The sequence below is a fragment of the Phreatobacter cathodiphilus genome (assembly GCF_003008515.1).
GTDB lineage: Bacteria > Pseudomonadota > Alphaproteobacteria > Rhizobiales > Phreatobacteraceae > Phreatobacter > Phreatobacter cathodiphilus.
This window is the reverse complement of record NZ_CP027668.1, coordinates 860,001-917,493: the sequence shown is the minus strand read 5'-3', so window position 1 is coordinate 917,493 and position 57,493 is coordinate 860,001. Positions and strand designations below refer to the sequence as shown.

Genomic DNA, 57,493 nt, shown 5'->3' with positions numbered 1-57,493 from the left:
GCGCGGGATCTCGGCGATCGCGATGGCGATGATGACGTTGCGCACGCCCGAGCCGAACAGCGACATCAGCGCGATGGCGAGCAGGATGCCCGGGATGGCCATCATGCCGTCCATCACCCGCATGGCGATCCCGTCGAGCCAGCGCACGAAGCCGGAGACGAGGCCGATGAGGAGGCCGAAGACGACGACGACGGCGGTGACCAGCGCACCGACCGTCAGCGAGATGGCGGTGCCGTTGAACGTCCGCGACAGGGTCGAGCGGCCGATCTGATCGGTACCGAAGGGATGGGCGAGGCTCGGCGGGCGCAGCCGCTGCAGCGGGTTGACCCGTGCCGGATCGACGAAGATCAGCGGCGCGAGCAGCGCCACCAGTGCGAAGACGAGGAGCACGATGAGGCCGGTGGCGACTACGGGATTGGCGCGCAGGAAGGCGCCGAGCCGACCCACCGTCTCGGCGAGGGACTGGAGGGGCGTGGCGCTCCGCGGAGAGGCGTCGGTCATCGCCATCTCGCCCTCAATAGCGCACGCGCGGGTCGAACAGCACATAGCTGAGGTCGACCAGCAGGTTGATGAGCACGTAGACGCCCGAAAAGATCAGGATGAGCCCCTGCACCACGGGATAGTCGCGGCGCAGGATGGCGTCCGTCGTCAGGCGGCCGAGGCCGGGGATGTTGAACACCGTCTCGGTCACCACCACCCCGCCGAGCAGCGCCGCGATACCGACGCCGACGACGGTGACGATGGGAATGGCGGCGTTCTGCAGGGCGTGGCGGACCAGCACGCGCAGCGGCATCAACCCCTTGGCGCGGGCGGTGCGGACATAGTCCTCCGACAGCACCTCGAGGAGGCTCGTCCGGGTGATGCGCGCCAGAAGCGCCGCATAGAGCATGGCCAGCGCCATGCCCGGCAGAATGAGGCTGTTGAGACAGGCCCAGACACCGTCGGCGAGCGGGACATAACCTTGCGTCGGGAACCAGCCGAGCGTCAGCGCGAAGACATAGACGAGCAGGAAGGCGACGACGAAGACGGGCGACGAAAACCCGAGCATGGCGAAGGCCATGACCGCGCGGTCGATGCGGCTGCCCGCCGTCACGGCGGCGAGCGTCCCCAGCGGCAGCGCGATGACCAGCGCCATGACGATGGCGACCAGGGCCAGAAGGGCGGTGGGCTCGATCCGCATGGCGACCAACCGCGTCACCTCCATGTCGGAGAAGACGGACCGGCCGAGGTCGCCGGAGAGGATGCGTCCCGTCCAGGCGACGAGTTGTTCGAGGATCGGCCTGTCGAGCCCGAGCTGCCGGCGGATCGTCTCGATCTGCGCCTCCGTCGCCTGGTCGCCGGCGATCAGCACAGCGGGATCCCCCGGCGTCAGCCGCAGCAGGAAGAAGACAAAGAGGGCCACGAAGACGAGCACGGGGATCGTCGCGGCCACCCGCCGGAGAATGTAGGGCATCATGGGTGCGGCCTCGCGGAGGAGGCACGGAAGCGCAGCACGGCGGGGTTTCCTCGACGGGTTTTTGTAAAACGTTTCAAAATAGGCTTACACAGGCTCACGGCTGCTTCAAGCGCAAAATTTTCGCCCATCTGTTGCAATGCCGTCGCGACATTGAAAGAATGGGCCGCAAGAGTAAAACGTTTCACAGGGAGAATGGATGGCCACGATCCGGGACGTCGCGCGGCTGGCGAACGTGTCCGTCGCGACCGTGTCGAACGCGCTGAACAGCGCCGACCGCGTCAGCGGGGAGCTGCGCGCCCGCGTCCTCGCGGCCGTGGACAAACTCGGCTATGCGCCCCATCCCGCGGCCCGCTCTCTGCGCAAGCGATCCAGCGGGCTGCTCGGCCTGGTGGTCGGCGACATCACCAACCCGTTCTTCTCCGACCTCTTCGCGGCGGTCGAGGACGCCGCCGCCGCCAGCGGCTATCTCGTGCTCCTCTGCAACTCCTCGGAACGGGTCGAGCGCGAAGAGGCCCACCTGAAGATGCTGCGCAGCCAGCGCATCGACGGGCTCATCCTGGCCCCCACCGGCGCGGTGTCGATGAACCGCGCCGCCCTTCTCGCGCAGCTCGAGGTGCCGGTCGTGCTCGTCGACCGCGCCATGGACGGGCTGGGCTATGACGCCGTGGTCCTGGACAACCACCGGGCCGCCTTCGAGGCGACACGCCACCTGATCGCCGCCGGCCATCGCCGCATCGCGCTCGTCAACGGTCCGGAGGTCGTGCGCACCGCCGCGGACCGTCTGCGCGGCTATCGCGAGGCGCTGCTGACCGCCGGGATTCCCCTTGACCCCGCCCTCGTGCGCGACGCCGGCTTTCAGGAGGCGCCCGCCTGCCGGGCCGTGGCCGATCTGCTGGCGACCGACGATCCCCCCACCGCGATCTTCGCCACCAACAACCTGATGACCGTCGGCGCCATCCGGGCCCTCGCCGATCTCGGCCTGCGCTGCCCCGAGGACGTCTCGATCATCGGCATCGACGACCTGCCCTGGGCCGATTCGGTGTCGCCGCGCCTCACCGCCGTCGCCCAGCCGGTGCGCGAGATCGGCGAGCGGGCGCTGGCGCTCGTCGCCGAGCGGATCGCGGGAAGCCGCCTCGGCCCGGGCGAGGTCGTCGTGATGGCGCCGAAGCTCATCGTCCGCCGATCCTGCGGCGCGCCCGCCGTCACCCCCTCCGGGACCCCCCATGTCGCATGACCTGATCGCCCTGTCCGCCACCGCCGTCCGCACGCTCCTGCGGGCGGGAGAGATCACCTCCGTCGAACTCGTGGAGGCCGCCGCCGACCGGATCGCCGTGGTGGAGCCGAAGGTCAACGCCGTCCCGACGCTCTGCCTCGACCGCGCCATGGACCAGGCGCGCGCGGCGGACGTCGCGCGGCGCGCCGGGCACGACACGATCCTTTCCGGCATTCCCATCGTGGTGAAGGACAACAACGACGTCGCCGGCACCCGGAACACCGGCGGCACGCCGATCTTCCGCGACCGCGTCTCCGCGACCTCCGACCGCACCGTGGCGCAGATGGAGACGAACGGCGCCGTCGTCCTCGGCAAGGCCAACCTTTCCGAGCTCGGCGGCGCGCAGACGACCAACGCGGTGCACGGCACCACGCTGAACCCCTACGACACCCGCCTCACCTGCGGCGGCTCGTCCGGCGGCTCGGCGGTGGCGCTGGCGACCGGCGAGGCCTGGCTGGCGCACGGCAACGACTATGGCGGCAGCCTGCGCATCCCCGCCGCCTTCTGCAATGTGCTGGGCCTGCGTCCGACGCCCGGCCGCGTGCCCCGCAAGCGCCTGACGGACCCCTTCGACACCATCTTCGTCGAGGGGCCGATGGCGCGCTCGGTGGACGATCTCGCTCTGCTCTTCGACGCTATGGTCGGCTACGACCCCGGCGACTTTCTCTCCCGGCCCGCCTCCGGCCCGCCGGCTTTCGCCGCCGCACGAGACCCACGCAGGCCGGCGCGCATCGCGATCTCGCCCGACCTCGGCCTCCCCGTGGAGACGCCGGTCAGGGCGGCCGTCGAGATCTTCGCCGACACTCTCGAACGGGCCGGCGTCGCGGTGCATCGCGGTTATCCCGCCACGACCGGTGCCATGGACGCGTTCCGCGTGCTGCGCGGCGAGAGTTTCTTCGCCACCTGGGAGCCGCTCCTCGACCGGCACCGGGACCTGTTTCCCCCTGCCGTCATGGGCGACATCCTGCGGGGCCGCGACCAGCCCGGCCGCGCCATCGCCGCGGCGAACCGCGTCCGCACCGACTTCTACCGCCGCGCCGTCGACTTCCTCGACACCCACGAATTCCTCGTCTGCCCGGCGACCCAGACCATGCCCTTCGCGGCCGATATCCTCGCGCCGGAAACGGTCGCGGGCGAGACGATGCCGGATTACCTCGGCTGGATCGCCATCACGGCGATCTGGTCCCTCAGCGGCCTGCCGGCCATCTCCGTTCCCATCGGCTTCTCGCCGGAGGGGCTTCCCATCGGCGTGCAGATCCTGACCCACGGCGGGCGCGAGGCCGACCTGTTTCGGCTCGCGGCCTGGATCGAGCGCGAGCTCGCTCTCCCCACGGGACCCGTCGATCCACGATGACCGTGCTCCCTGCCCTCGCGCCCATTCGCGCGGCTCTGCCCCGCCGGCGGCTGGCTTCCGGACTGGAGGTCGGGCAGATCGGCTTCGGCGGCGCGCCCCTCGGCGACCTCTACGCGGCGCTGGACGAGCGCCAAGCACAGGAGACGGTGACCGGCGCCCTCGCCGCCGGCATCGACCTCATCGACACCTCGCCGCTCTACGGACACGGCCTGTCCGAGCACCGGATCGGCGCCGCCCTGAGACAGGTTCCGCGCGACCGCGTGGTGCTGTCGACCAAGGTCGGCCGCTGGATGGACCCGTCGGCGAGCCCCGGCGACAGGTCGGGCTATGCCGGCGGCCTGCCGCACGGGGCCGTGATCGACTACTCCTACGACGGCGCCATGCGGTCCTTCGAGCAGTCGCTGCTGCGGCTGGGCACCGACCACATCGACATCCTCCTCATCCACGACGTGGACGCCTGGACCCATGGGGCGGAGGTCGAGCGCCGCTTCGCCGAGGCCATGGACGGCGCTTACCGCGCCCTCGACCGCTTGCGCGCCTCCGGCGCCGTCAAGGCCATCGGGGTGGGGGTGAACGAGGCGGAGATGTGCGAGCGCTTCGCGCGCGCGGGCGACTTCGACGTGATGATGCTCGCCGGGCGCTACACGCTGCTCGAGCAGGGAGCGCTCGACTCCTTCCTGCCGCTGGCGTCCGAGAAGGGGATCGGCGTCATGCTCGCGGGTGTCTTCAATTCTGGCATCCTCGCCGGCGGCGTCGGCGCCCCGTACAACTACCGCTCGGCGACGCCCGAGATCGCCGGACGGGTGAAGGCGCTCGCGGAGGTCTGCGCCGCCCACGGCGTGGAGCTGCGCCGCGCCGCCCTCGCCTTCGCGGCTGCGCATCCGGCGGTGGCGGCCCTGGTGATCGGCGCGGTCCGCCCGGACGAGATCGCCGCCAACATCGCCGCCCTCGCCATGCCGCCTCCGTCCGCCCTGTGGAGCGACCTCCGCGCGGCGGGACTCATCCCTCCTCACGCACCCACACCGGCGTGACGATGCGGATCGACGCGCACCAGCACTTCTGGCGGATGGACCGCGGCGACTACGGCTGGCTGGATGCCGCCCCGGAGGTGCTGCGGCGCGATCACCTGCCCTCCGACCTCGCCCCCCTGCTCGCCCGGCACGGCATCGCCGCGACCATTCTCGTCCAGGCGGCGCCGACCATCGCCGAAACCGCTTTCCTCCTCGCCCTGGCGCAGGACAGCGAGACCGTCGCGGGCGTCGTCGGCTGGGCCGACCTTCTCGCGCCGGACGCAGCCGGGGCCATCGGCCTGATGGCCGAGGATCCCCTGCTCGTCGGCCTGCGCCCCATGGTGCAGGACCTCGCCGACGACGACTTCCTCCTCGACCCCCGGCTCGCTCCGGCGCTCGAGACCATGGCCCGGCTCGGCCTCGTCTTCGACGCCCTCGTCCTGCCGCGGCACCTGTCGCGCCTGCTCGTGGTGGCGGATCGACATCCCGGCCTGTCCATCGTCGTCGATCACGGCGCCAAGCCCTTCATCCGCACCGGGTGCCTCGACCCCTGGCGCGCCGACATGGCCGCCCTCGCCGCCCGCGGCCATGTCACCTGCAAGCTCTCGGGCTTCGTCACCGAGGCCTCCCCGTCCTGGTCCGCCGCGGATCTCGCACCCTATGCCGCCCACCTCCTCGACTGCTTCGGCCCTGACAGGCTGATCTGGGGAAGCGACTGGCCGGTGGTGAACGTCGCCGGCGGCTATGACGCCTGGTGGGAGGCTGCCACCGTGCTCACCGCCGCGCTCGACGAGGCGCAGCGGACCGCGATCTTCGGCGGCAACGCCGCCCGCATCTATCTCACCACCCGCGGCCGCCGGGCCCTGCGGCCAACATCCGGAGACCACCGTGCTGAAGGGCCTTGATCCCGTACTCGGGCCGGATCTCCTCTGGATCCTCGCCGCCATGGGGCATGGGGACGACCTCGCCGTCGTCGATGCCAATCATCCGGCCGAGCGGATCGCCGCCGCGACCGCCTCGAAACGGCTGGTGCGCGTGCCCGGCCTGACCATGGCCCGTGTCCTCGGAGCGATCCTGACCCTGTTGCCGCTGGACGATTTCGAAGCCTCGCCGGTCCGGCGGATGGCGGTGGTCGGCGACGACGACGCGATCCCGCTCGTGCAGCGGGAGGTGGCGGCCCTGCTCGCTTCCATCGCAGACCCTCCGCCCGTCATGGCGGGGCTGGAGCGCTTCGCCTTCTACGCGGCGGCGGAGAGCGCCTTCGCCGTCGTGCAGGTCGGCGACCCCCGGCCATACGGCTGCTTCCTCCTGCGCAAGGGCGTCATCGCCGCCCCCTGACGCGGGGCACCGTCCATCTGTGGCGACCGTAGCCAAGACCATGGCCTCCGGTCTCAACGTGCGGCCGCGCGCCGAGCGCCTGCGGCTCGTGCCGTTGCCGGGCAACGCCCGCCGCGTCAGGTCCGGCAGGCGATCAGGCCACCGGCCTCACAGGGCAGGCGCCTGCATGCTGCGGAGGTCCCGGTGAGCGGCCAGCGGAGACCCGGTCTTCGCCCGCAACTCGTCCAGAGACATGCCCGCGACGATCTCCGAGACGACGAAGCCGTCACCCGTCACGTCGATGACCGCGAGATCGGTGAAGACCCGGCGCACGACGCCGATCCCGGTCAGGGGATAGCTGCAGGCATCCAGAAGCTTGGGTTCGCCGGTGCGCGTCGTATGCTCGGTGATGATGTAGATGTCACGGGCGCCGACGACGAGATCCATGGCCCCGCCGACGGCGGGAACCGAATTGTCGCCCGTGCTCCAGTTGGCGAGGTCACCCTGCGCCGAAACCTGGAAGGCGCCGAGGATCGCCAGATCGATATGCTTGCCGCGGATCATCGAAAAGCTCATGGCGTGATCGAAGATCGCGGCCCCGGGCAGCAGCGACACGGGCTTCTTGCCGGCGTTGATGAGGTCGAAGTCGACCAGGTCCTTCGCAGGCGCCTCACCGAAGCCGAGAATGCCGTTTTCGGTGTGATAGGTCACCCGGCGCCCCTCGGGGACGAAATTGGCGCAGAGCTCCGGAATGCCGATGCCGAGGTTCACATAGCTGCCGTCGGCGATGTCCTGGGCGGCGCGCCAGGCCATCTGACGGCGCGTCAATCGTGCCACCGTGTCGGTCATGGATAGCGCACTCCCTTTGCCACGAGATCCTCTTCCTGGCTCGGATCGGGGACATGAACGAGACGATCGACGAAGATGCCGGGCGTCACGACGATTTCCGGATCGATCGCTCCGGCATCGACGACGTCGCCGGCCTGCACGATGGACACCGCGGCGGCGGCACACATGATCGGTCCGAAATTGCGGGCCGACTTGCTGAAGGTCAGGTTCCCGGCCCGGTCGGCCCGGGCGGCCTTGACCAGGGCGATGTCCGCGTGAAGGGCGTGCTCCATGATGTAGGTGCGGCCGCCGAATTCTCGGGCCTCCTTGCCGGCCGCGAGCGGCGTTCCGAAGCCGGTCGGCGTGAAGAAGGCGGGAACGCCCGCACCCGCCGCGCGGATGCGCTCGGCGAGGGTCCCCTGGGGGACCACCTCGAGCTCGATCTCGCCCGCCTCGTAGAGTTCGCGGAAGGCGCTGGAATCGGACGACCGCGGAAACGAGCAGATCATCTTGCGGACGCGCTTCTCGCGGATGAGGGCGGCCAGGCCGACCTGACCGTTCCCCGCATTGTTGTTCACCACCACCAGGTCGCGCTTGCCGGTATCGATCAGGCCGTGAACGAGTTCGACCGGCGATCCGGCGCCCCCGAATCCGCCGATCATGACGGTCATGCCGTCCTCGACGACCGACAGCGCGTCGGCGATGGAGAGCACCGGCTTCAACACTCCGGCGTAGGCTGGGCTTGTCATCTCTCTGGGACCCACTTTCCCGGGGGGCTGGCGAAATGGTGCCGATTTCGACGCGGCCCCGGACCTGAAACCGGCGGGCGTCGAGAACGGTCCGCGGGATCGCTCGGCGCGAATCCGCGGCGTTCTCGTGTCACGTCGGCCGGAAATGTTCAACATTCGGCTGAGGGTTGTCCAGCGCTGCGCCGCCGTCCGACGCGATCTGCCACGACAGAGCCCGCACATGATCGCGCGGCACTGCGACCCAGCGTGTCGGGCGGAAGGTCCGTCGTCGGGTCGGGAGGAGGACCCCGAGGCGGCTAATAGAGGTTGGTCGTGATCGCGTGGGGCTCGCTCGTCATCGCTCCTCTGGCCGCAGGCGGCTCGCCGTCGAGACGCGGAGAGGCTGCCAGCAGGCGCTGCGTGTAGGCGTGCCGGGGATTGTCGTAGACGGCGTCGCGCGGGCCTTCCTCGACGATCTTGCCCTCCTGCATGACGATCACGCGGTCGGAGATTTCCTCGACGGCGGCCAGGTCGTGGCTGACGAAGAGGCAGGCGAAGCCGTAGGACTGCTGCAGCGACCTGAACAGGGCGAGGATCTGCTTCTGGATGGTCATGTCGAGGGCGGAGACCGGCTCGTCCGCCACGACGAAATCGGGGCGCCGGACCAGCGCGCGGGCGATCGCCACGCGCTGACGCTGGCCGCCCGAGAGCTGGTGCGGATAGCGTGCCTCGAGACCGGTGAGGCCGACGTCGTCGAGGATCGCCGCGACGCGCCGCGTGATCTCCGCCGCGTCGAGGCCGGGCACCAGCCGGAGCGGCTCCTGGACGATCGCCCCGACCCTCATGCGCGGGTCGAGCGAGGAATAGGGGTCCTGGAAAACGATCTGGCACGCCAGCCTGAAGGGCAACAGCCCGCGTCCCTTCAAGGCCGAGACGTCCTCGCCCCGAAAGAGGATACGACCGGCGCTCGGCTCGACCAGCCGCAGCATGGCCCGCCCGAGGGTGGTCTTGCCCGAGCCCGAGCCGCCGACCAGCGAGACCGTCTCGCCGGCATGGACGGAGAGATCGACCCCGTCGACCGCGCGCACGATCCGCCGCGGCCGCAGCCAGGCGCCGCCCGAGGCGAAGCGGACGGAAAGGCCCTCCGCGCGGATCACGGGATCGCGGGCCACGGGCACCAGCGGGCGCGCCGTGCGGCGCGGCAGGGCATCGACGAGGGCGCGCGTATAGACGTGGCGCGGTTCCGCGAGAAGACGCCGCGCCGGCCCCTCTTCGACGATCTCGCCCTGGCGCATGACGAGGGCGCGGTCGGCATAGCGGGCGACCAGGCCGAGATTATGGGTGATCAGCATCACCGCCGTGCCGCTCTCGCGCGTCAGCTCCACCATGAGGTCGAGCACCTCGGCCTGCGACAAGGTGTCGAGGGCGGTGGTAGGCTCGTCGGCGATGAGGAGCCGCGGCTTCAGCAGCATGACGCTCGCCAGCATGATCCGCTGGCGCATGCCGCCCGAGAACTCGTGTGGATAGGCGGCGAGGCAGCCCTCGGGATCGGCGATGCCGACGCGCGCGAGCATGGCGAGGATCGCCTGCCGGATTTCGGCGTCCGGCATGGTGGTGTGGATCCGCATGGCCTCGGACATCTGGAGACCGATGCTCAGCGCCGGGTTGAGCGAGACCATCGGCTCCTGGAAGACCATGCCGACGACCGCGCCGCGGATGGACCGCAACTGCCCCTGGCCGAAGGTCGTCACCTCCTCGCCGGCGATCGCGATGGAGCCGCCGGTGACGGAAAGGCCCCTCGGCAGCAGGCCGATCACGGCGCGGCCGGTGGCGGTCTTGCCGGAGCCGGATTCGCCGACCACCGCCACGATCTCTCCCGCGCCGATGTCGAAGCTGACGCCGGCCACGGCGGTGAAGCCGGACGGCGTTCCCACACGGAGGTCGCGCACGGCGAGGACGGGCGGCGAGACGACGGGCATCGATGCAGGTGTCGCGGTCATCGGCCGAGCATCCTCGGGTCGAGGAGGTCGCGCAGGGCGTCCCCCAGCAGGTTGGCACCGAGCAGGCAGAGCGCGATCATCACGCCCGGCACGATGGCGAGCTGGGGCGCCGTCTCCATGAAGGGCCGGGCCGCCGAGAGCATGTTGCCCCAGGTCGGTGCCGGTGGCGGCACGCCGAGGCCGAGGAAGGACAGCGCGCTCTCGGCGAGGATGACCCAGCCGCACATCGACGTCGCCAGCACGATGAGCGGCGACACCGTATGGGGCAGAACATGGCGGACGAGGGTGTAGGCCTGGCTGTTGCCGAGGGCCCGCGACGCTTCGACGAACTCGCGTTCGCGCAGGGACAGAACCTGCCCGCGCACGACGCGGGCGACGGTCGGCGCATAGGCGAGGCCGAGCGCCACCACGATGCCCCATTGCGATGGGCCGATGACCGCGAGCAGACCCAGCGCCAGGAGGATGCCGGGGAAGGCCAGCAGCGCGTCGTTGGCCATCATCAGCACGCGGTCGACCCAGCCGCGGAAGAAGCCGCTCGTCACCCCCACGGCGATGCCGATGGCCATGGCCACCACGACCGTGGTGACGGCCACGGTGAGGCTGGTCTGGGCGCCGGTCATCAGCCGGGACAGCACGTCGCGGCCGAATTCGTCGGTGCCGAGCCAGTACTGGCCGGAGGGCGGCTGCAGCCGGGCGCGGATGTTGACGCGCACGGGGCTCGCCGGCGTCCAGACGATCGCCGTGGCCGCCATGGCGACGAGAGCGGAGACCAGCGTGCCGCCAATGATCAGGTTGAGCCGCGCGCGCATCACGCCTCCGCCGCCACGCGGGGATCGAACAGGGGATAGGCGAGATCGACGGCGAGGTTCACCAGGACATAGGTCGTGGCGATGAACAGCATCACGCCCTGGACCACCGGATAGTCGCGCTGGAAGATCGCATCGACCATCAGGCGACCGAGCCCCGGCAGGGTGAAGACGGTCTCGATGACCGCGATGCCGCCGAGGAGGTTGCCGAGGACGACGCCGATCAAGGTCAGGGTCGGCGCAAAGGCGTTGGGCAGGACGTGGCGCACCATGACGCCGGCCTCGGAGACGCCCTTGGCGCGGGCGTGGGCGACGTATTCGAGGCCGAGGACGTCGATGGTCGCGGCGCGCGCCATGCGCGTGAGCACGCCGACCTCGATCAGGACCAGCGTCAGCACCGGCAGGACGACGAAGCTCAGCGACCGCAGCGGATCCTCGGCGAGGCTGACATAGCCGACGATGGGCAGCCATTGCAGCCAGACACCGAAGACCAGCAGCAGGATCAGGCCGAGCCAGAAGCTCGGCAGGGAGACCATCAGCGTGGAGAAGGCGGTGATGCCGAGGTCGAGGCCGGAATTCTGCCGCCAGGCGGCGATCATGCCGAGCGGGACGGCGATGAGGCTCGACAGGACGACGGCGACGACGACGATCTGGGCGGTGACGGCGAAGCGCGTCAGGATCAGCGGAAGGACGGGTTCGCGGCTGGTGATCGAGAGCCCGAGGTCGCCGGCCAGGACCCTGCCGCCCCAGTGCAGGAACTGCGCGGCGAGGGACCGGTCGTGGCCCATCGCCTTGCGGAGGGCCTCCAGCGTCTCGGCATCGGCGCTGTCGCCGAGCATGAGCTGGGCGGGATCGCCGGGAACCATGCGGATCAGCGCGAAGACGGCGAGCGCGACGAGAACCAGGGTCGGGATCGTCAGCAAAAGGCGACGGGCGATGTAGCCGGCCATGGGTCCGCCCCTTCAGCCCCGCCCGCCGATCGGTCGGCAGTCCCGCACTCCTGCGCTCTCGCTGCAACGAAAAAACATCGCCCCATCTCCTTGCTCCCACTCATCATCAACGATAATGGTTTTCATGTCGACAAAAAACAACGAGGGCTCCCATGGCAACCCCGGCGCCGCTGATCGAGGTCTCCGGCTCACCCCAGGAACGGGGCGAACAGTACGGCGAGGCCGCCCGTGACCGCGTCAGGCTCGGCATCGCCCACTACCAGCAGCAGCTCGCCGGATCCGATCTCGCCGTCGCCGACATTCACGGACTGGTGGGCGGCTTCCTGCCGACGATCCAGCGTTTCGACGCCGATTACGTGCCGGAAATGCAGGGCATCGCGCGCGGTGCCGGCGTCGCCTTCGAGGACGTGGTGCTGCTGAACGCCCGCACGGAAATCCTCAAGCTGGGCTCCCGCCGCCGCGCCGCCGCAGCGGCCGCGGATATGGAATGCACCGGTCTCGTCGTGACGGGGGAGGCGACGGCCGACGGGCGGCTGATCCACGCCCAGAACTGGGACTGGAAGGTGGACTGCGCCGAGACCGCCGTCGTGTTGAAGATCCGGCGCGCCGACGGACCCGACATCCTCACCTTCACCGAGGCCGGCGGCCTGGCGCGCTCCGGCTTCAACGCCGCGGGAATCGCCATCACGGCCAACTACCTCCAGTCCGACCGGGACTATAGCCAGACCGGCGTCCCCCTCGCCCTGATCCGGCGGAAGGCCCTGCAGCAGGACAATCTGGCGATGGCCATGCACGCGGTCTATGCGACGCCGAAATCGGCGTCGAACAACATGATCATCAGCCATCCCGCCGGGATCGTCATCGATTTCGAATGCGCGCCCGACGAGACGTTCCAGGTCTTCCCCGACGACGGCATCCTGGCCCACGCCAATCACTGGCAGAGCCCGGTCGCCCTGTCGAAGCTGAAGGATACCGGCGTCGCGACGACGCCCGACTCGCTCTATCGCGACCTCCGGGTGCGCCAGCTCATCACGCCCCACCGCGGCCGGGTGACGAGCGACCACGTCAAGGCGGCGCTGCTCGACACCTTCCAGTCGCCGCGTTCCGTCTGCCGACCGCCCTTCCCGTCCCTGTCGGGCATGGTGACTGCGACGGTGGCGATGGTGGTGATGACGCCCTCTCTCGGCCGCATGGAGGTAGCCATGCTGCCGGCGGCGGACCGGACGTTCACCGCCTACCGCCTGGACATGGAGGAGGCGGCCTTCGAGGGAACCCGCGACGGCCGCGTGCTGCGCGCCGCGGAATAGGTCGTCAGGGCCGGCAGGCGCGGAGCGCCTGCCGGACGAACCTCAGGCGAGGGCCCGGACGGCGCCGCGGATCGTCTCGAAGATCCGGTCGATTTCGCCGTCGGTGATGATCAGCGGCGGAGACAGGACGAGGGCGTCGCCGGCGGTGCGGACCAGCACGCCGGCCTCGAAGCAGATATTGCCGGCGGCCAACGCCCGCCCGCCGGGCTCGCCGGGCTTCGGCGCGATCTCGATTGCCGCGAGGAGCCCGATGTTCCGGACGTCGACCACGTGGGGCTCGCCCTGGAGGGAATGGGCCTGGTCCTCCCAGCGCGCCGAGGCGCGGGCGCAGTTGGCGAAGATGTCCTGCTCCTCGTAGACGTCGATCGAGGCGATGGCCGCCGCGCAGGCGAGCGGATGGCCCGAATAGGTGTAGCCGTGCATCAGTTCGACGGCGCCCTCGGGGCCGGCCATGAAGGCGTCGTAGACCTTGTCCGAGGCGATGACGCCGCCCATCGGCACCGCGCCGTTGGTCATGCCCTTGGCGCAGGTGATGATGTCGGGCGTGACGCCGAGCGCCGCCGAGCCGAAGGGCGTTCCGAGGCGGCCGTAGCCGGTGATCACCTCGTCGAAGATGAGCAGGATGCCGTATTTGTCGCAGATGGCCCGCAGGCGCTCGAGATAGCCCTTGGGCGGCGGCAGGACGCCGCCCGAACCCGTCACCGGCTCGACGATGACGGCGGCGATCGTCGAGGGATCGTTGATCTGGGCGATGGCCTCCAACTCGTCGGCGAGATGGGCGCCCCAGTCCGGCTGGCCGCGGGAAAAGGCCTGGTGCTCGCGCGAGTAGGTGTGGGGAAGATGGGCGACGTCGGGCAGGAGCGGCCCGAAGTCGCGGCGGTGGCGGCCGATGCCGGCGACCGACAGGCCGCCGAACCCCATGCCGTGATAGCCCTTGGCCCGGCCGATCAGGCGCGTGCGGTGCCCCTCCCCGCGCATGCGGTGATAGGCGCGGGCGATCTTCAGCGCGGTGTCCACCGCTTCGGAGCCGGAATTGACGAAGAAGACGTGGTCCATTCCCGCGGGCGTCAGGCCGGCGATGCGCTCGGCCGCCTTGAAGGCGATCGGGTGGCCCATCTGGAAGGAGGAGACGTAGTCGAGGTGGCCTGCCTGCTCGCGGATGGCGTCGGTGATGCGCTGCTGGCCGTGACCGGCGTTGACGCACCACAGGCCCGCCATGGCGTCGAGCACCTGCCGCCCCTCGGCGGTGGTGTAATACATGCCCTTGGCCGCGATCATCAGGCGCGGATTGGCCTTGAAGGCGCGGTTGGCCGTGAACGGCATCCAGTAGGGTTCGAGCGCCTCGCGGCTGAGATTGAGCTGGGGAGCAATCGTCATCGCCAATACCTGATCCGGCTGTCGCATCCGGACGTCGAGGACCGGCGCGAGGGGACGGCACGCCGCGACCGGCCATGCCAGGCGGCCTCCCCCACAACGGGGGAGGCTCATGCCATGCAATGTACTATGATGCGATAAAGAACACGACGCAAGGGCCCGATATGGGATCGCGCCCCGGGCGGCAATGGTCAGCGCGGCCCGAGGCTGACGGTCCGTGCGAGATCGAGATGCTGGCGCAGAAGGGCGGCGGCGACCTCGACCTCCCCCGCCTCGAGCCGCGCGATGATCTCCAGATGCTGCCGGCACGACACCTTCACCCGCTCCGGGCCATAGCGCCATTCGTAGTTGGTGTAGCGCCTGAGCCGCGTCTGCTGCTGGATCGCGAGCAGCAGGTAGCGGTTGCCCGATGCGGCGACGAGCCCCTCGTGGAAATCCGCGTTCATCTCGAACAGCGAGACCGCCAGGGCCTCGCTCCAGGTCCGGGTCAGCATGTCCTCGTGCCGGCGACGCATCTCGGCGAGCCAGGCGCGATCGATGCGGGTACCGGCCTCGAGGAGGGACGCCGGCTCGATGAGGCGGCGAAAAGCGTAGCTTTCGGCGATGGCGGCGGGATCGTTGACCGGTGAGAAGAGCCAACCGTGGCCCGGGAGCCGTTCGACGAGGCCAACCTCGGCGAGCTTGTTGAGGATGCGCAGCAGCAGCGGACGGCCGAGATCGTAGCGCCGCATCAGATCCGCCTCCGAGACCTGAGGCGGGAGGGCGCCGGACAGCCGATCGCGTGCCATGCGCGAGCACCAGACGTCGATCTCCACCCCGACGGACGCGAATTCCGCGTCCGCCACCTGGTCGAGCGGGCGGGCAGGCGTCAGGCCCCCGCCGGGCAAGGCGGCGAGCACACCCCGCTCCGCAAGGTGCTTGAGGGCTGCACGGACCGGCGTCCGGGAGACCTGCAGGCGCCGCGCCATCGCCGCCTCGGTGATGCGATGACCGGGTTCAGCCCCGTCGAGGCGCAGCAGTTCCACGATCCGCGGCAGGAGATCGCGTTGCAGCCGGCTCGGCGGTTCCGCCGACGCGATCGGGGCCGCCGGCGGCGCGGCGGCGGTGGAGCGCGGCTTGCTGCGGGGCGGCCTGGCGGCTGGCGGTCTGGGCTTTGGAGACATGGGTGCCGGCGGGGACGTCATGAACGGGTTTCAGGAATAGCCCGAACCCGGTCCGCAGCGAAGAGGCAGGACCAAGGCCGGAGAGCCGCATCGGCGACGGGCATCGGAACCGCCAGGACCCGCCGATCCGATGACGCTCTTCGCAGCATGTGTCTCATGAGTTGACAAAATACATATCATCGTCCTCCATGGCAATCCGGAGGGAAGACCGATGCCTGCAGTTACGTCCGCTCACCCCCTGGAGACGCCCCGCACGGGCGCGACGTCAGCCGGTTCCGGCCTCTGGAAGCTGGAGGCCGCCGAACTCGCGGCACTGATCCGGGCCGGGGCGGTATCCAGCCGGGAGGCGGTCGCGGCCTGTCTGCAACGCATGGACGCCGTCAACGGAGCCCTCAACGCCGTCGTCCGGCGCTTCGACGAAGAGGCCCTGGCCGACGCCGCGCGCGCCGACGCGGCGCTCCGCAGCGGCGAGCCTGTCGGTCCGCTCCACGGTGTCCCCGTCACCATCAAGGTCAACATCGACCAGAAGGGACACCCGACCGACGGCGGCATCGTCGCCTACCGCGATCTCGTCGCCGCCAGCGACAATCCGGTGGTCGCCAACCTGCGTCGCGCTGGCGCCATCGTCATCGGGCGCACCAACACGCCGGGCTATTCGATGCGCTGGCACACCGACAACGCCCTGCACGGGCAGACCTTCAATCCCTGGGACAGGGACGTGACCCCGGGCGGCTCCTCCGGCGGGGCCGGCTCCGCGGTCGCCGCCGGGATCGGTCCGATCGCCCACGGCAACGACATCGCCGGCTCGGTGCGCTACCCCGCCTATTGCTGCGGCCTGTTCGGACTGCGTCCGAGCTTCGGCCGCATCCCGTCGAGCAACGGCACGGCCACCGGTCTCGCGCCGGTCTCCTCGCAGCTCATGGCCGTGCAGGGCCCCCTCACCCGCTCCATGCGCGACATGCGCCTCGCCTTCGCCGCCATGGCCCAGCCGAGCCCGCTCGACACGCGCTGCGTGGTCCCCGCGCCGTTTCCGCCGCTGGAGCGCCCCGTGCGGGTCGCCCTGGTCACCGGATCGGCGGAGGCGAGTGTCGCGCCGGAGGTGTCGGACGCCGTGCGTGAAGCGGGGCGGCGGCTGGCCGCCGGCGGCTATCTGGTCGAGGAGGTCGCGCCGCCGCGCATCGACGCCATCGCGCGGATCTGGGCGAAGATGGCCATGCCCGACGTGATGGCGGGCCTCCAGCCGCTCATCGACACGAACGGCGACGACGGCATCCGGCGCGCGGTCGCCCTCTGGCACGAGGTCCTGCCCTCATACGGCCCGCAGGACGTGCTGACGGCCCTCGGCGAACGCTCGGCGGCCCTGCGCGACTGGCAGATGTTCCTCGAGACCTATCCCGTGGTGGTCATGCCGGTCTCCTACGACCTCCCCTATCGGGTCGGCTTCGACCTGACGGATGCCCCGACCACCGCGCGGGTTCTGGAGGCGCAGGGGCCGATGATGGCGATCTCCGTCATGGGACTGCCCGGGCTCGCGGTGCCGATCGGCCTCGCCGGCACCATCCCGACGGGCGTCCAGGTGGTCGCCGGCCGCTTCCGCGAGGACCTCATCTTCGACGCGGCCGAGGTGATCGAGGCCCACGGCACGCCCCGCACTCCCGTCTCGCCAGCCTGGAGCCCGGCATGACCCCGACGCGGCGCGTCCACGGCAGGCGGCTGTCGTCCTACGATTTCGGCAGGACGACGGTCTATGCCAGCCGTTTCGATCCCCGCCTGTCCTACTGCGCCTATGTGCCGCTCGGCTACGACGAGGACGGCGCGGAGCGCTATCCGCTGGTCGTGGTCGTGCACGGCACGCTGCGCGACGCCACGGCGAGCCGCGACGCCTTCGCGGACTTCGCCGAGGCCCATTCCTGCATCGTGCTGGCGCCGCTCTTTCCCGCCGGCATCACCGGCCCGACCGACGTCTCGTCCTACAAGCTGATGCTGCCCTGCTCCCCGCGCTACGACCTCGCCCTTCTCGACATGATCGAGGAGATCGGCGCGCGCTACCGCCTCGCCGGGTCGCGGTTCAGCCTGTTCGGCTTTTCGGGCGGCGGACATTTCGCCCACCGGTTCTTCTACCTGCACCCCGAAAGGCTGCATGCGGTGTCGATCGGCGCGCCCGGGATCGTGACGCTGCTCGACCGGGAGCGCGACTACTGGGTGGGCGTGCGCGACTTCGCGGCGGTGTGGGGCCGTCCGATCGATCTCGACACCATGCGGACCGTGGCGGTCCAGACGGTCATCGGCGCCGACGACCTCGACACCTGGGAGATCACCATCACGCCCACCCATCCCGGCTGGCGACCCGACTGGGACCTGGCGGGCAGCAACCGCCCGGAGCGGCTGGCCTCGCTCGGAGCGAGCCTGACGCGGTACGGCATCGCCGTGCGCCACGACAGCGTGCCCGGCGTGTCCCACCGCTGGGACGGCCTGATGCCGGCCGTCAAGGATTTCCTCGGCGAGCAGATGTCTCGCCTCGCGCCTTCCCCGACCACCCCCCGACCGTGACGGAGAGATGCCGATGATCCGCGCCTTTTGGAGCCTGTCGCTGGTGGCTGTGCTCGCATCGACCCTGCCTGCCGCGGCACAGACGCCGAGCCGCCTGGTGGTGGGCATGAACGCGGACATCCGCAGCCTCGAGCCGGGGGTCAACCGCGACTCGAACACCGACACCGTCATCCACCAGATCTTCGAGGGCCTCGTCGCCTATCGCCGCGACCTCACGGTCGGCCCGGCGCTGGCGGACGCGTGGCAGGTCTCGGACGAGGGGCGCACCTACACCTTCACGCTGAGGGAGGGCGCCACGTTCCACAACGGCAAGCCGGTGACCTCGGCCGAGGTGAAGTGGATGTGGGACCGGCTGATCGGCGCCTCTACCTGGGCCTGCCGCGCCGTCTTCGACGGCCGCTCGGGCGCGCGGGTCACGGCGGTGGAGGCCCCCGATCCGCGGACGGTGGTGTTCCGCCTCGACCGCGCCAGCGGCGTCTTTCTCAAGCAGCTCGCCAACATCCAGTGCCATGTGGTGGCCGCCCATCCCGACAGCGTCGACGCGGAGGGCAAGTGGACGACGCCGATCGGGTCCGGGCCCCTCAGCCTCCGCGAATGGCGCCGGGCGGAGTACGTGCTCCTCGACAAGGCCCCCGGATACAGCCCCTCCGCGGCGCCGGCCGACGGTTTCTCCGGCGCCAGGGTCATGCAGGTGGACCAGGTCCAGTTCCGCATCATCCCCGACAGCAGCGCCCGCGAGGCGGCGCTGGTGACGGGCGCCGTGGACGTCGTGCACCAGATCGAGCCGCAGCAGATCGACACGCTGAAGCAGCGGGGCATGACGGTGACCTCGGCCCCGGGGCTGAGCTGGTCCACGCTGCTGCTGCAGACCGACGACCCGCTGCTGTCCAACGTCAAGATCCGCCAGGCCATCGCCCACGCCCTCGACCTCAAGCAGATCGCGGAGGCCCGCAACCTCGGCATGGCGGAGGCCAATCCGTCGTCCGTGAGCGAGGCGACGGCCTTCTTCGGGCCGGGCTACCTGCAGTGGCCGGCCCATGACCCGGCCCGCGCCCAGGCGCTGCTGCGCGAGGCGGGATATCGCGGCGAGCCGCTGAAGATCCAGACCAACCGGCAATATGCCAACATGTATCAGAACGCCGTCATGGCCGAGGCGATGCTGACCGCCGCGGGCTTCAAGGTGCAGCTCGAGGTGATCGACTGGGCTACGCAGCTGTCGAACTACCTCAACGGCCGATTCCAGATGCAGTCCTTCGGCTTCTCTGCGCGGTTCGACCCGGGGCTGATGTACGCGACCTTCATCGCCGACAAGAGCCAGATCAAGACCGCCCAGTACGGCGATGCCGAGGCCATCCGGCTGCTGGCGGAGAGCGAGCGGACGGCCGACGACCGGGCGCGGGCCGGGCTGTTCGCGCAGCTTCACGCGAAGATCCGCACGGACGTCCCGATCATCGGCCTCTACTTCAACCCCAATGTGGAGGCGAGCCACCCCCGCGTGCAGGGCTACCGGCCCTGGCCGGCGGGCCAGCCGATCACCTGGGGCGTCACCAAGCGCTGAGACCGGGGAACACCCCGGCCGGGTCCGCGTGACGGCATCGTTCCGGACCGAGCCTGTCGACGACGTCGCCCGGATCTGCGTCATGCGTCACAGACCCGGGGCGTCGCGAAAACAGCAGTGGCCGCCGCATGACAGCGACACCGGATGCTAGCAAACCCGCAGCGTCTTCACCGCTGCGACCATGCGGTCCACGATCTCGTCGGCGATCACGCGGGACGTCGCGAAGTTGAACCTGACGAAGGCGCTGCAGTTGGGCTCAAAGTTCTCGCCGGGGCTGAACGCCACACGGGCCCGCTCGTGGAAGAAGTCGAAGGCCGAGGTGTTGAGCATGAGCCCGGAACAATCGAGCCAGGCGAGATAGGTGCCCTCCGGCACTCGGAACTGAATTTCCGGGAGCTCGGTCTCGATCCGCCGCAGCACGTGATCGCGGGTGGCGGTCAGATGTCCCATCACGGCGTCGAGCCAGGGCTGGCTCTCGGTCCAGGCGGCCACCGCGGCGTCCACGCCGATGGCGTTGGGGTCTCCGAGCAGTCGTTGGGGGATCCGCTTGCCGAAACGCTCGCGCAGCTCCGGCGAGCCGAAGTGCAGGACGGCGCAGCGCAGGCCGGGAATGTTGAAGCTCTTGGTCGGAGAGTTGAGCGTCACCGTGCGCGCGGCGAGTTCGGGCGAGAGCGACGCGAAGGGAATGTGCCTGCGGCCGGGATAGACGAGGTCGGAGTGAATCTCGTCCGACAGCACGATCAGCTCGTGCTCGATGCAGAAGCGACCGATGTCGAGCAGTTCGTTCCGACTGAAGACACGGCCGGTGGGATTATGCGGATTGCACAGCACGAACATCCGCGTCCGCCCGTCGATCTGGTCGACGATCTGCTCGGTGTTGCAGAGATAGCCGCTGCCGCTGTCCATCATCGGCAGGGAGATGAGATTGCGCTCGGTGGTGCGGATCACCTCGCGGAACGGCGGGTAGTTCGGCACCTGAAGGATGATGCCGTCACCCGGTTCGGTGAAGGCGAGGACCGGCGCATAGGTGCCCTGGACCAGATCGGCCACCGGTACGATCAGGGCGGGGTCGACGTCCCAGTCGAACCTGTCCTTCATCCGGTGGGCGAAGGCCTTGGCGACGGCCAGTCCGGCCTTGCCGCCGTCACGCCGCGGATAGCCGTAGTCGCTGCGCTCCACCAGGCTCTGCACGGCCCGCTGGATCGGCTCGGCGACCGCGAAGTCCATCTCGGCGACGAAGGCCGGCAGCACGTCGGGCCCATACTGGTTCCATTTGGCGTTGTGGAGCCGGCGGAGGCTGGCTTCACTCAGGTCGAAGCTGTTGTCCGCCGGCGGCTCCATGGCAGCGGTCAATGCGGCAGCGAGCGCCATGCCGGCCTCCTCTCTCGATCGTCTTCGTTCTCAGGCCGTTCGGCAGGCCCGTGTCTCGGGCCCATCTCTCAGGCCAGGTGGCAGGCCACCATCTGGCTGTCGGACGTGCGGCGCAGTTGCGGTTCCTCGGTCGCGCAGCGCTCCATGGCCAGGGGGCAGCGTCCGCGGAAGCGGCAGCCACCCGGCTGCACTGCCGTCGATATCTCGCCCTTCAGGGAGGCCGAAGCCTTGCGCGCGGGATCGCGCGAGGGAACGGCCGCCAGCAGAGCGCGCGTATACGGGTGCTTGGGGTCGCGCCACAGACTGACATGGTCGGCGCTCTCGACGATCTTGCCGAGATACATGACCAGCACCCGGTCGACGAAGTATCGCACCACGGACAGGTCGTGCGAGATGAAGAGATAGGCGAGCCCGAGATCGCGCTTCAGGTCCACGAGAAGGTTGAGGATCTGGGCCTGGATGGACAGGTCCAGTGCGGAAACCGGCTCGTCGCAGACGACCAGTCGCGGGCTCAGGATCAGCGCGCGGGCGATGCCGATACGCTGTCGTTGCCCGCCGGAGAATTCGTGGGGGTAGCGCTCGAGCGCGTCCGGTGCGAGGCCGACGCGCCCGGCCATGTCGACGACCCGGCGGCGCCGCTCCTGCGCATCGGTCACGCCGTGCACCTTCAGCGGCGTGTCGAGGAGCCTGAAGACGGTCTGGCGCGGATTGAGGGACGCGAAGGGATCCTGGAACACCATCTGCATCTTGCGCCGGTGCGAACGCATGCTCCGGTCGTCGAGGTCGGCAATCTCGGTGCCGTCGAGACGGATGCTGCCCCGGCTCGGGTCGAGAAGACGCATGATCGTCTTGCCCAGCGTGGACTTGCCGCAGCCGGATTCGCCGACCAGTCCGACAGTTTCCCGCTCGCCGACCTCCAGCGAGACACCGTCGACGGCGTGGACGAGGCGCGTGCCGGACCGGTAGGTTGTGTGCAGTCCCTCGATGGCGAGCAGGGTCACGATGCGCTCCTCATGCCGCCGCGGGCCCGGCCACAAGATGAAAACAGGCCGCCGTCCGTTGGGGCGCCACCTGGGCGAGCGGGGGAATGGCGTCGCAGGCTGCCACGCGCCGCCCACAGCGGGGCGCGAAGGCGCAGCCCGTCACCCCCGCCGACGAGGCCACCGAGCCGGGAATTTCGGCGAGCCGGTGGTTTGTGTAGTGCCATTCCTCCACCTCCGAGATGGAGGAAGCCAGAAGGCCCACCGAATAGGGGTGCCGGGGCCCCGCGAAGAACTCGGCGACGGGAGCCTGTTCGACGATGCGGCCGGCATACATGACGGCCACCCTGTCTGCCCATTGGGCGACCGCACCGAGATCGTGGGTGATCAGCAGCATGGCCATGGAAAGCTGCTTGCGCAGCCGATCCAGCAGATCCATGACCTGCGCCTGGATGGTGACGTCGAGGGCTGTGGTCGGCTCGTCGGCGATGAGGAGTTGCGGGTTGCAGGCGACCGCCATGGCGATCATGACGCGCTGGCGCATGCCGCCCGAGAAATTGTGCGGATATTCATCGTATCGCCGATGCGGCTCGGCGATGCCGACGAGGTCCAGAAGCTCGATGACACGCTGTCTGGCGGCCGCCTTGGACAGCCTTTCGTGGCGGCTGATGACCTCGCGGATCTGGGTGCCGATCGAGAGCACCGGATTGAGCGACGTCATCGGCTCCTGAAGGATCAGCGAGATGCCTTTGCCGCGGATGTCCCGTAGCTGCCGCGGCCCGACCGACGCGAGATCGATGCCGTCGAGCACGATCTGCCCGCCGAGAATGGCCGCGCCGGGGGGGAGAAGCCGGAGGATCGAGAAGGCGGTCATGGACTTGCCGCAGCCGCTCTCGCCGACCAGTGCCAGGGTTTCGCCGTTGCGGATCGCCAGGCTGATGCCTCGCACCACCGGCCGGTCGCCGAAGCCGACGGAGAGGTCGAGAATCTCCAGAACGGGATGAGGGCGATGGATGCTCATGCCGGCTCCGCCCGCGGATTGAGGATGTCGTTCAGCCGGTCGCCGAGGATGTTGAAGGACAGGACGGTGAGGACGATGGCGAAGCCGGGAATGGCCGAAACGTACCATTCCGAACGCAGGACCTGCCGGCCGTTGCCGACCATGCTTCCCCAGCTGACGAGGTTGTTGTCGCCGAGTCCGAGGAAGGACAGGCCCGCCTCGGCGAGGATCCCGTTGGCGACCATGACGGAGGTCGCGACGATGACGGTCGGAAGGGCGTTCGGAAGGATCTCGCCGACGATGATCCGGCCGGTGCCGTAGCCGAGACTGCGGGCGGCGAGCACGAAGTCGGACTCGCGCAGCGTGAGGAACTGGGACCGGACGAGGCGGGCCACCATCGGCCATGAGGCCAGTCCGATCGCGAAGGCGATGAGCGCCAGGGAGGGCTCGCCGATGGACAGGATGGCGATGACCAGCAGGATCGAGGGCACGGTCTGGAACAGCTCGGCGAGCCGCATCAGCGCGTTGTCGACGAAGCCGCCGAAATAGCCGGCGACGGCCCCGATCGTGGCGCCGATCAGCAGGCCGATCGAGGCCGCCGAGAGGCCGACCATGAGCGATGCCCGCGATCCGTGAACGACGCCGGCGAGAAGGTCACGGCCGAGGGCATCCGTGCCGAGCGGGTAGCCGAGGTCCTGGCCGGGCCAGAGCAGCGGGGCCGCGACCATGTCCATGGGATCATGGGGGACCAGCAGGTCCGCCGACAGGGCGAGGAAAGCCATGGTCAGCAGGATCGCGCAGGCGGTGGCGAAGAACGGATCGCGCAGATAGGCGCGGAAGCGGGACCGGAAGCCCGACGGCCGCGACGAGGGGCGGGCCGAGCCGGCAAGAGCCGGACGAACCGCCGCCGCAGCCGGCGGCACGGCGGCCGCGATCGCGCCGGCCTTGATGTCCTGGAGCGTCGGTCCGGCCATCGCGCTCACCTCGCCTGGATACGCGGATCGAGCCACGAGACGATGATCTCGATCAGCATGTTGACGACGATCACGATCACCGACGACAGGAGCAGGATTCCCAGCAGCACGTTGTAGTCACGGGCGAGGACGGCATCGAGGGTGAGGCGGCCGATGCCGGGCCAGCCGAAGACCGTCTCGATGACGACGGCACCCCCGAGGAGGTTGGCCAGATGCATGCCGGCGACGGTCGTCACCGGGATCAGCGCATTGCGCATGGCGTGGCGGAACTGCAGCACCAGCGGATGCAGCCCCTTGGCGGCCGCCGTCCGCATGAAGTCCTGCCTGAGCACATCGAGCATCGCCGCGCGGGTGAGGCGCGCGTAGATGGCGACGAAATTGATGGCCATGGCGGTGGCCGGCAGGATGAGATGCTGAATGCGATCCTTGAGGCCGGCGAGCCCGGTGAGATTGCGGCCGAGCGAGGTGTTGCCGCTGCTGGGCAGCCAGCCGAGCCAGGCCGAGAACATGACGATCGTCATCAGGCCGAGCCAGAAGGCCGGAGCGGAGTAGAACAGGAGCACCAGGGCGGTGAGGAGGCGATCCGGCCACTTGCTGGCGAACACCGCCATGATCCATCCGAAACCGATGCCGAAGGTCAGGGCGAGCGTCAGCGCGGTGAACATCAGCAGCATGGTGTTGGGCAGGCGCTCGGCGATGAGCGCGGACACCGGCACGTTGTAGGTTGCGGACCGGCCCAGATTGAAGGACGCGAGATCGCCGAGATAGACGAAGAGGCGGGTCAGCAGCGACTGGTCGAGCCCCAGCGACTGGCGTAGCGCCTCCATGGTCTCGGCGGTCGCCGAACCCGCACGGCCGGCGATGGCGTCGGCGGCATCGCCGGGCATCAGGTTCAGGAACAGGAAATTCAGCACGATGATGCCGGCGATGGTCGGCACCGCCTGGACCGCGGTCCGCCTGAGGGTCTTGGCGGTGCGGGCGAGCGCGCTCATGCCGATCGCTCCGCTGCGGAAAACCGGCGCGACGGGTCAATATCGAGGCACCCTCCGGCCCGCCGGCTCCAGATTTGCTGCACTGCAACAGGCCGCGCAGACCGATGGCCGGCCGAAAAACGCCTGTCGGGCAGCGTAAAGCGGGTGGGCCATCTCTTCATGATTGCTCGCTCCCGGGCAGATGACGTCGCAGAGTCCTTGGACCAGACCGGGCTCGACCCGACCAAACCTTTGAAGGCGGACGCGACCTGAAAAGTAATCGCATCCCCGACCATCAGTCACCATTGATCCTGAGAGCGATTTCACTTACCCGTCAATAGCGACCTCGCCTCAAGATTATGCAGGTTGCGCCGCTAAACGGGCAGCCTGACGCCATTCTCGGCAAACAGCGGCGATATCTGCATTCCGATTGCATCGATCAATGCAATGGACCATGCGGATTATCGCCGTACCGACCCCAAATGCTTGATGCAATACTTTCATCACGTGGGCGCCCGACGGCCTTCCGCGCCGCCGGCGGGAGTTGCCTTCCGTCGAGCCCTCTCACAGGACGAGGTATCCGACCGTGGGCGATGCTGAGCTGCTGAAACTCTCCGTCGATGTCGGCGGCACCTTCACCGACGTGGTGCTCGAACTGGGCGCCAAACGCTGGACGACCAAGGTGCTCACCACCCCCGCCTCCCCCGAGGACGGGATTCTCAAGGGGGTTGCAGACATTCTCGCTCAGGCGGGCAAGGCGCTGAGCGATATCGACACCTTCGTGCACGGCACGACGTTGGCGACCAACGCCATCATCGAGCGCCGCGGCGCCCCGACGGCACTCATCGCGACCGACGGCTTCCGCGACGTGATCGAGATCGGCACCGAGAGCCGTTACGACCAGTATGAACTGGCGCTCGAACGGCCCAAGCCCTTGGTCGCGCGGCCGCTGCGTTTCACCGTCCGCGAGCGGATCGACGCGCGCGGCGTGGTCCGCCTGCCACTGGTGGAAAGCGACGTCGTCGCCCTCGCCTCCACGCTGAAGGACAAGGGCATCACCAGCGTCGCCATCGCCTTCATGCACTCCTACCTCAACCCCGAGCACGAGAAGCGCGCGGCGGAGCTGCTGCGCGGCGCCATGCCGGGCCTCGCGATTACGCTTTCCAGCGAGGTCTGCCCGGAAATCCGCGAGTATGAGCGGACCTCCACGGCGGTGGCCAATGCCTATGTCCAGCCCATGATGGACGGCTATCTGACCCGCATGGAGTCCAGACTGGCCGCCGACGGCTTCCGCGGCTTCCTCTGCCTGATGACCTCGGGCGGCGGCCTCACCTCGGTGGACATCGCCAGGCGCTTCCCGGTACGGCTGGTCGAGTCCGGCCCGGCCGGAGGCTCGATTTTCGCGGCCCAGATCGCCGCGCGGCTGGGCGAGCCCAAGGTCATCGCATTCGACATGGGCGGTACGACCGCCAAGATCAGCCTGATCAACGATTTCAAGTCCGAGACCGTCCGCATGTTCGAGGTGGACCGCGCGGCGCGCTTCCTGAAGGGCAGCGGCCTGCCGGTCCGCATTCCGGTGATCGAGATGGTCGAGATCGGCGCCGGGGGCGGCTCGATCGCGCGGGTCGACCGGCTGAACCGGGTGACGGTCGGCCCCGAGAGCGCCTCGTCCGATCCGGGCCCGGCCTGCTACGGGCTCGGCGGCGAGCGGCCGGCGGTCACCGACGCGAATGTGGTGCTGGGCCTCATCGACCCCGTGGCGTTCGCCGGCGGCAGCATCACGCTGAAACCCGAACTCGCCGCCAGGGCGCTCGAAACCCATGTCGGGGCGCCGCTGGGCATGAACGCCACCATGGCGGCCTATGGCGTGTACGAGATGGTCTGCGAAAACATGGCGAGCGCCGCCCGCGTCCATGCGGTGGAACGCGGCGCGGTGGCGAGCCAGCACACGGTGATCGCCTTCGGCGGCGCGGCACCGCTTCACGTCGCGCGCGTCGCGGAGAAGATCGGCGCGCGGCGCGTGATCGTTCCGGCCAATGCCGGCGTCGGCTCCGCGGTGGGCTTCCTCGCGGCACCGATCTCCTTCGAACTCGTGCGCACGAACTACATGCGGCTCGGCTCCGAATTCGACGCCGCGGCGGCGAGCGCGCTGCTGGCCGAGACCTCGCGCGACATTCATGCCTGGGTCTCCAGCGCGGCGAAGGGCGCCCCGCTCGAGGAAAAGCGCGTGGCCTACATGCGCTATGTCGGACAGGGGCACGAAATTCCGGTCGAGTTGCCGAACCGCGCGCTCACCCAGGCCGACGAAGCCGTGTTCCGGGCCGAGTACGAGGCGGCCTACAAGATCCTGTTCAAGCGGATCATCCCCCATGCGGCGATCGAGATCATGGCGTGGTCGGTGGCGGTATCGACCCGCCAGGTGCTGCCGGAGGCGATCGGCCCGGTCAGTCCCAAGGCCTCGCCGCCGGCCGAGGGCTTCACCCCCTTCTTCGACGGCCGCTCCGGCAAGGTCATCACCATTCCGCGCTACAACCGCGTCGCCCTCGAGCCGGGCGCCCGGGTCGCCGGTCCCGCAGTGATCGCGGAGGCCGAAACCTCGACCTTCATCACCGACAGTTTCGAAGCGTGGATCGACGCGGCCGGCTCCATCGTCCTGGATCACAAGGAGCCGGCCTCCACCGGCGCGCTGGCGGCCCGGGAAGGAGTACCGGCATGATCCAGACCGTGCCGCTCGGGTTGATCGACAAGCAGATCCTCTGGAACCGGCTGATCGCCGTGGTGGAAGAGCAGGCCCAGACCCTGCAACGCACGGCCTTCTCCACCATCGTCCGCGAATCCGGCGACCTCGCCGCCGGGGTGTTCGACGTCCGCGGCCGCATGCTGGCCCAGGCGGTGACCGGAACCCCGGGGCACATCAACTCCATGGCCCTGGCGGTCGGCCATGTGCTGGAGCGCTACCCTGCGGAGGCGATGCGGCCGGGCGACGTCTTCATCCACAACGATCCCTGGATGGGCACCGGCCACACCAACGACTTCTCGGTCACCACGCCCTGTTTCCGCGACGGGAAACTGGTCGCGATATTCGCCTGCAACAGCCATCTCATGGATATCGGCGGCGTGCCGCGCATGTCCGGTTCCATCGACGTCTTCATGGAAGGGCTCTACCTGCCGATCCTGCGGATCGTCGAAGCCGGCGTCGTCAACGAGACCCTTATGGAGCTCATCCGGGCCAACACCCGGCTGCCGGTCGAGACGGAGGGGGACGTCTATTCGCTGATCGCCTGCAACGATGTCGGCTGCGAGCGCCTCGTCGAGACGATGGCAGAGTTTGGAATCGACGATCTCGGGCCGGTGGCCGACCACATCATCGACACCTCGCGCGCGGCCGTCCTCGCCAATATCCGCGCACTGCCCAAAGGCACCTGGTCCAGCACGCTGACGCTCGACGGATTCGACGGCCCGCTGGCGCTGAAGGCGGCCCTGACCATCTCGGACGGCGGCATCCACGTCGACTATGCCGGCTCGGCGGGCATGGTGAAGCAGAACTTCAACGTGCCGCTCTGCTACACCATCGCCTATACCTCCTACGCCCTCGGCTGCATCGTCGCCCGCGACATTCCGAACAATGCGGGATCGCTGGAGCCACGCACGGTCGCGGCGCCGCCCGGGTCGGTGGTCAACGCGCTCAAGCCGGCGGCCGTCGTCGCGCGGCATCTCGTCGGCCTGATGCTTCCCGATCTCGTCTTCGGATGCCTGCGCCAGGCCATCCCCGACCGGGTCCCCGCCGAAGGCGCCGGCGTGCTCTGGGGCATCAACATCAGCGGCCCGAGGGTCAGCCCGCCGCGCCATGACGACAGCTTCGTCGTCGGCATCGTGACGACGGGCGGCATGGGCGCGCTGCCGCTGCGCGACGGGCTTTCGGCCACCGGCTTTCCGAGCGGCGTGCGGGGCGGGCCGGTCGAGATCTATGAATCCATGTCCACCGTCATCGTCTGGCGCAAGCAGTACCGCCAGGACAGCGGTGGCGCGGGCCGCCAGCGTGGCGGCCTCGGCCAGGACATCGAGATCGAGAACGGCATCCCCGAACCCTTCGAGCTGGCCTGTTCCTACGAGCGCCTGATCCACCCCGCCGCGGGGTTCGACGGCGGCCTGGCCGGCGCGCCGGGCGTCGTCGCCCGGTCAGACGGCAAGAGCCTGCCGGGCAAGGGACGCTTTCCCATTCCGCCGGGCATCCGGCTTCACATCCGGTCGCCCGGAGGCGGCGGCATCGGCGATCCGCGCCACCGCGACCCGGCCGCAGTGGCGGCCGACCTCGCCAACGAACTGATCTCGCCCGAGGCGGCGCACAGCCTTTACGGCCTGGCGACCGACCGGGCCGCGGTGTGAGCCAGCCCTTCCGATCCTACCTCGGGGAGCCCCGAATGAGCGCAAGCATCGGCCTGATCGATCTCCAGATCATGTGGAACCGTCTGATCGCGGTGGTGGAGGAACAGGCCCAGGCGCTGCAGCGGACCGCCTTCTCCACCATCGTGCGGGAGTCAGGCGACCTCGCCGCCGGCGTCTTCGACGCCAAGGGGCGGATGCTTGCCCAGGCGGTGACCGGCACGCCGGGACACATCAATTCCATGGCGTTGGCGGTCGGCCACGTGATCGCGAAATTCCCGGTCGAGACGATGAGGCCCGGAGACGTCTTCGTGCACAACGACCCCTGGATGGGCACCGGCCACACCAACGACATCTCGCTGACCACGCCGTGCTTTCGCGACGGACGGCTGATCGGGATCGTTGCCTGCAACTGCCATGTGTTCGATATCGGCGGTGCCGTGCCGTTCATGGACACCACCGACGTCTTCATGGAGGGGCTCTACCTGCCCATCCTGAAGATTGTCGACGCGGGCGTGATCAACGAGACCCTGTTCGAGGTGATCCGCGCCAACACGCGCGAGCCGGTGGAGACGGTCGGCGACGTCTACTCGCTCGTCTCCTGCAACGATGTCGGCTGCGAACGTCTCCTGGAGATGATGGACGAGTTCGGGATCGACGAGCTCGACCAACTCGCCGATTACGTCATCGACACCTCGCGCGAGGCGGTCCTGGCCGAAATCCGCAAGCTGCCGCGGGGCACCTGGCACAACAGCATGCTGGTCGACGGGGCGAGCGAGCCGATCCGGCTGGCGGCGGCCCTGACCGTGTCCGACAGCGGCATCCACGTGGATTTCACCGGCACGGACGGCATGGTGAAGTACAACATCAACGTGCCGATCTGCTACACGCTCGCCTATACGAGCTTCGGCCTCGGCTGCATCGTCTCGCACGGCATCCCGAACAATGCCGGTTCGCTCGCGCCGCTCACCATCTCGGCGCCGCCGGGCTGCATCGTCAACGCGCTGAAGCCTGCGGCAGTCTTCGGACGCGCCACCATCGGCATGATGATGCCGGACCTCGTCTTCGGCTGTCTCCGGCAGGCGGTGCCCGACCGGGTGCCGGCCGAGAACACCTCGGTGCTCTGGCGCATCAATGCGCGCGGCCCCCGCACCAGTCCGGCGCGGATCGACCAGACCTATGCGGTCAACGTGCTGACCAACGGCGGCATGGGTGCTCTTCCGGGTAGGGACGGGCTGTCGGCGACCGGTTATCCCAGCGGCGTGCGCGGGGGTCCGATCGAGATCTTCGAGTCCATGTCCACCGTCATCGTCTGGCGCAAGGAGCTGCGCCCCGACAGCGGCGGTGCCGGTGCGACGCGCGGCGGCCTCGGCCAGATCATCGAGGTCGAGAACAGCATCGACCAGCCCTTCATGTATCAGGCGCGCATCGGCCGCCAGGAGTACCCGGCGCGCGGCTATGGCGGCGGCAAGGACGGCGCTCTGGGCCGGATCGAGCTGCGGTCCGACCCGGATATCCGGCCCGCGGCCCGCTATCACGTGGCACCCGGCGACCGCCTGATCGTCCGCACGCCCGGGGGCGGCGGCCTCGGCGATCCCGCCGACCGGCCACGCGCACTGGTCGAGGCCGATCTGGTCGAGGGCCGCATCACCCCAGAAGCCGCACGCACCCTCTACCGCTTCGATCAAACGGCATGAACGCCGACATCCCCAGTACCGCCGACGCACAGGAGAGGACCTTGACGAAGCCCACCACACACCTGACGCGACGCTCGGTCGTTGCCGCCCTGTCGACCCTGCCGGCCGCGGGCCTTGCGGGCCGCGCCTCTCCGGCGGCCGCGCAGGCCGCCCCCAGGAAGGGCGGCACGATGATCATGGTCATGCAGTCGGAGCCCCCGGCCCTGCTCTCCTTCGTCAACTCGAGCAGTATCGCCCTGACGGGGCGCACCACCGAGGGGCTGCTGCAATATGACGACAACCTGAAGCCGCTGCCCTCGCTGGCGACGGCCTGGGAGGTTTCACCGGACGGGCTGACCTACACGTTCCAGCTACGTCAGGGCGTCAAATGGCACGACGGCAAGGACTTCACCGCGGAGGACGTCATCTTCTCCATCCAGACGGTGAAACGCCTGCATCCCCGCGGACGCTCGACCTTCCAGTTCGTCTCCAGCATCGAGGCGCCGACGCCGCATACGGTCGTCCTGAAACTGTCGAAGCCGACCCCGTTCCTGCTGACGGCGCTGGCGGCGATGGAGACCGCCATCGTCCCCAAGCACGTCTACGGCGACGCCGACCCCTTGTCGCACCCCAACAATACCGCGCCCATCGGCACCGGTCCCTACGTCTTCAAGGAATGGGTGCGTGGCAGCCACGCGATCTGGGAGCGCAACCCCGACTACTGGGACAAGGACGGCGCCTATCTCGACAGGCTGATCGTCCGGTTCATTCTCGATCCGGCCGCCCGCACCATCGCCTTCGAAACCAGCAGCGTGCATGTGGGCTACCGCACGCCGGTGCCCCATCGCGACGTCGAACGGCTGAAGGCCCTGCCCCACATCCGCTTCGAGCCCAAGGGCTATGCCTACGACCCGCCGAACATCATCATCGCCGAGTTCAACCTCGACAATCCCTACCTGAAGAATCTCAAGGTTCGCCAGGCGATCGCCCATTGCGTGGACCGGGCCGCCCTGTGCCGGATCGTGTTCTTCGGCAACGCCTTGCCCTCGGCCTCTCCCGTGGTGCCCTATCACAAGGACTTCCACGACGCCCGCCCGTCACCCTACCCGTTCAACGTCAACGCCGCGCAGAAGCTGCTCGACGAGGCCGGTTATCCGCGTCGCGGCAACGCCATGCGCTTCACGATCAACATCGACTACACCGGCGAAGACCAGCGGCCGGTGGCCGAGTTCCTCCGCTCGTCGCTGGCTCGCGCGGGGATCGGCCTCGACCTGCGCAGCCAGGACATGGGCACGCTCGTGAGGCGCGTCTACACCGACCGCGATTTCGGCGTTCATCTCGCCTCCATTAGCAATCTGTTCGATCCGAATGTCGGCGTGCAGCGCCTCTACTGGTCGAAGAACTACCTGCGCGGCGTGCCCTTCTCCAACGGCACGCACTACAGCAATGCCGAGGTGGACGCGCTGCTCGAGCAGGCGAGCATCGAGCCGGACAAGGACAAGCGCATCACGGCCTGGATGCGCGTGCAGGAAATCGTCAAGACCGAATTGCCGAACCTTCCGCTGGCCATGGCGACCTGGCAGACGATCCACCATGTGGCGGCGCAAGGCCACACGGTGAATGCGGAAGGGTTCGAAGGCACCTTCTCCAAGGCCTTCATGGCCGAGTGATGCCGAGGCCCTCTGCCAAGCGATGCGCAGAGGGCAGCCTTGCGACCACCTCGTGGGGTTTGGTCCCCAAATTGCTCCGCTTCCCGCGTTGGTGTTGGGCGATGCGAGGGCCGCAATGAACTTCATCCACGCGAAGCAGAAGGCGGCCATCGACGTCGAGCGCCTCGGCCTGATCACCTCGTTCGTCGCGGTCGCAGAACATCTGAGTTTCGTCGATGCCGCGCAGGCGCTGGGACAGACGCCGTCGACGGTGAGCCGCAAGGTCACCCGGTTGGAGGACTCCCTCGGCACCCGGCTCCTGGAGCGCACGACGCGACGGGTGGCGATGACGGAGGCAGGACGCCTCTACTATGAACAATGCGTGACGGTGCTCGGCGGGCTCGCCCAAGCCGAGGCTCTGGTCGAGTCACTCAGCTCGGAGCCGCGGGGCCTGCTCAGGATCAGCATTCCCGTCGCCTTCGGCCGGCTGCATCTCTCCTCTGCGATCCTCGACTTCATGGAGCAATATCCGGAGGTCCGGGTGGAGGCGAATTACTCCGACCGGTTCGTCAACCTGATCGAGGAGGCCTACGACCTCGTCGTGCGGATAGGCCATCTGCCGGATTCCAACCTCATCATCCGCAAGATCGCGGCCAACAAGCGCTGGGTGGTCGCCTCCCCCGGCTATCTCGCCCGCCACGGCACGCCGACGACGCCGTCGGACCTCTCGGGCCACAGCTGCATGAGCTTCACCCACTATTCGGCGGGCGGAAACGTCTGGCGCTTCCAGCGCGGCGACGAGGTCGAGGTCGTCAAGGTCGGCGGCGACTTCCGCTCGGACAATTCCGAGGCCGTGTTCGAGGCGACGCGGCGCGGCGCCGGCATCTCCATCATCGCGGCCTATCTGTGCCATGACAGCATCCGTCGCGGCGAGCTCGTGCCTCTGCTCACTGACTGGAGCAGCATTCCGGAGGCGGGCATCTACGTCGCCTTCACCCACAGCCGGCACATCGCGCCGAAGGTGCGCTACTTCGTGGACATGCTGAGCCAGCGCTTCCGCAACCCGCCCTGGCTCCTCGACTGAAGCGGGTGCACCCTGGGCGACGGCCTCACGCCGCGCGGCGGCGCTGGAACAGGTCCATGTTGGCGTCGCCCCAGACGCGCAGCGCCTCGATGATCGGCGACAGCGACCGGCCGCGCGGCGACAGGCTGTACTCCACGCGCGGCGGCACTTGCGCGAAGACCGCGCGATCGATGAGGCCGTCGGCCTCCAGCTCGCGCAACTGGTTGGTCAGCATCCGCTGGGTGACGTCGCCGGCACGGCGGCGCAACTCGCCGAAGCGCAGGGGCCCCTCCTGCAAGTGATGCAGAATGACGGCCTTCCACTTGCCGTCGATCAGGCTGATGGCGGCCTCCACCGCGCAGCCGGGGGCGCAGTCGAGGCGGGAATGGCGAGCCTTGGCCATGGAAATCTCCCGATCCTCCAATAGTATCATTTTCGACACTACTGGCGATGGATGTGCGTACGTCAGGTTTTGGCGATGAGACTACATCAGGCGCCACGCCAGCCCAAGAGGAGCCTTCCATGCGCGCCATCGCCTATCGCCAGCCCGGACCGATCGATGCTCCGGACGCCCTCGTCGCCATCGACATGCCGCGTCCCGAACCGACGCGGCGCGACATCCTCGTCGAGGTGAAGGCCGTTTCGGTCAATCCCGTGGACACCAAGCTTCGCGCGGGATCCGCCCCGTTCGCGGGGCGGGCCGAACGCATCCTCGGCTGGGACGCGGCGGGCATCGTCGCCGCAGTCGGACCGGAGGTCACCCGTTTCATGCCCGGCGACGCAGTGGCCTACGCCGGCAGCATCGCGCGCGACGGCAGCAATGCCGAATACCATCTCGTCGACGAGCGGATCGTCGGCCGCAAACCGGCCAAGCTCTCCTTCGCCGAGGCCGCTGCCCTGCCCCTGACCAGCATCACCGCATGGGAGACGCTGTTCGACCGGCTGCGCGTCGGCGAGCCGGTACCGGGCGCCGCGCCGGCCGTTCTCGTGATCGGCGGGGCCGGTGGCGTGGGATCGGTTGCCATCCAGCTCGCGAGGGCACTGACCGACCTGACCGTCATCGCAACGGCGTCACGGCCGGAGACGCGCGAATGGGTGCGTTCCCTCGGCGCCCATCACGTCGTGGACCACGGCCGGCCTATCGCGGCCGAGGTTGCGGCGCTCGGCCTCGGTGCCCCGGCCTTCGTCTTCTCGACCACCCAGACGGACCGGCATCTCTCGGATATCGCGGCGTTGATCGCCCCGCAGGGGCGCTTCGCCCTCATCGACGATCCGATGCACCTCGACATCCTGCCGTTCAAGCGGAAGTCGGTGTCGGTGCACTGGGAGCTGATGTTCACCCGCCCGCTGTTCCAGACCGCTGATATGGATGAGCAGGGACGATTGCTTGAGCGCGTGGCGGACCTCGTCGACGCGGGTCGGATGCGCAGCACCCTCACCGCAACGCTGTCGCCCATCTCTCCCGGAACCCTGGCGGAGGCCCATCGCCGCGTCGAGAGCGGCGCGATGCGCGGCAAGATCGTCGTGGAGGGCTGGGGCTGACAGGGGACCGCGGCGTCGCGACCGTGTGACAACACGGTCGCCTTTGGCCGCACGACGTGAATAAAACGGCGGTGGTCTCCCGCGACCCGCCGCCACAGGCGAGGTGGAGCAGGGTCGCAGCCGGCCCGCCCTCCGCGCCTAGGGGCGGCGCACGAGAGTGCAGGTCGATGCCGGCAGCGGCTGGAACGCCTGGTCGCCCGGGATCGTCGCCAGCCGCTTGTAGTAGTCCCAAGGGCCCTTGGACTCGGCCGGCGTCTTGACCTCGAACAGGCTCATGCTGTCGTGCACCATGCGGCCGTCCGGCCGGATTTTTCCGTTCTTGTAGAAGATGTCGTCGACGGGAATGGCGCGCATCGCCTCCATGACCGGACCGGACGCGTCGGTCTTCGCCGCGGTCACCGCCTTCAGATAGTGCAGGGTCGACGAGTAGGTCCCGGTCTGCAGCATGTTCGGCATGGCCTTGACCTTGTCGAAGAACTTTCGGGACCAGGCGCGCGTCTCGTCGCTGCTGTCCCAGTAGGATGCCTCGGTGATGGTCAGCCCCTGCGCCTCGGCGAGGCCCAGGCCGTGGATGTCGTTGATGAAGCCGGCGAGAGTCGCAAGCTTCTGCCCGCCCTGCGTCAGGCCGAACTGGGACGCCTGCTTGATGGAGTTGATCGTGTCGGTGCCGGCATTGGCCAGCGCGACGACCTTCGCCCCCGAGGACTGAGCCCGCAGGAGCGCCGATGCGAAATCCGCCGTGCCGACCGGCAGCCGGACGCTGCCGAGGACCCGGCCGTTGTTTTCGCTGACGACCCGCGTCGACTGCTCCTGCAGCCCGTGACCGAAGGCATAGTCCGCGGTGACAAAGAACCAGGTGTCGAAGCCTTGTCGCACCAGGGCCTGGGCCGTGCTCTGGGCGATGGCGTAGGTGTCGTAGGCCCAGTGGACGACGAAGGGGCCGCAGTTCTCGTTGGTGATGCGGGTGGAGCCGGGCGACGACAGCGTGATGATTTTTCCCTTCTCCTTGGCGATTTCGATCACCGCCAGCGCGGGCGAGGAGGAGGCGACGTCCAGGATGGCGTCGACCTTGCGCTCGTCGAGCCATTGCCGGGCGATCGAAGCGGCGACATCCGGCTTGTTCTGGTGATCGGCGAAGACGAGCTCCACGGGTTTGCCCAGCACCCGGCCGCCGAACTCGTCGATGGCCATCTGCGCCGCGGTGACGCAACCCGTGCCGGTGATGTCGGCATAGACGCCGGCCATGTCCTCGATCAGCCCGATGCGAACGACGTCGTCGGAGATTGCGACCGACTGGGCCCGCGCCGAGAACGGCCCCGCGGCCATGGCCCCTGCCGCGGCCAGAGCAAACCTTCTCCTGGTGAGACGCATCGTTATTCCTCCCGAGATTGCCAGCCGGTCGACGCCGGCATTGTTCGACAGTCTCGGGGCGGATCTGCCCCCTTCTCAACGTCCACAGCCGACATCCGCGGTTCGGACGGGTGTGGGTATCTGACAGGTCGGGTGCGTCAGCGCTTGTCGCGCGCCGCGAAGGCCGCGAGGCCGCGCTTCGCATCCTCGCTGGTGAAAGTGCGCTGGCCGAGCCTCGCCTCCGCGGCGAAGGCCTCGCGATAGGGCAGATCCTGCAGCGTGAGGACGGCCTCCTTGATCGTCTGCACGGCGCTGGCGCTCAGGGCCGCCATGCGGGCGGCGAGCTCCTTCGCGGCCGGCTCGACCTCCGCTGCCGGCAGCACGCGGTTGACCACTCCCTTCGCCAGCATGTCGGCGCTGGAGAAACGCTGCGCGGTCAGCAGAATCTCCATGGCGTGGGCATGGCCGATCTGGCGGACGAGGCGCACCAAAGTCCCGCCGGCGGGAACGAAACCATGGATCGGCTCGGGGAGCTGGAAGATCGCATCGGTCGAGGCGATGCGGATATCGGTCGCCAGCATGATCTCGAAGCCGCCGCCGACGCAGAGGCCGCGGATGGCCGCGACGACCGGCTTGTACAGCGGGACGTTCTTCAGGTGAGCCGGATCCCAGGCGCTGATGTCGAACCGGTCGCTGGCGAGAGCTGGGATCGATTCGGTCAGGTCTGCCCCGACGCAGAAGGCGCGCTCGCCCGCCCCCGCGAGAATGACCGCGCGGACGGCGTCGTCGTGCGCGGCCTCGGCAAAGGCGCGCCCGAGATCGTCATACATGGCCAGCGACAGGGCGTTCAGCTTGTCGGGGCGCGCAATGCGAATGGTTGCGACGGCTCCGTCGCGCTCGACCTCGATCGCCATGTCAGATCGCTCCGCTGCCGGCCAGACGCCGGATCGCCTCGTCGTCGAGGCCGAGGAGTTCGGCGAGCACGCTGCGCGTATGCTGCCCGGGAGCCGGCGCGGCGCCGAGCGGGATCTCGCCCGTCATCGACAGCTTGATCGGCGAGCCAACCATGCGGACCGTCTCGCCGCCGACGGGCACCTCGACGATCATGTTGCGGGCCGCCACGTGCGGGTCCTCCACGACCTCGGGAATGGTCTTGATGGCGCTGAGCGGCACGCGGTCCCCCGCCATGGCCTCGAGTTCCGCCTTGCCGTAGGCGCTGAACCAGCGTTCGAGCAAGGGCTTGACCCGGCGCTCGGCGACGTCCGGATCGAAGCGCTTGTCCATCGTGTCGATCTCGGGATCGTCCGCCACCTCCGGCTCGCCGAACATCTCGCAGGTGAGCCGCCAGAACTTGTCGGTGTAGCCGCCGAAGAAGACGTAGCCGTCCTTGCAGGGAAACTGGCCATAGGGCCTGACGAAGGGGTGGTCGTTGCCGAGGGGCGAGGCGACCTCGCCCCTGGTCGTGTAACGCACGACGGCATTCTCCGTCAGCGTCAGGATGGAATCCTGCTGCGAGACGTCGACCACCTGCCCCTCGCCTGTCTTTTCGGCCGTGCGCAGGGCCGCGAGCGTGCCGATGGTCGCGTAGAGCGAGGCCGCGAGATCGCCGATGATGGTGCCGACCCGCACCGGCGGGCGGTCGGCATAGCCGTTCATCGACCAGAGCCCGCCGACCGCCTGACCGGTATTGTCGAAGGCCGGGCGCGAGGAGTTGGGGCCGGTGCGTCCGAAGCCGGATATGGCGGTATAGACGAGGCGCGGATTGCAGCGGCGCAGCTCGTCATAGCCGAGGCCGAGCTTGTCCATCGTGCCCGGCCGGAAATTCTCGACCAGGACATCGGCCTTGCGGACGAGCTGCTTCAACAGCTCCTTCCCGTCGGGCGACTTCAGATTGACGCTGATGCCCCGCTTGTTGCGATTGAACTGGGTGAAGAACGCGCTCTCGCCCGCGTCACCGCCGCCGACCATCGGGGGAAAGCCGCGGGCATAGTCGGGATCGTCGGGGTGCTCGACCTTGATGACGCTGGCGCCGAGGTCAGCGAGCAGCATGGCGCAAAAGGGTCCCGCGACGACGCGGGTGATATCCAGAACGACGATACCGTCCAGGGGCCTCCTGTCGCTGCGCGCCGCGTCGCCGGGCGTCTCCCGATCAGCCATTCCTCATCCTCCTGAACGTCGCCCCATGACCGGCCCTCTCGCCCCGCCGCGGCGAGACCAGCGTGTGCCACGTCGCCGGCGCAGCGTGAAACTTGCCCCCAACAGGATCGCGCGCGATATGTGGACAAACTCCACAAAAGGCCGGATCTCATGTGACCGACCTCTGTTCTCTCGCCTGTCCGCAGGTGCGTTAGATGGAGTGTTCAGCGAAATGCGGGGGAGCGAAGCACGTGGACCAGCGGGTGAAGACGGCGACCGCGCGATGGGCAAGGCCGGACCCGGCGGCAGGGTTTTATTCCCGCCTGTTGGCGCTGCTCGAACAGGGTGCGACACCGTCCGCTTTCGACGCTGCCGGAGGCGATATCCGCACGCTGCCGCCGGAACTGCACGAGCAGCTCGAGGCTGACCTCGCCCTCGCCATTCGACTGCGCGAGAACGTCGAACACAAATTGAAGCGCGAGCGCGAACTGATCGCCCTGAACGAGACGGCGCGCGATCTGTCGGCCATGCGCGATACCGACCAGGTGCTGCAGGCCATCATCCGTCGCGCCCGGCAACTGGTCGGCAGCGACATCGCCTATCTGTCCGCGGCCGTCGATGAACGCACCCCTTTTCGCGTGCGCGCCACGGAGGGGGTGGTCTCGGAGGCCTTTGCCAGCATCGTCGTGCCCCGGGATGTGGGCATCTGCGGAAGCGTCGTCAGAACGCGGCGGCCCTGGCAGTCCAGCCAGTACAAGTCCGACCGAAGCTTTCACCACGACCCGGATATCGACCGCGCCATCCTCTCGGAGGGGGTGGTGTCGATCCTCGGCATTCCGCTGGCGCTGGAACTGCAGATCATCGGCGTGCTCTTCGTCGCCGACCGCTACGAGCGCGCCTACAACCCGCAGGAAATCTCCATTTTGCAGTCGCTCGGCACTTTCGCCGCCCTGGCGATCGAGAATGCCAGGCTGCTGGAGGAGGCCCAGCGGGCGCTCAGCATGGCGCGCGAGGCGAACGCCGCCCTGCGGGCCAAGGCCGACGACATCGAGAGCGCCGCAATTGCTCACGAGCGGCTGACCGAACTCATCGCCCGCGGCGGATCACTGGAAGACCTCCGGCAGAGGGTGGCGAGCCTCCTCGGAGGAGAGGCTGCCATTCTCGACGAACGCCACGCAGCGATTGCCGGCGTGCCGCCCGAGACGGTTCCGGATCAGGGCCTTGCCCACGCGGTCATCGAGAGTGCCCGCCTCGGGCGCTCCGTGACCTTCGAAGCCGCCTCCGGCCAGACCGTCACCGTGGCGGCGGTGTCGAGCGGCAGCGCCCGGCTCGGCGCGCTGGTGTTCACGCGACCGAAGCCCCTGTCCTCGCCGGAGATCCGCACGCTCGAGCGCGCCGCACTCGTCACCGGAATCGTGCTGCTCTCCATGGAGCGCGTGGCGGAAGCCACCTATCGCAGTGTCGCGGATATCGTCTCCGCGCTGCTGCGGGGCACCTCGGACCCGTTCCGTGCGGAGGGAGCCGCAGCCTTGCCGGTGGGTGTTTCGCTGTCCTGGCCCGCCACCATCGTCCTCGTCTCCTGCAGCGACGGATTTGCCGCCCACCTGCCGCAGGCCATCCGCAGCGCCGCCTCAGGCCGACAGACCATCGGAGCGGCGTTCAACGGCGATCTGGCCGTGATCACCTGCAGCGAGCATTGGGCGGGCGTGGCGGAGAAGATCGCGACGGCCCTCGAGGAGAGCGGCCGCGGAACCTACAACATCGTGGCGTCCCAGCCGGTCTCGGACGTCCAGTCCGCGGCCGACGAGTACAGGAAGCTGAGACGCGCGCTGTCCCTCCTGCGCAGCCTCGGCCAGAACGCCCGCATCGTGTCCGAGAAGACGCTCTCGCTCTACGGGCTCCTCTTCGACGGGCAGGGTGAAGATGCGGCGCTCGCCTTCATCACCCACACGATCGGGCCGCTTCTCGAACACGACCGCCGGCGCAAATCGCAGTTGGCCGCCACCCTCTATGCCTATTTCGAGACGGGGCGGAGCCTGCAGAAGGCGGCCGACGCGCTCGACATCCATGTCAACACGATGCGTCAGCGCCTCGATTCGATCGCCGCGCTCTGCCCCGGGTGGGCCGAGACCAGTCGCGGCCTGGAAATCCACATGGCCCTTCGCCTGCACCGCCTCACCGAGACGCTGCCGCGTTGAACGGGTGTAGATACGACACTGCCCCTGCGACCCGCTGTATGGCCGCCCGCCATTGAGGACCGCCACGCCGCGCCTCTAACCCTAGAGGCCCGATCAGAGCGGAGTTCGTCATCCATGGCCGTCAACAGCCGCCTTCCCGGCTTCTACAAGCTTTCGCCCGCAGAGCGGCTCAGTGCAGCCACCGAGGCCTCGGGGTTGGCAGTCGGCGACCTGTCCAGCCTGGCTGCGCCGGCGCCGGACATCCTGGCCATTGCCGACCGGATGATCGAGAACGTCGTCGGGACCCTGTCGATCCCGGTGGGGATCGCCGCAAACTTCACCATCGACGGGAAGGATTACCTCGTTCCGATGGCGACCGAGGAACCATCCGTGGTGGCTGCGGCCAGCAACATGGCTTCGGTGGCCCGCCTGCACGGGGGCTTCCGCACGTCGGCCGATCTTCCCATCATGGTCTCGCAGGTTCAGGTCGTCGGCGTGGCGGACCCGCGGGCGGCGCGCCTGCGCCTCTACGAGGCGGAGGCCGAACTGCTGGCGCTCGCCAACGAGCAGGACCCGCTGCTGGTGAAGCTCGGGGGCGGCGCGCGCGGGATCGAGGTGCGCATCGTCGAGGCCAGCGGCGCGACCTTCGTGGTGCTCCACCTCCTCGTGGACGTGCGTGACGCGATGGGAGCGAACGCGGTCAACACGATGGCCGAGGCCCTCGCACCGCGAGTGGCCGAGATCGCTGGCGGACGGGTTCGCTTGCGCATCCTGACGAACAAGGCGGACCGCCGCCTTGCCCGCGTCCGTGCCGTCTTCGACCGGGATGCGCTGGGTGGCGCCGACGTCGTCGGCGGCATCGTCGACGCCTACCGGTTCGCGGCGGCGGACTCCTACCGCGCGGCGACCCACAACAAGGGGATCATGAACGGCATTACCGCGGTTGTGCTGGCGACGGGCAACGACACCCGCGCGGTCGAGGCCGGTGCTCATTGCCATGCCGCCGCGAGCGGGCGCTACACCTCGCTGTCGCACTTCGAAATCGGCGATGACGGTCACCTCGTCGGCACCCTCGAGGTCCCGATGGCGGTGGGGCTCGTCGGCGGCGCGACAAAGACCCACCCCGCGGCCCGTGCCGCGGTCAAGCTGCTGGGCGTCACGTCCGCACAGGAGCTCGCGAAGGTCGTCGTCGCGGTGGGGCTCGCCCAGAATGTGGGTGCCCTTCGCGCGCTGGCGGCCGAGGGAATCCAGAAGGGGCACATGTCGCTGCACGCCCGCAACGTCGCAGCCGCAGCCGGCGCCATCGGCGAGGAGATCGAGGCGGTGGTGGCACGGCTTAAGACCGGAGGGCATGTCCGCTTCGACAGGGCGGAAGCCATTCTCGCCGAACTCAGGGCGGGCCGGTCCTAGTCGTCCGGGGCGAGGGCCCGCGGAGGAGAGTGCGAACGAGCGGAGGTGTCGGCGCCTTCGTGTCGGGACGGGTCCTGCGGGTCGACGGCGGAGCCAAGGCCAGGCCGGCGCGACCGCGGGGCCATGCGGCGCCGGCCGGCAAGAGCGATGCGGGCGGCGACAGAACAGTCCCTAGGACGCGGCGCGGATCGCCTTGCGCAGCACCGAGAAGATGCGGGCGTTCGAACATTGCGCCACGTTGAAGCGCAGGTGGCTCCGTGCCGTCTGCGACAGGCTGAAGGCGTTGCCGGGCGCCAGGACCACGTCGTCGGCGAGAGCGCGGCGCGCGACCTCGGCCGCATCCATGTCCCCCGGCAACCGGCACCACAGGAACATGCCGGCCTGGGGCTGGAGCCATGGCGTGAGCCCGAGGTCGCGGAGCTTCTCGGTCGTCTCGGCGCGTGCGCGGGCCAGCCGGGCGCGGAGCGCGCCGACATGGCGCCGGTAGCTGCCGTCGGTCAGGACCGCCAGCACCATCTCCGCCGCGAGCCCGGCGCCACCGAAGCTGGTGGCGATCTTCAGGTCGGTGAGGCCCTGGACCCAGTACGGCCGGGCGACGAGGAAGCCGCAGCGCAAGCCGGCGGACAGGGTCTTCGAGAAGCTGCCGCAATAGACCACCCGGTGGAGGCCGTCGAAGGCGGCGAGCCGCGGCGTCGTCTCGGTCTCGAAATCGGCGAAGATGTCGTCTTCGACGATGGTCAGGTCGGCGCGCTCGGCGAGCTTCAGCAGGCGGTGGGCGACGATGGGGGAGAGGGTCGCTCCGGTCGGGTTGTGCACCCCCGCATTGGTCACGTAGAGGCGCGGGCGGTGCCGGGCGAGAGCCTGTTCGAAGAGGTCCAGGTCCGGCCCCTGGGCAGTGTAGGGCACCGAGACCACCTTGGCGCGATGGGCCCGCAGCAGGGCGTGGAAATTGAAGTAACAGGGGTCGTCGACCAGCACCGTGTCGCCGGGCTCGACGAGGAAGCGGCAGGCCAGATCCAGCGCCTGCGTGCCGGACTCGGTGAGGACGACCTGGTCGGCGGAGGCCTCCACCCCCTGCCCCGCCATCCGGCGGACGAGAAACTGCCGGAGGGCCGGCAAACCTTGCGGCGTGCCGTAGTCGGTGAGACCCACCGCATCCCCGCGCGCCAGCATGCGCAGGGCACGACGCAGGCTGTCCTGCGGCATCCACGAGGCGGGAAGCCAGCCGCATCCGGGCATCAGCAGCTCGGTGTTCCGGCCGAGCGACTGCCGCGTGATCCAGAGCGGATCGACCTCCTGGTCCAGTTTCGGACCGAGGTCGGCGAGCGACAGCGGCGCCAGCGGCGCGTCGACATAGAAGCCGGAGCCGGGACGGGAGACGATGAGCCCCTCCGCGGACAATCGCTCGTAGGCCTCGACGACGGTGGACTTCGACACCCTCATCGCGGCCGCGAAGGCGCGGATGGAGGGCAGGCGGGTGCCGGGCGTCAAGGCCCGCTGCGCCAGGCGGTCCTTGACCTCGCGGATGACGCGATCGGTGAGGGTTTCTGCGGAGCCGGCGGCCTGGCGCATATCCGTACTGCTCCCTGATACCAGACAGTTTCTCCGGATTGTACCCAAGCGTGCCTTGCCCGGCCAGCGCGGGGCTGCCACCTGTGCCGCCCCTCGAGGAATTGCCATGGACAAGACGACGGACGGCTGGATCAGCGGGCTGCTGGGCGTGATCATCTTCAGCGGCTCACTGCCGGCGACGCGCGTGGCCGTGGCCGCGTTCGAGCCCATCTTCCTGACGGGCATGCGGGCGACCATCGCCGGGGTGCTGGCCGCGGCCTTGATCGCGTTGTTCCGGGTGTCTCTGCCGCGCGCGGCGGACCTGCTGCCGCTGGCCGTGGTCTCGCTCGGCGTGGTGATGGGCTTTCCGTTGCTGACCGCCCTCGCCTTGCAGCATATCGGCGCGGCCCATTCCATCGTCTTCATCGGCATGCTGCCGCTCGCCACCGCCGCCTTCGGCGTGGTGCGCGCCGGCGAGCGGCCTCGGCCCCTCTTCTGGCTGTTCTCCGGCCTAGGCAGCGCCCTGGTGGCGGGTTTCGCCCTGACGCGCAGCGGCGGATCGACCCTCGCCGGCGACGGGCTGATGCTCGCCGCCGTGCTGGTCTGCGGCCTCGGCTATGCGGAGGGGGCCAAGCTGTCGCGCCGCCTCGGCGGCTGGCAGGTCATCTCGTGGGCGCTGGTGCTCTCGCTGCCGGTCATGGGGGCGCTGGCAGCCTGGGCCTGGCCGCCCTCCTTCGCCGCCGTGACGACGGCCGAATGGGTCAGCCTCGCCTATGTTTCGCTGTTCAGCATGCTCATCGGGTTCGTGTTCTGGTATCGCGGGCTCGCTCTCGGAGGCATCGGCGCCGTCGGACAGTTGCAGCTCCTGCAGCCGTTCTTCGGCCTGACCCTGGCGGCGACCCTGCTGGGTGAGCCCGTCAGCGCGGCTATGATCGCGGTGACCGTGGCCGTGGTCGCCTGCGTCGCGGGGGCCAAGCGCTACGCGGGCTGACGGGCGCCCCTTGCCGCCGCGGCGGTTGACAGGACCTGCCACCGATCCTTAGCTGGCGGCGTCACGGTCCCCCGACTCGCAAGATCGGGGGCTAAGAGGGAAGCCGGTGCGAGACCGGCGCTGCCCCCGCAACTGTCAGCGGCGAGCCTTCTCCCATTCATGTCACTGGACCCGTCGGGGTCCGGGAAGACGGGAGCCGGCGCCGACCCGCGAGCCAGGAGACCTGCCGCGACCAGATAGACGACCTCGGGCGGGGTGCTCCGGCGGTGCGTGTGACAGCGGTCCGCCGCTGTTCATCCGTTCGCACGGCCCCGCTCCAACAGGAACCCGGCCGATGCAAAACGACGCCAACTCTCCGCCGCAGCGCCCTCCCCCGGCATGGTCGCGCGCCCTTCCCGCGGCGCCGCGCCCGCCAGGGACCGAGGCCGGCTTGCATCGTCCGGTTATGTAATATTATAACGTTCCATATCTCGACTCCGGAGCCCCACGCTTCCGGCGACATTGCCGGGCGCCCGCGTGGCGGCCCGAGGGGACCATGATGATCGCATATCCAGCCGGAGCCCGCCGCGCGGCACCCCTCGTCGCCGCCCTGGCGCTCATGCCTTCCATCGCCACGGGGCAGGAGGCTCCCGCGACCGTGCTCGACGATATCGTCGTCACCTCGACGGGCCGGCCCGAACCGCGCAGCCAGATCACCGGCACGGTCCAGGTCATCGAGGGAGAGCGACTGGCGCGCAGCCAGGCCCAGTCGGTGACGGAGCTCCTCGCCGAGAACGCCGTTGGCTTCTTCTCCGAATGGACCCCGGGCCAGACCTCGATCAACATCCGCGGCGGCGCCTCGGACGGCCAGGGCAAGGACTTCCGCAGCCAGGTGCTGGTGCTGATCAACGGCCGGCGCGCCGGCACCGCCAACATCTCCAAACTGTCGCCGGCCGACGTCGCGCGGATTGAAATCGTCCGCGGTCCGGCCTCGGTCATCTACGGGTCCGGCGCCATGGGCGGCGTCATCAACATCATCCTACGCAACGGCCGCAACACGGAGGGTTCCGCCGTGGAGATCCAGGGCGGCTCATGGGGGCTGCTGCAGGGGCGGGGCCACACGGCAGGGCGCTTCGGCGAAAGCGACTATTATCTCGGGCTCGCGGGCGGCCGGCGCGACAGCTATTCGTCGGGATCCGGCGGCGGCCTCATGGCGAACACCCAATGGCAGCGGCTGGGAGCCACCGGCGCCTTCGGCCACCAGATCGACGACCTCAACCGGGTCGACGTGACCATCCGCAGCGACGGCATCTACGATGCCGGATTCCGCGGCTCCTCGTGGAGCACCTTCAACCGCGACCAGCGCACCAACGCCTCCTTCGACGTCGTCTATTCCGGCCGGACGGCGACGGATTTCGCGCGCTGGACCTCCCACAGCTATCTGGTCGAGGACCAGGACATCTTCCGCTGGGCCTCGCGCAGCGGCGGTACGCGGCTCGACATCAACCGGCGCCACCTGAGCATCATGGGCACGAAGTTCGAGCCGATCGTCCACCTCTTCCCCGGCAACGAACTGCTGCTGGGCCTCAACCTGGAGCGCAGCTGGCTGCGCTCGGCACGCTACCGCGAGGCGATCAATCCGCCCTACACCATGGCCCAGGTGGCTCCCCAGGACGCCAACCAGACCGACTCGCTGATGGCCTTCTACGCCGAGAACAGCCAACGCCTGTTCGATGACCGGGTGGTGCTCCGTGCCGGCGTGCGGCATACCCGCGGCTCGACCAGTTTCGACGCGACGCCGAACCTCGCCAACCAGCAGACGGGGTCGCGGCCCTATTCCGCGACGACCTACACGGTGGGCGGCACCTACCGGGCGACGCAGAACCTCAGCTTCCGCACCGGCCTCGCCACCGGCTTCCGCGCTCCCACCGCGACGGAGCTCGCCGGCGACTACACGGTGCTCGCGGGTGGCCAGATCTTCGGCAATCCGAACCTGAGGCCGGAGACCAGCCGCCAGTACGAGGTCGGCGCCACCTTCTCCTGGAACGGCCTCAACATCGACGCCGCGCTGTTCCAGAACACGATCTCGCACCGGATCATCTCACAGCGCCGGACGGGTCCGCTGAACATTTCCGACTACGTCAACAATGCCGGCGACATCGTCATCCGCGGTGTCGAGGTTCAAGCCAGCCTCGACGTGCTGCGCGCCGTCGCGGCCCGGCCGAACGGCTGGCACTGGTCACTGTTCGCCAATGGCGGCTACAATTTCGACATGCGCGACTTCGGCGCCGCCTCGACAGCCAATTCTCGGCAGGTGCAGCGGGTCTACAAGTACCAGGCGTCCATCGGCACGCGATTCGGCCAGCGGGCGGGCGTCGCCATTCCCTGGACTTTCTCCGTCACCGGCATCATGCGCGGTCCGATCTGGTACGACACCGAGGAGAGCCTGACCGTTCCCGCCGGGGAACCGTCCAGCAGCTACATCCACCAGAAGCCGGCCTTCTGGGTCTGGAACGCCCGGCTGGAAGGGGAACTGCGCAAGGGCCTGACCGCCTATGTGGCGATGAACAACATCTTCAACGTCAATCAGCACGCCCTGTTCATCGCCCTCCACCAGCAACCCTTCATCGGCAACACCTCGGCCGCCAATACCAACGGCATCGGCAACTTCGGCAACTCCATGCCGGGCCGGGAGATCGTCGTCGGCCTGAAGGCGGCGTTCTGACGTGATCCGCAGCCGCCGACGGATCCTCCAGGGCCTGGGCGCGGCCGCCGCGGTGCTGGCCGGCCCCGGCGCGCGGGCCTCTTCGCTGGTGCTGACGGATTCGCTCGGCCGCCGGGTGGCTCTGCCCGCGCCGCCACGGCGGATCGTGCCCATCTTCGCCTCCAACACGGAGCTGGTCGCCGCCGCGGGTGCCGCCGACCGGATCGTCGGGGTAGAGGCCTTTACACGCTTTCCCCCGGAGGTCGCGCACCTGCCGCTGGTGGGCGGGCGCCTCGGTTTCTCGGTCGACCGGGTGGCGCGGCTGGCGCCCGATCTCGTCGTCGTCACGCCGGCGCGCCAGGCCGTCCATCAGCTCGTCGACCCGCTGGAACGGCTCGGCATCCCCGTCATGGTGCTGACCCATCCGACGGTCGCGGCCGTGCTGGCGAACCTACGCCTTGTCGCCCGCGCCTGCGGCCTCGAGGAGCGGGGCGAGGCCGCGGCGCGCCGGCTGGAGGCGCGGCTGGGGGCGGTCGCCGGCGCCGACCGGACGGGGCCCGCTCCGCGGGCGCTGATGGTGACCGGCCGGGTTTCGAGCGGCCTGTTGCTGATCGCCAGGCCCGGAACCTACACCGCCGATGCGGTGCGGCTCGCCGGGGCGGTGCCCGCCCTCGGTCCCCAGGTGCTGGCGCAGGTCTCGCCGGAAGCGATCCTGCGCGCCGACCCCGACATCCTGCTCTTCGCGGGAACGGAGGCCGCGCGCGACGAGGTCTTTGCATCCCCCGCCTGGTCGGCCCTCCGGGCGCGGCGCGAAGGGCGGATCGTCACCGTCAGCCGCTCCACCTTCCTCATTCCGGGCCCGCGCGTGGTCGATGGCATCGAGGCCCTCGCCACCGTCCTCGACCGCCATCGCCGTGAGACCCGCTCATGAGCCCGACCGGACAGGACACCCGCAGGGCCGCGACGCCCTGGCTCGCCCTCGGCGGCCTGCTCGCCGCCGCCCTCGCCATCGGCCTCGCCGCCGGTCACGACTGGGCGACCCCGTGGCGGGTTCTGGTCGCGCTCTCGGGCGACGGCACTCTGGAGAGCCGCCTCATCCTCGACTGGCGGCTGCCGCGGGTCCTCGCCGCCGCCGCCATCGGGGCGCTGCTCGGCCTCGGCGGCTGCCTGTTCCAGGGGCTGTTCCGCAACCCGCTGGCCGAGCCCTATCTGCTGGGCTCGGCGGGCGGCGCGGCGGTCGGCGCCACAGTGGCGCTGCTCGTGCCGCTCGCCGTGCCGCAGGCGCTCGGGCTGCCGGTCCTCGCCTTCCTCGGCGCCTGGGGGGCGACCGTCCTCGTCCTCGCCATCGGCCGCGCCTCCGGCATGACCGACACGGCCGGGCTGCTGCTCGCCGGCGTCGCCGTCGCGGCCATGCTGGGGTCGCTCCGGTCCTTCCTGATGCTGGCCCTGTCCGACGAGACGGTGAGCCTGCAGGTGGTCCTCGGCTGGGTGCTCGGCGGCATCCAGACGCCGGCGCCCGCCGCTCTCGCCGGCCTCCTCGTCCTGACCGGCGGCTGCCTCCTCCTCGCGCTGCGGGCAGCACCGGGCCTCGACCTCCTCGGCCTCGGCGAGGAGACGGCGCGGGGCTTCGGTCTCGACGTCGACCGCTTCGTGTCGCGCACCGTGCTCACGGGCTCGGCCATCGTCGCGGTCGCGGTCGCCTTCGGCGGGCTCGTCGCCTTCGTCGGCCTCGCCGCTCCCCATCTCGGCCGCAGGCTGGTAGGGCCGCTCCACGGCCCCCTCCTCGCCGCCTCCGCCCTGATCGGCGCCGTCATCGTGGTGCTCGCCGATGCCCTCGCCCGATCCGCCCTGCCGCCGGCGGAGATCCCGCTCGGGCTCGTCACCGCGGCGGCCGGCGGGCCGTTCTTCCTCATGCTCCTCGCGCGGCGGTGGCGGACATGATCCGGATCGACATCGCCGACCTTACCATCCACCGCGGCGGACGGGCCGTCGTCGCGGGGGTGACGCTCGCCCTCCCCTCGCCCGGGCTCGTCGGGATCATCGGCCCGAACGGTGCCGGCAAGTCGACCCTGGCGCGCGCCATGGCGGGACAGCCGGGTGCGCGGACGGGCCGGGTCCTGGTCGACGGGACCGACGTCGCCACCATCGCGCCCGCCCGGCTGGCGGAGCGGATCGGCTACCTGCCCCAGACCTTCCAGCCGCACTGGGACATCACGGCCCGCATGCTGATCGCCCTGGGCGCACGCCGCGCCGCCGGCGTGCCTCCCGGCGCGGTGGAGGCGGCCATCGGCGCCGCGGGGCTCACTGGCAAGGCCGACCGCCCCTGGCCCAGCCTGTCGGGAGGGGAGCGGGCACAGGCCCTGCTTGCCGCCGTGACCGTCACCGATCCGCCCTGCCTGATCGCCGACGAGCCCGGCGCCAGCCTCGACATCCGCCACCGCATCGCCCTGATGCGGGACCTGAGGCGGCGCGGCCGCACGCGCCTCGTGGTGACCGTGCTGCACGACCTGGAACTCGCCACCGCCTTCTGCGACCGCCTCGTGCTGATGGAGGGCGGCGGCGTGGTGGCGGAGGGAACGCCGGCGGAGGTCGTCGCCTCCGGTCGCCTGGGCGAGGTCTTCGGCACCGTCTTCGAGACCGCCGTCCATGGCGGGCTCACCGTCGCCCGGCCCGCGATCGGAGAGTTCCTGTGCGGATAGATCTCGCCGGATGGACCCGCGAGGCCACTGAGATGGACCACCGCGCCTTCCTCGCCCTGTTCGAGGAGGCGGACCGGCTCGGTTTCGACGGCGTCTGGTTCAGCGAGTTCCACTTCCACCGGCCGCGGATCGCCTATCCCTCGCCCCACCTGCTGGCGGCGGCGATCTTCGCCCGCACCGAGCGGCTGAGGGTCGGCACCTCCATCCTCGTCCTGCCGCTGCACCATCCGCTGCTGCTGGCCGAGGAGATCTGCCAGCTCGACCATCAGAGCGGCGGGCGCATCGACGTCGGCATCGGCCGCGGCACGGCGCCCGAGACCTTCGCCACCGTCGGAATTCCCCTTCAGGCGGCCCGCGAGCGTTTCGAGGCGGGTTTCGCTCTTCTCCGCCAGGCCCTCGCCACCGGCTCGGCCGCCTCGCACGAGGGGCCCTGGAGCTTCGGCGAGACGCCGGTCGGTCCCCGGCCGGTGCAGCACCCGCACCCGCCGATCCACGTGGCGGGATCGACGCCGGAGACCCTCGGCTTCGCCGTCGCCAACGCGCTGCCGCTGCTGTTCAGCCTCGAGCCGCCGGAGGGCCGGCAACTCGCGGTGCTGCGGGATCTGGCGCCCGAGGAGACGCTCCGCCCACTGCTCGCCCGCAGCTCGCTCTCCCGCTATGTGGTGATCGGCCCGAACCGCGACGCGGCGGCCGGCCTGCTCGACCCGCTGCTGGCGGGCCTGGAAGAGCGGCGCCGCCATTTCGCCCGGCAGCAGGGGCGCAGTCCGGTGACCGTGGACAGGGAGACCCTGCTCGCCGAGCGCTTCCTCTGGGGCAGCCCGGAGGACTGCACGACGGCGATCCGGAGCCTCGCCGCGCGTACCGGGATCGGCGCGCTGCGCTGCGTCTTCAACGGCAACGGCTGCCTCGGGCCCGATGCAACCCTGGCGGCCATGCGCCTCTTCGCGCGCGAGGTCCTTCCCGCTCTCAAGTCCCCACCGGGCTCATGACGCCGCCAGGGCATGCGGGCCCTGGAACAAATGCCTCCCGGGCACGGCGGCGAGCAGCTCGCGCGTATAGGGGTGGGCGGGATCGCCGAAGACCGTCCGCGTCGCCCCCTCTTCCACCACCTCGCCGCGCTTCATCACCACGATGCGATCGGCGATCTCGGCTGCGACGCGCAGGTCGTGGGTGATGAAGAGGATGGCGAGGTTGAGGTCCTCGCGCAGTTCGGCGAGCAGGCGCAGGATGGTCGCCTGCACCGACACGTCGAGGGCGGAGACCGCCTCGTCCGCCACCAGCACCTGCGGCTTCAGCGCCAGGGCCCGGGCGATGCAGATGCGCTGGCGCTGGCCGCCGGAGAACTCGTGCGGATAACGGTCCGCCGCGCCCTCCTTCAGACCGACGCGCTGGAGCAGGCGGCGGGCCTCGGCCATCGCGTCCTCGCGCGGAGTGCCGAAGGCCATGGGCCCGCGGGCGATGGCGTCGCCGACGCGCTGGCGCGGATCGAGGGCGGCGAAAGGATCCTGGAAGACGATCTGCAGCCGACGCCGCATCTGCCGCAGCGGCTCGCCACGCAGCGTCAGCAGATCCTCGCCGCGGAAGTCGACGGTGCCGGCATCGGGCTCGACGAGGCGCATGATCATCCGGCCGAGGGTCGATTTGCCCGAGCCGGACTCGCCGACCACCGCCACGGTCTCCCGCGCCGCCAGCGACAGCGCGACGTTCCGGACGGCGGCGACGACCCGCGGGGGGCGGAAGAGGCTCTGGCGGGTGGAGAAGGTCTTGGTGAGGCCGCGGGCGGCGAGCACGGGGACGCGGCCGATCTCGCGCACGCGCGCGTCGGGCGGGCGGCTGCCCGGCACCGCGGCGATGAGGCTGCGCGTGTACTCGTGCGACGGGCGACGCAGCACCTCGTCGACCGGTCCCTGTTCGACGATCCGCCCGTCGCGCATGACGACCACGCGGTCGGCCATGTCGGCGACGACGCCGAAGTCATGGGTGATCAGCAGCACGCCCATGCCACGCGAGGCCTGGAGGTCGCGGATGAGGGTGAGGATCTGCTTCTGGGTGGTGACGTCGAGCGCCGTCGTCGGCTCGTCGGCGAGCAGCAGCGCGGGATTGTTGGCCATGGCCATGGCGATCATGACGCGCTGGCGCTGGCCGCCCGAGAGCTGGAAGGGGAAGCTGCGGACGATGGTCGCGGGGTCGGGCAGCCCCACCGAGGTGACGAGCTCGATGACCCGGACGGCGACAGCCTCGCGGGCCGGAACCGGGCGGGCATGGGTCACGATGGCCTCGGCGATCTGCTCGCCGATGCGGGCGAGCGGGTTCAGCGCCGACATGGGCTCCTGGAAGATCATCGAGATCTCGCCGCCGCGCAGCGCCCGCATGGACGGCTCGTCGAGCCCGGCGATGTCGCGCCCCTTGAAGCGCAGCGAGCCGGCCGAAATGCCCACCCGGTCCGGCAGCAGCGACAGGATGGCGTGGGCGGTCATCGACTTGCCCGATCCCGACTCGCCGACGAGGCAGACGATCTCGTTCGCCCCGACGGTGAAGGAGACGTCTTCCACGGCATGGGCGCGGTCGGCGCCGCCGGGGAGGGCGATGGAGAGGTTCTCGACCGCGAGCAACGGATCGCCGGCCATCAATGCCTCCCTGCGCGGGCATTGCGCGGATTGAGCGTGTCGTTCAGCCCCTCCCCCACCAGGTTGATGGCGAGGACGGTGAGCAGGATGGCGATGCCCGGGAAGACGCTCATCCACCAGGCCTGGCGGATCACCGTGCGCGCCGCGCCGACCATGAAGCCCCAGGACATGAGGTTGGGATCACCCAGGCCCATGAAGGACAGGGCGCTTTCGATGAGGATGGCGCTGGCGATGGTGAGCGAGCCGGTGACGATGATCGGCGAGACCGCATTGGGCAGGATATGGCCGAGCACCACCTGGAGCGGCCGCTCGCCCTGGCAGGTGGCGGCCTGGACGTATTCGCGCCCGCGCAGGCGCAGGAACTCGGCCCGCGTCAGCCGCGCCAGCGGCGGCCAACTGACGGTGGCGATGGCGATGATGACGTTGACGATGGAGGGGCCCAGTGTCGCCACCATGAGGATGGCGAGAATGAAGCCCGGGATCGTCTGGAACAGCTCGGTGACGCGCATCAGGAGGTCGTCGATGCCGCCGCCCCAGTAGCCGGCCATGGCGCCGACGAGGACGCCGACGCAGACCGCGGCCAGCGTCGAGGCGACGCCGATGGTGAGCGACACCCGCGTGCCGTGGACGATGCCGGCGGCGACGTCCCGCCCCAGCGTGTCCGTGCCGAGCAGAAATCCTTCCGAGAAGGGCGGGGCGAAGGGCCGCCCGATCATCTCCCAGGGGTCCTCCGGGTAGAGCCAGGGGGCGAGCACGGCGAGAGTGACGACCGCGATGAGGATGACGAGGCCCAGCATGCCGCTGGGATGGCGCGAAAAGGCCTTGAGGGTGTCCATGGTGCGCTCCTCAGCCCTGAGCCTGCGTGGTCACGCGCGGATCGATGAAGCGATAGAGGACGTCGGTCGCGAGGTTGAACAGGATGACGATCACCGACATGACGAGGAACAGTCCGAGGAGGACGGGATAGTCGCGCTGCAGGACGGCCTCGTAGGTGAGCCGTCCGAGGCCGGGCCAGGCGAAGACTGTCTCCACCACCACGGCGCCGCCGACGAGGGCGCCGGCCTGCATGCCGGCGACGGTGACGACGGGCAGGATGGCGTTGCGCAGGATGTGGCGGGCGATGATGCGGCCCTGGGCTAGGCCCTTGGCCCGCGCGGTCTTGATGTAGTCCTGCTGCGCAACCTCCATGACCGAGGAGCGCATCAGCCGCGTGTAGATGGCCAGATAGACGGCGGCGAGCGAGATCGCCGGCAGGATGAGGTGGTGACCGATGTCGAGGGCGCGGCCGAGGGGGCCCATCTCGACGCCGATCGTCTGGTAGCCGAAGGCCGGCACCCAGCCCAGTTGCACGGAGAAGACCAGCACCATCATCAGACCGAGCCAGAAGACCGGCATGGCGTAGAGAATGAGCGAGACGACGGTGAGCAGCGTGTCGGACCAGCGCCCGGCACGCAGCGCCGCCAGGGTGCCGAGCAGGATGCCGGATGCCAGCGCCAGCAGAAAGGCCGTGCCGGTGAGGATGAGCGTCGCCGGCAGGCGCTCGCCGATGAGCGTCGTCACCGGCTGGCGTTGGCGGTAGGACTGGCCGAGGTCGAGGGTGACGACCCGCTTCAGATGCGTCGCGAGCTGGACGATGAAGGGGCGGTTGAGGCCATATTCCTCGCGGATCTGGGCGAGCATCTTCTCGTCCGCCGCGCCTGTCTGGCCGGCCATGACCTGGGCGGGGTCGCCGGGGGCGGCCCTGACCAGCAGGAAGGACATGGTGGCGATCACCAGGACCACGGCGACGAACTTCGCCGTCCATCCCAGAATGCCGAGGGCCACCGCGACGACGCGGTGGCCCTGCCGGCCGGAGGCGATATCCGTCATCCGAACGACACCGTTCCGAAGGTCTCGTGGACGCCGATGCCGGTGGTGATGACGTTCTTCAGCTTCTTGTCGTAGAAGTTGGGGAAGTCCTGCTCGAGGATCCAGGCGACGGGCACGTCCTCGCAGAGGATCTTCTGGGCCTGCGAATAGAGCTCCTGGCGCTTGGCGTCGGTGGTGGCGACCGCCGCCTCGTCGAAGAGTTTGTCCACCGCGGGGTTCGAATAGCCGCACATGTTGGTGAAGAGCACGCCCTTGCGGATGTTCGAGGTGGCGTAGCTGCGGGTAACGCCGAGCGCCGGATCGCCGAACTGATAGAGCAGGTTCGCGGTCATCTCGTATTCCCAGTTGGAGACCTTCTGGCCCCAACCGGCGATGTCACCGCCCTGGAGAACCACCTCGATGCCGATGCGGCCGAGGGCCTGGCGCACGAATTCGCCGAGGCGCTGCCAGCTCTCGCCATAGGGCGGGACGAGGAAGGTGATGGTGGCGCGCTTGCCGCCGGCGCCGGCCTTCAGGCCCATGTCGTCGAGCAGCTTGCGCGCCTTGTCGAGGGAGTAATCGTAGGTCTTGACGTCCTTCTCGTAGAAGCGGGTCTTCGAGGACACCGGACCGGTCGCCTCCTTGCCGAGGCCGAAATAGATGCGGTCCTTGATCGCCTTCTTGTCGAGGGCGTGGGCCACCGCCTGGCGGAACCGCTTGTCGTTCATCGGAGCGACGCGGTTGTTCATATCGATCCACAGATGCGGCGCGAAGAACTCGTAGCCCTTGGTGGTCATTTCGAGGTTCGGGAGCTTTGCCAGCCGCGGCACGTCGAAGAACTCGACATCGGTCCACTGGGTGAGCTGAACGGTGCCCTTCTCCAGCGCGACCGAGCGCGAGGCCGCATCCGGGATGACGCGGTAGAAGATTTCGTCGAGGTGCGGCTCGCCCTGGCGGTAATAGCCCTCGTGGCGGACGAGATGGATGTGCGAACCGCGCACCCATTCCTTCAGCTTGAAGGGGCCGGTGCCGATGGCCTGGGCATTGGCCGGATTCTGCCGGAAGTCGGTGTTCTCGTAGACATGCTTCGGCAGGATCGGCGCCGTCGTGCAGTCGAAGGAATTGATGAAGGGCGCGAAGGGCTCCTTCAGCGTGAAGACCACGGTCAGCGGGTCGGGCGCCTCCGCCTTCTCGATGCGCAGGAAGGTACCGCGGGCGCGGGCGTGGGTCTCGGTCAGCACCTTGGTGCAGGAGAAGATCACGTCCTCGGCGGTGCAGGGCTTGCCGTCGTGGAAGATGATGTTGGGGAAGAGCTTGAACGTGTAGACCTTGCCGTCCGGCGAGATGGTCCAGGACTGGGCGAGGCCCGGCATCGGCTTCAGGTCGATGCCGTAGCGCAGCAGGCTCTCGTAGATCTTGCCCCCGATGGTGAGCGTCGGCTGCTGCTGATTGATGGCGGTGACCAGCATCGGCGGTTCCGGCTGGATGATGGTGTTGAGCGTGCCGCCGCGGGTCTGGCCGACCGCGCGCGTGACGCCCCAGGCGATGTCGGTCGCTCCAGCGACGCCGGCCGCCGACAAGAGCTTTGCAAATTCGCGCCTGTTCATCACGAACCCCCTTGATCATGCCGTCCGCATGGTGCGGACTTCCGGGGTAGGATGTTCCGGCGCGCTCCGCCCGAGCGCTGGCGTCGAAGGGCCGACAAGTGTCGTGAACGGGCCTTCCTCCGGACGAGGAGGGACCTCTTGGCCCGATCTGTGCTTCAGCGCCTGCAGGCGTGAGCGGCTGGTGGGCGGACCGGTCCTGTTCTGCTACAGACCATGCAACATGCATCCCCTGGCTCGAAACGGATAGCGCCCATGGCCGAGGCCGCCAGACCCTATGTTCCCCACGACCTGCGGGCACCGCGTCGCGACCTCAGGCCCGTGCCGATCTCCTGCTTCACCGGTCACAAGGCGAGCGGCATCCGGGCCAAGGCGCTGCAGGACGTGCAGAGGCCGGCGGCGGCCATGGCGGCGGAATTCGCCGACGGCGAGGTAGGCACCCGCCATTGCCACCGGCGGGCGCAGTTCCTGTTCGGACTGACCGGCATCATGACCGTGATCACCGATGGCGGCAGCTGGGCGGTGGCGCCGCAGCAGGCCCTGTGGATCCCCCCTGGCGTGATGCACCAGACGCGCTGCTGGGGCGCGGTGAGCCTGCGCACGCTCTATATCGAGCCCGATGCCGCGGCCGGCCTGCCGCTCACCTGCCAACTCATGGAGGTGTCGCCGCTGCTGCGCGAACTCGTCAACGAGGCCGTGACGCTGCCGGTCGAGTACGACGTCGACGGTCGCGACGGCCAGATCATCAACCTCATCCTCGTCGAGATCGGCCGCACACCCGTCCTCGCCCGATCGGCGCCCATGCCGCGCGACCGCAGGCTCGCCCGCATCTGCGAGGCGCTGCTGCGCAATCCCGGCGACAACCAGGGCATCGACCATTGGGCGCGCTATGGCGGCCTCGGGCGGCGGACGCTGACGCGGCTGTTCCGGCAGGAGACGGACATGAGCTTCGCGCAATGGCGCCAGCAGATCAGGCTGATGGAGGCGCTGTCGCGGCTGACCGCCGGAGAGGCCGTGACCCACGTGGCGCTCGATCTCGGCTATGACAGCCCCAGCGCCTTCAGCGCCATGTTCCGCCGCACCATGGGCCTGTCGCCGCGCGACTACCTGCGCTGGGGCGAGCCCGGCGGCGGG

Annotated in this window: 47 protein-coding genes and 1 riboswitch (2 of these 48 only partly in view); of the genes, 24 read left to right on the top strand and 23 right to left on the bottom strand. The window is 69.3% G+C overall.

The window, feature by feature from the left end; all coding sequences use genetic code 11:
• A protein-coding gene (locus C6569_RS04475) for an ABC transporter permease (RefSeq protein WP_106750896.1) crosses the window boundary here: on the bottom strand, nt 1-501 show its 5' portion. Its footprint begins 390 nt before the window's first position; only the first 501 of its 891 coding nucleotides appear in the window; its start codon is at nt 499-501; its stop codon lies off the left edge, out of view.
• Nucleotides 502-514: 13 nt separating this feature from the next.
• Nucleotides 515-1,456: an ABC transporter permease gene (locus tag C6569_RS04470; protein ID WP_106747705.1), complete on the bottom strand. Its 942-nt coding sequence runs from the start codon at nt 1,454-1,456 to the stop codon at nt 515-517.
• 196 nt (nt 1,457-1,652) lie between these two features.
• Here C6569_RS04470 and C6569_RS04465 point away from each other — a divergent pair, with 196 nt between their 5' ends.
• The 5 genes from C6569_RS04465 to C6569_RS04445 are packed head-to-tail and all read left to right on the top strand — an operon-like array spanning nt 1,653 to nt 6,431.
• Nucleotides 1,653-2,690 (top strand): LacI family DNA-binding transcriptional regulator, encoded by a 1,038-nt coding sequence (locus C6569_RS04465; RefSeq protein ID WP_106747704.1) that lies wholly within the window; start codon nt 1,653-1,655, stop codon nt 2,688-2,690.
• On the top strand, nt 2,680-4,083 hold the full coding sequence (locus C6569_RS04460; RefSeq protein WP_106747703.1) for an amidase: 1,404 nt from the start codon (nt 2,680-2,682) through the stop codon (nt 4,081-4,083). The genes C6569_RS04465 and C6569_RS04460 overlap by 11 nt, the downstream gene beginning before the upstream one ends.
• Complete coding sequence (locus C6569_RS04455) at nt 4,080-5,114, top strand: aldo/keto reductase (RefSeq protein WP_106747702.1); 1,035 nt, start codon at nt 4,080-4,082, stop codon at nt 5,112-5,114. Before C6569_RS04460 ends, C6569_RS04455 begins: the two co-directional genes overlap by 4 nt.
• A 2-nt stretch (nt 5,115-5,116) precedes the next feature.
• Nucleotides 5,117-5,998: an amidohydrolase family protein gene (locus C6569_RS04450; RefSeq protein ID WP_106747701.1), complete on the top strand. Its 882-nt coding sequence runs from the start codon at nt 5,117-5,119 to the stop codon at nt 5,996-5,998.
• Nucleotides 5,982-6,431, top strand: a complete 450-nt coding sequence (locus C6569_RS04445) for an RbsD/FucU family protein (protein ID WP_106747700.1) — start codon at nt 5,982-5,984, stop codon at nt 6,429-6,431. The genes C6569_RS04450 and C6569_RS04445 overlap by 17 nt, the downstream gene beginning before the upstream one ends.
• A 147-nt stretch (nt 6,432-6,578) precedes the next feature.
• Here the strand turns inward: C6569_RS04445 and C6569_RS04440 are convergent, their stop codons facing one another.
• The 5 genes from C6569_RS04440 to C6569_RS04420 form a co-directional block, all read right to left on the bottom strand.
• On the bottom strand, nt 6,579-7,259 hold the full coding sequence (locus tag C6569_RS04440; protein ID WP_106747699.1) for a 3-oxoacid CoA-transferase subunit B: 681 nt from the start codon (nt 7,257-7,259) through the stop codon (nt 6,579-6,581).
• Complete coding sequence (locus tag C6569_RS04435; protein ID WP_425440710.1) at nt 7,256-7,987, bottom strand: 3-oxoacid CoA-transferase subunit A; 732 nt, start codon at nt 7,985-7,987, stop codon at nt 7,256-7,258. Before C6569_RS04435 ends, C6569_RS04440 begins: the two co-directional genes overlap by 4 nt.
• A gap of 296 nt (nt 7,988-8,283) precedes the next feature.
• Nucleotides 8,284-9,966, bottom strand: a complete 1,683-nt coding sequence (locus C6569_RS04430; protein WP_245898231.1) for an ABC transporter ATP-binding protein — start codon at nt 9,964-9,966, stop codon at nt 8,284-8,286.
• A complete protein-coding gene (locus C6569_RS04425; RefSeq protein ID WP_106747696.1) occupies nt 9,963-10,775 on the bottom strand; it encodes an ABC transporter permease in 813 nt (270 codons plus the stop codon). Before C6569_RS04425 ends, C6569_RS04430 begins: the two co-directional genes overlap by 4 nt.
• Nucleotides 10,775-11,722, bottom strand: coding sequence for an ABC transporter permease (locus tag C6569_RS04420; RefSeq protein WP_106747695.1), 948 nt, complete (start codon nt 11,720-11,722; stop codon nt 10,775-10,777). The genes C6569_RS04425 and C6569_RS04420 overlap by 1 nt, the downstream gene beginning before the upstream one ends.
• A gap of 152 nt (nt 11,723-11,874) precedes the next feature.
• Between C6569_RS04420 and C6569_RS04415 the strand changes: the two genes are divergently transcribed.
• Nucleotides 11,875-13,029 (top strand): C45 family autoproteolytic acyltransferase/hydrolase, encoded by a 1,155-nt coding sequence (locus tag C6569_RS04415; protein WP_106747694.1) that lies wholly within the window; start codon nt 11,875-11,877, stop codon nt 13,027-13,029.
• Nucleotides 13,030-13,071: 42 nt separating this feature from the next.
• Here C6569_RS04415 and aptA read toward each other — a convergent pair whose 3' ends face one another.
• Together aptA and C6569_RS04405 are read right to left on the bottom strand one after the other, a co-directional pair.
• Entirely contained in the window at nt 13,072-14,406 is a 1,335-nt protein-coding gene (gene aptA / locus C6569_RS04410; RefSeq protein ID WP_106747693.1) for an omega-aminotransferase AptA, read from the bottom strand.
• Between the two features lie 188 nt (nt 14,407-14,594).
• Nucleotides 14,595-15,587, bottom strand: coding sequence for a GntR family transcriptional regulator (locus C6569_RS04405; RefSeq protein ID WP_245898230.1), 993 nt, complete (start codon nt 15,585-15,587; stop codon nt 14,595-14,597).
• Nucleotides 15,588-15,777: 190 nt separating this feature from the next.
• On the opposite strand from C6569_RS04405, the gene C6569_RS04400 reads away from it, so the two are divergent.
• From C6569_RS04400 to C6569_RS04390, 3 genes are read left to right on the top strand one after another with little or no spacing between them, the layout of a single operon-like run.
• Entirely contained in the window at nt 15,778-17,250 is a 1,473-nt protein-coding gene (locus C6569_RS04400) for an amidase (protein WP_106747691.1), read from the top strand.
• Nucleotides 17,247-18,116, top strand: a complete 870-nt coding sequence (locus C6569_RS04395) for a hydrolase (RefSeq protein ID WP_106747690.1) — start codon at nt 17,247-17,249, stop codon at nt 18,114-18,116. The genes C6569_RS04400 and C6569_RS04395 overlap by 4 nt, the downstream gene beginning before the upstream one ends.
• 13 nt (nt 18,117-18,129) lie before the next feature.
• The gene (locus C6569_RS04390) at nt 18,130-19,674 is read left to right on the top strand and encodes an ABC transporter substrate-binding protein (RefSeq protein WP_215905790.1); all 1,545 of its coding nucleotides are present in this window, start codon (nt 18,130-18,132) and stop codon (nt 19,672-19,674) included.
• A gap of 147 nt (nt 19,675-19,821) precedes the next feature.
• On the opposite strand, the gene C6569_RS04385 is transcribed toward C6569_RS04390, so the two are convergent.
• From C6569_RS04385 to C6569_RS04365, 5 genes are all read right to left on the bottom strand, one after another.
• Complete coding sequence (locus tag C6569_RS04385; protein WP_106747688.1) at nt 19,822-21,045, bottom strand: MalY/PatB family protein; 1,224 nt, start codon at nt 21,043-21,045, stop codon at nt 19,822-19,824.
• 68 nt (nt 21,046-21,113) lie between these two features.
• Complete coding sequence (locus C6569_RS04380; RefSeq protein ID WP_106750895.1) at nt 21,114-22,046, bottom strand: ABC transporter ATP-binding protein; 933 nt, start codon at nt 22,044-22,046, stop codon at nt 21,114-21,116.
• A gap of 10 nt (nt 22,047-22,056) precedes the next feature.
• Nucleotides 22,057-23,046, bottom strand: a complete 990-nt coding sequence (locus tag C6569_RS04375; protein ID WP_106747687.1) for an ABC transporter ATP-binding protein — start codon at nt 23,044-23,046, stop codon at nt 22,057-22,059.
• Entirely contained in the window at nt 23,043-23,999 is a 957-nt protein-coding gene (locus C6569_RS04370; protein WP_106747686.1) for an ABC transporter permease, read from the bottom strand. The genes C6569_RS04375 and C6569_RS04370 overlap by 4 nt, the downstream gene beginning before the upstream one ends.
• Before the next feature lie 5 nt (nt 24,000-24,004).
• Nucleotides 24,005-24,991, bottom strand: a complete 987-nt coding sequence (locus C6569_RS04365) for an ABC transporter permease (RefSeq protein WP_106747685.1) — start codon at nt 24,989-24,991, stop codon at nt 24,005-24,007.
• A gap of 565 nt (nt 24,992-25,556) precedes the next feature.
• Between C6569_RS04365 and C6569_RS04360 the strand changes: the two genes are divergently transcribed.
• From C6569_RS04360 to C6569_RS04340, 5 genes are all read left to right on the top strand, one after another.
• Nucleotides 25,557-27,686, top strand: coding sequence for a hydantoinase/oxoprolinase family protein (locus C6569_RS04360; protein WP_106747684.1), 2,130 nt, complete (start codon nt 25,557-25,559; stop codon nt 27,684-27,686).
• Nucleotides 27,683-29,356 carry a hydantoinase B/oxoprolinase family protein gene (locus tag C6569_RS04355; RefSeq protein WP_181313906.1) on the top strand — a complete coding sequence of 558 codons (1,674 nt, stop codon included), beginning with the start codon at nt 27,683-27,685 and terminating at the stop codon, nt 29,354-29,356. The genes C6569_RS04360 and C6569_RS04355 overlap by 4 nt, the downstream gene beginning before the upstream one ends.
• A 35-nt stretch (nt 29,357-29,391) precedes the next feature.
• Nucleotides 29,392-31,050 (top strand): hydantoinase B/oxoprolinase family protein, encoded by a 1,659-nt coding sequence (locus C6569_RS04350; RefSeq protein ID WP_106747683.1) that lies wholly within the window; start codon nt 29,392-29,394, stop codon nt 31,048-31,050.
• 41 nt (nt 31,051-31,091) lie between these two features.
• Nucleotides 31,092-32,699, top strand: a complete 1,608-nt coding sequence (locus C6569_RS04345; protein WP_215905789.1) for an ABC transporter substrate-binding protein — start codon at nt 31,092-31,094, stop codon at nt 32,697-32,699.
• A 115-nt stretch (nt 32,700-32,814) separates the two neighbouring features.
• Entirely contained in the window at nt 32,815-33,762 is a 948-nt protein-coding gene (locus C6569_RS04340; RefSeq protein ID WP_106747681.1) for a LysR family transcriptional regulator, read from the top strand.
• A gap of 25 nt (nt 33,763-33,787) precedes the next feature.
• On the opposite strand, the gene C6569_RS04335 is transcribed toward C6569_RS04340, so the two are convergent.
• Nucleotides 33,788-34,144: a winged helix-turn-helix transcriptional regulator gene (locus C6569_RS04335; protein ID WP_106747680.1), complete on the bottom strand. Its 357-nt coding sequence runs from the start codon at nt 34,142-34,144 to the stop codon at nt 33,788-33,790.
• A gap of 119 nt (nt 34,145-34,263) precedes the next feature.
• On the opposite strand from C6569_RS04335, the gene C6569_RS04330 reads away from it, so the two are divergent.
• On the top strand, nt 34,264-35,283 hold the full coding sequence (locus C6569_RS04330; protein ID WP_106747679.1) for a zinc-binding alcohol dehydrogenase family protein: 1,020 nt from the start codon (nt 34,264-34,266) through the stop codon (nt 35,281-35,283).
• 138 nt (nt 35,284-35,421) lie between these two features.
• On the opposite strand, the gene C6569_RS04325 is transcribed toward C6569_RS04330, so the two are convergent.
• The 3 genes from C6569_RS04325 to C6569_RS04315 form a co-directional block, all read right to left on the bottom strand.
• Entirely contained in the window at nt 35,422-36,609 is a 1,188-nt protein-coding gene (locus C6569_RS04325; RefSeq protein ID WP_245898229.1) for an ABC transporter substrate-binding protein, read from the bottom strand.
• Between the two features lie 182 nt (nt 36,610-36,791).
• A complete protein-coding gene (locus tag C6569_RS04320; protein WP_106747677.1) occupies nt 36,792-37,547 on the bottom strand; it encodes an enoyl-CoA hydratase/isomerase family protein in 756 nt (251 codons plus the stop codon).
• Between the two features lies 1 nt (nt 37,548).
• The gene (locus C6569_RS04315) at nt 37,549-38,790 is read right to left on the bottom strand and encodes a CaiB/BaiF CoA transferase family protein (protein WP_106747676.1); all 1,242 of its coding nucleotides are present in this window, start codon (nt 38,788-38,790) and stop codon (nt 37,549-37,551) included.
• 230 nt (nt 38,791-39,020) lie between these two features.
• On the opposite strand from C6569_RS04315, the gene C6569_RS04310 reads away from it, so the two are divergent.
• On the top strand, nt 39,021-40,967 hold the full coding sequence (locus C6569_RS04310) for a helix-turn-helix domain-containing protein (RefSeq protein WP_181313905.1): 1,947 nt from the start codon (nt 39,021-39,023) through the stop codon (nt 40,965-40,967).
• A 114-nt stretch (nt 40,968-41,081) separates the two neighbouring features.
• Complete coding sequence (locus tag C6569_RS04305) at nt 41,082-42,356, top strand: hydroxymethylglutaryl-CoA reductase, degradative (RefSeq protein WP_106747674.1); 1,275 nt, start codon at nt 41,082-41,084, stop codon at nt 42,354-42,356.
• Between the two features lie 171 nt (nt 42,357-42,527).
• Here C6569_RS04305 and C6569_RS04300 read toward each other — a convergent pair whose 3' ends face one another.
• Nucleotides 42,528-43,928 (bottom strand): aminotransferase-like domain-containing protein, encoded by a 1,401-nt coding sequence (locus C6569_RS04300; RefSeq protein ID WP_106747673.1) that lies wholly within the window; start codon nt 43,926-43,928, stop codon nt 42,528-42,530.
• A gap of 106 nt (nt 43,929-44,034) precedes the next feature.
• Here C6569_RS04300 and C6569_RS04295 point away from each other — a divergent pair, with 106 nt between their 5' ends.
• The 6 genes from C6569_RS04295 to C6569_RS04270 all read left to right on the top strand — a co-directional run bounded on the left by C6569_RS04295 (nt 44,035) and on the right by C6569_RS04270 (nt 51,269).
• Nucleotides 44,035-44,898: a DMT family transporter gene (locus tag C6569_RS04295; RefSeq protein ID WP_106747672.1), complete on the top strand. Its 864-nt coding sequence runs from the start codon at nt 44,035-44,037 to the stop codon at nt 44,896-44,898.
• 47 nt (nt 44,899-44,945) lie between these two features.
• Nucleotides 44,946-45,143, top strand: a riboswitch (cobalamin riboswitch).
• 290 nt (nt 45,144-45,433) lie between these two features.
• Entirely contained in the window at nt 45,434-47,602 is a 2,169-nt protein-coding gene (locus tag C6569_RS04290; protein WP_245898228.1) for a TonB-dependent receptor, read from the top strand.
• A gap of 1 nt (nt 47,603) precedes the next feature.
• Entirely contained in the window at nt 47,604-48,512 is a 909-nt protein-coding gene (locus C6569_RS04285) for an ABC transporter substrate-binding protein (protein ID WP_106747671.1), read from the top strand.
• Nucleotides 48,509-49,522, top strand: coding sequence for a FecCD family ABC transporter permease (locus tag C6569_RS04280; protein ID WP_106747670.1), 1,014 nt, complete (start codon nt 48,509-48,511; stop codon nt 49,520-49,522). Before C6569_RS04285 ends, C6569_RS04280 begins: the two co-directional genes overlap by 4 nt.
• Entirely contained in the window at nt 49,519-50,280 is a 762-nt protein-coding gene (locus C6569_RS04275) for an ABC transporter ATP-binding protein (protein WP_106747669.1), read from the top strand. Before C6569_RS04280 ends, C6569_RS04275 begins: the two co-directional genes overlap by 4 nt.
• A 32-nt stretch (nt 50,281-50,312) precedes the next feature.
• Nucleotides 50,313-51,269: an LLM class flavin-dependent oxidoreductase gene (locus tag C6569_RS04270; protein WP_215905788.1), complete on the top strand. Its 957-nt coding sequence runs from the start codon at nt 50,313-50,315 to the stop codon at nt 51,267-51,269.
• On the opposite strand, the gene C6569_RS04265 is transcribed toward C6569_RS04270, so the two are convergent.
• The 4 genes from C6569_RS04265 to C6569_RS04250 are packed head-to-tail and all read right to left on the bottom strand — an operon-like array spanning nt 51,264 to nt 56,362.
• Complete coding sequence (locus tag C6569_RS04265) at nt 51,264-52,907, bottom strand: ABC transporter ATP-binding protein (RefSeq protein WP_106747667.1); 1,644 nt, start codon at nt 52,905-52,907, stop codon at nt 51,264-51,266. The genes C6569_RS04270 and C6569_RS04265 overlap by 6 nt on opposite strands.
• Nucleotides 52,907-53,743 carry an ABC transporter permease gene (locus tag C6569_RS04260; RefSeq protein WP_106747666.1) on the bottom strand — a complete coding sequence of 279 codons (837 nt, stop codon included), beginning with the start codon at nt 53,741-53,743 and terminating at the stop codon, nt 52,907-52,909. The genes C6569_RS04265 and C6569_RS04260 overlap by 1 nt, the downstream gene beginning before the upstream one ends.
• A gap of 10 nt (nt 53,744-53,753) precedes the next feature.
• Complete coding sequence (locus C6569_RS04255) at nt 53,754-54,776, bottom strand: ABC transporter permease (RefSeq protein ID WP_106747665.1); 1,023 nt, start codon at nt 54,774-54,776, stop codon at nt 53,754-53,756.
• Complete coding sequence (locus tag C6569_RS04250; RefSeq protein ID WP_106747664.1) at nt 54,773-56,362, bottom strand: ABC transporter substrate-binding protein; 1,590 nt, start codon at nt 56,360-56,362, stop codon at nt 54,773-54,775. Before C6569_RS04250 ends, C6569_RS04255 begins: the two co-directional genes overlap by 4 nt.
• Nucleotides 56,363-56,614: 252 nt before the next feature.
• On the opposite strand from C6569_RS04250, the gene C6569_RS04245 reads away from it, so the two are divergent.
• A protein-coding gene (locus C6569_RS04245) for an AraC family transcriptional regulator (protein WP_106747663.1) crosses the window boundary here: on the top strand, nt 56,615-57,493 show its 5' portion. The gene runs 15 nt beyond the window's last position; only the first 879 of its 894 coding nucleotides appear in the window; its start codon is at nt 56,615-56,617; its stop codon lies off the right edge, out of view.

Excerpts from the sequence above, each read along its gene's own strand:
- C6569_RS04440 (WP_106747699.1), bottom strand. The coding sequence starts at position 7,259 with ATGACCGACACGGTGGCACGATTGACGCGCCGTCAGATGGCCTGGCGC.
- C6569_RS04435 (WP_425440710.1), bottom strand. The coding sequence starts at position 7,987 with ATGACAAGCCCAGCCTACGCCGGAGTGTTGAAGCCGGTGCTCTCCATC.
- C6569_RS04280 (WP_106747670.1), top strand. The coding sequence starts at position 48,509 with ATGAGCCCGACCGGACAGGACACCCGCAGGGCCGCGACGCCCTGGCTC.
- C6569_RS04320 (WP_106747677.1), bottom strand. The coding sequence starts at position 37,547 with ATGGCGATCGAGGTCGAGCGCGACGGAGCCGTCGCAACCATTCGCATT.
- C6569_RS04355 (WP_181313906.1), top strand. The coding sequence starts at position 27,683 with ATGATCCAGACCGTGCCGCTCGGGTTGATCGACAAGCAGATCCTCTGG.
- C6569_RS04275 (WP_106747669.1), top strand. The coding sequence starts at position 49,519 with ATGATCCGGATCGACATCGCCGACCTTACCATCCACCGCGGCGGACGG.
- C6569_RS04415 (WP_106747694.1), top strand. The coding sequence starts at position 11,875 with ATGGCAACCCCGGCGCCGCTGATCGAGGTCTCCGGCTCACCCCAGGAA.
- C6569_RS04295 (WP_106747672.1), top strand. The coding sequence starts at position 44,035 with ATGGACAAGACGACGGACGGCTGGATCAGCGGGCTGCTGGGCGTGATC.
- C6569_RS04255 (WP_106747665.1), bottom strand. The coding sequence starts at position 54,776 with ATGACGGATATCGCCTCCGGCCGGCAGGGCCACCGCGTCGTCGCGGTG.
- C6569_RS04260 (WP_106747666.1), bottom strand. The coding sequence starts at position 53,743 with ATGGACACCCTCAAGGCCTTTTCGCGCCATCCCAGCGGCATGCTGGGC.
- C6569_RS04420 (WP_106747695.1), bottom strand. The coding sequence starts at position 11,722 with ATGGCCGGCTACATCGCCCGTCGCCTTTTGCTGACGATCCCGACCCTG.
- C6569_RS04315 (WP_106747676.1), bottom strand. The coding sequence starts at position 38,790 with ATGGCTGATCGGGAGACGCCCGGCGACGCGGCGCGCAGCGACAGGAGG.
- C6569_RS04250 (WP_106747664.1), bottom strand. The coding sequence starts at position 56,362 with ATGAACAGGCGCGAATTTGCAAAGCTCTTGTCGGCGGCCGGCGTCGCT.
- C6569_RS04340 (WP_106747681.1), top strand. The coding sequence starts at position 32,815 with ATGAACTTCATCCACGCGAAGCAGAAGGCGGCCATCGACGTCGAGCGC.
- C6569_RS04365 (WP_106747685.1), bottom strand. The coding sequence starts at position 24,991 with ATGAGCGCGCTCGCCCGCACCGCCAAGACCCTCAGGCGGACCGCGGTC.
- C6569_RS04335 (WP_106747680.1), bottom strand. The coding sequence starts at position 34,144 with ATGGCCAAGGCTCGCCATTCCCGCCTCGACTGCGCCCCCGGCTGCGCG.
- C6569_RS04290 (WP_245898228.1), top strand. The coding sequence starts at position 45,434 with ATGATGATCGCATATCCAGCCGGAGCCCGCCGCGCGGCACCCCTCGTC.
- C6569_RS04470 (WP_106747705.1), bottom strand. The coding sequence starts at position 1,456 with ATGATGCCCTACATTCTCCGGCGGGTGGCCGCGACGATCCCCGTGCTC.
- C6569_RS04450 (WP_106747701.1), top strand. The coding sequence starts at position 5,117 with ATGCGGATCGACGCGCACCAGCACTTCTGGCGGATGGACCGCGGCGAC.
- C6569_RS04385 (WP_106747688.1), bottom strand. The coding sequence starts at position 21,045 with ATGGCGCTCGCTGCCGCATTGACCGCTGCCATGGAGCCGCCGGCGGAC.
- C6569_RS04330 (WP_106747679.1), top strand. The coding sequence starts at position 34,264 with ATGCGCGCCATCGCCTATCGCCAGCCCGGACCGATCGATGCTCCGGAC.
- C6569_RS04460 (WP_106747703.1), top strand. The coding sequence starts at position 2,680 with ATGTCGCATGACCTGATCGCCCTGTCCGCCACCGCCGTCCGCACGCTC.
- C6569_RS04430 (WP_245898231.1), bottom strand. The coding sequence starts at position 9,966 with ATGACCGCGACACCTGCATCGATGCCCGTCGTCTCGCCGCCCGTCCTC.
- C6569_RS04405 (WP_245898230.1), bottom strand. The coding sequence starts at position 15,587 with ATGACGTCCCCGCCGGCACCCATGTCTCCAAAGCCCAGACCGCCAGCC.
- C6569_RS04370 (WP_106747686.1), bottom strand. The coding sequence starts at position 23,999 with ATGGCCGGACCGACGCTCCAGGACATCAAGGCCGGCGCGATCGCGGCC.
- C6569_RS04465 (WP_106747704.1), top strand. The coding sequence starts at position 1,653 with ATGGCCACGATCCGGGACGTCGCGCGGCTGGCGAACGTGTCCGTCGCG.
- C6569_RS04400 (WP_106747691.1), top strand. The coding sequence starts at position 15,778 with ATGCCTGCAGTTACGTCCGCTCACCCCCTGGAGACGCCCCGCACGGGC.
- C6569_RS04395 (WP_106747690.1), top strand. The coding sequence starts at position 17,247 with ATGACCCCGACGCGGCGCGTCCACGGCAGGCGGCTGTCGTCCTACGAT.
- C6569_RS04425 (WP_106747696.1), bottom strand. The coding sequence starts at position 10,775 with ATGCGCGCGCGGCTCAACCTGATCATTGGCGGCACGCTGGTCTCCGCT.
- C6569_RS04375 (WP_106747687.1), bottom strand. The coding sequence starts at position 23,046 with ATGAGCATCCATCGCCCTCATCCCGTTCTGGAGATTCTCGACCTCTCC.
- C6569_RS04270 (WP_215905788.1), top strand. The coding sequence starts at position 50,313 with ATGGACCACCGCGCCTTCCTCGCCCTGTTCGAGGAGGCGGACCGGCTC.
- C6569_RS04325 (WP_245898229.1), bottom strand. The coding sequence starts at position 36,609 with ATGGCCGCGGGGCCGTTCTCGGCGCGGGCCCAGTCGGTCGCAATCTCC.
- C6569_RS04300 (WP_106747673.1), bottom strand. The coding sequence starts at position 43,928 with ATGCGCCAGGCCGCCGGCTCCGCAGAAACCCTCACCGATCGCGTCATC.
- C6569_RS04455 (WP_106747702.1), top strand. The coding sequence starts at position 4,080 with ATGACCGTGCTCCCTGCCCTCGCGCCCATTCGCGCGGCTCTGCCCCGC.
- C6569_RS04265 (WP_106747667.1), bottom strand. The coding sequence starts at position 52,907 with ATGGCCGGCGATCCGTTGCTCGCGGTCGAGAACCTCTCCATCGCCCTC.
- C6569_RS04390 (WP_215905790.1), top strand. The coding sequence starts at position 18,130 with ATGATCCGCGCCTTTTGGAGCCTGTCGCTGGTGGCTGTGCTCGCATCG.
- C6569_RS04350 (WP_106747683.1), top strand. The coding sequence starts at position 29,392 with ATGAGCGCAAGCATCGGCCTGATCGATCTCCAGATCATGTGGAACCGT.
- C6569_RS04305 (WP_106747674.1), top strand. The coding sequence starts at position 41,082 with ATGGCCGTCAACAGCCGCCTTCCCGGCTTCTACAAGCTTTCGCCCGCA.
- aptA (WP_106747693.1), bottom strand. The coding sequence starts at position 14,406 with ATGACGATTGCTCCCCAGCTCAATCTCAGCCGCGAGGCGCTCGAACCC.